Source organism: Clostridium sp. (assembly GCF_018372875.1).
Classification (GTDB): domain Bacteria; phylum Bacillota; class Clostridia; order Clostridiales; family Clostridiaceae; genus Clostridium.
Genome location: NZ_JAHAIF010000010.1, coordinates 1 through 57,671 on the forward strand (window position 1 = coordinate 1; position 57,671 = coordinate 57,671).

General features: G+C 29.3%; 49 protein-coding genes (1 of these 49 running past the window's edge). 42 read left to right on the top strand and 7 right to left on the bottom strand.

Annotated elements, in window-relative coordinates; all coding sequences use genetic code 11:
- The first annotated feature begins 124 nt into the window (after positions 1-124).
- The 6 genes from KIB46_RS05110 to KIB46_RS05135 all read left to right on the top strand — a co-directional run bounded on the left by KIB46_RS05110 (position 125) and on the right by KIB46_RS05135 (position 4,265).
- On the top strand, positions 125-580 hold the full coding sequence (locus KIB46_RS05110) for a metallophosphoesterase (RefSeq protein WP_291671070.1): 456 nt from the start codon (positions 125-127) through the stop codon (positions 578-580).
- 56 nt (positions 581-636) lie between these two features.
- Positions 637-1,209: a hypothetical protein gene (locus KIB46_RS05115; protein ID WP_156560080.1), complete on the top strand. Its 573-nt coding sequence runs from the start codon at positions 637-639 to the stop codon at positions 1,207-1,209.
- 175 nt (positions 1,210-1,384) lie between these two features.
- Complete coding sequence (locus KIB46_RS05120) at positions 1,385-2,668, top strand: dicarboxylate/amino acid:cation symporter (RefSeq protein ID WP_291671071.1); 1,284 nt, start codon at positions 1,385-1,387, stop codon at positions 2,666-2,668.
- A gap of 206 nt (positions 2,669-2,874) precedes the next feature.
- Positions 2,875-3,315: an N-acetyltransferase gene (locus tag KIB46_RS05125; RefSeq protein ID WP_156560084.1), complete on the top strand. Its 441-nt coding sequence runs from the start codon at positions 2,875-2,877 to the stop codon at positions 3,313-3,315.
- 207 nt (positions 3,316-3,522) lie between these two features.
- Positions 3,523-3,966: a hypothetical protein gene (locus KIB46_RS05130; protein ID WP_291671072.1), complete on the top strand. Its 444-nt coding sequence runs from the start codon at positions 3,523-3,525 to the stop codon at positions 3,964-3,966.
- A 101-nt stretch (positions 3,967-4,067) separates the two neighbouring features.
- Complete coding sequence (locus KIB46_RS05135; RefSeq protein WP_291671073.1) at positions 4,068-4,265, top strand: hypothetical protein; 198 nt, start codon at positions 4,068-4,070, stop codon at positions 4,263-4,265.
- A gap of 132 nt (positions 4,266-4,397) precedes the next feature.
- On the opposite strand, the gene KIB46_RS05140 is transcribed toward KIB46_RS05135, so the two are convergent.
- Together KIB46_RS05140 and KIB46_RS05145 are read right to left on the bottom strand one after the other, a co-directional pair.
- On the bottom strand, positions 4,398-5,759 hold the full coding sequence (locus KIB46_RS05140) for an MATE family efflux transporter (protein WP_156560087.1): 1,362 nt from the start codon (positions 5,757-5,759) through the stop codon (positions 4,398-4,400).
- 159 nt (positions 5,760-5,918) lie between these two features.
- Positions 5,919-6,068 (bottom strand): hypothetical protein, encoded by a 150-nt coding sequence (locus KIB46_RS05145; RefSeq protein WP_291671074.1) that lies wholly within the window; start codon positions 6,066-6,068, stop codon positions 5,919-5,921.
- Between the two features lie 173 nt (positions 6,069-6,241).
- Here KIB46_RS05145 and KIB46_RS05150 point away from each other — a divergent pair, with 173 nt between their 5' ends.
- From KIB46_RS05150 to KIB46_RS05205, 12 genes are all read left to right on the top strand, one after another.
- Complete coding sequence (locus KIB46_RS05150; protein WP_291671075.1) at positions 6,242-6,400, top strand: hypothetical protein; 159 nt, start codon at positions 6,242-6,244, stop codon at positions 6,398-6,400.
- Between the two features lie 189 nt (positions 6,401-6,589).
- Positions 6,590-8,011: a potassium/proton antiporter gene (locus KIB46_RS05155; protein WP_291671076.1), complete on the top strand. Its 1,422-nt coding sequence runs from the start codon at positions 6,590-6,592 to the stop codon at positions 8,009-8,011.
- 470 nt (positions 8,012-8,481) lie between these two features.
- On the top strand, positions 8,482-10,089 hold the full coding sequence (locus KIB46_RS05160; RefSeq protein ID WP_291671077.1) for a M28 family peptidase: 1,608 nt from the start codon (positions 8,482-8,484) through the stop codon (positions 10,087-10,089).
- 338 nt (positions 10,090-10,427) lie between these two features.
- Positions 10,428-11,240 (top strand): arginine deiminase family protein, encoded by an 813-nt coding sequence (locus KIB46_RS05165; RefSeq protein ID WP_291671078.1) that lies wholly within the window; start codon positions 10,428-10,430, stop codon positions 11,238-11,240.
- Positions 11,241-11,385: 145 nt separating this feature from the next.
- The gene (locus tag KIB46_RS05170) at positions 11,386-11,604 is read left to right on the top strand and encodes a hypothetical protein (RefSeq protein ID WP_291671079.1); all 219 of its coding nucleotides are present in this window, start codon (positions 11,386-11,388) and stop codon (positions 11,602-11,604) included.
- A gap of 106 nt (positions 11,605-11,710) precedes the next feature.
- Complete coding sequence (locus tag KIB46_RS05175; RefSeq protein WP_291671080.1) at positions 11,711-12,523, top strand: alpha/beta hydrolase; 813 nt, start codon at positions 11,711-11,713, stop codon at positions 12,521-12,523.
- Positions 12,524-12,618: 95 nt separating this feature from the next.
- The gene (locus KIB46_RS05180; protein WP_291671081.1) at positions 12,619-12,939 is read left to right on the top strand and encodes a hypothetical protein; all 321 of its coding nucleotides are present in this window, start codon (positions 12,619-12,621) and stop codon (positions 12,937-12,939) included.
- A gap of 132 nt (positions 12,940-13,071) precedes the next feature.
- Complete coding sequence (locus KIB46_RS05185) at positions 13,072-13,851, top strand: PhzF family phenazine biosynthesis protein (RefSeq protein ID WP_291671082.1); 780 nt, start codon at positions 13,072-13,074, stop codon at positions 13,849-13,851.
- Positions 13,852-13,927: 76 nt separating this feature from the next.
- Positions 13,928-14,611 (top strand): YjjG family noncanonical pyrimidine nucleotidase, encoded by a 684-nt coding sequence (locus tag KIB46_RS05190; RefSeq protein ID WP_291671083.1) that lies wholly within the window; start codon positions 13,928-13,930, stop codon positions 14,609-14,611.
- A gap of 17 nt (positions 14,612-14,628) precedes the next feature.
- Positions 14,629-15,087 carry a GNAT family N-acetyltransferase gene (locus tag KIB46_RS05195; protein ID WP_156560119.1) on the top strand — a complete coding sequence of 153 codons (459 nt, stop codon included), beginning with the start codon at positions 14,629-14,631 and terminating at the stop codon, positions 15,085-15,087.
- A 201-nt stretch (positions 15,088-15,288) separates the two neighbouring features.
- Positions 15,289-16,221, top strand: coding sequence for an exonuclease domain-containing protein (locus KIB46_RS05200; RefSeq protein ID WP_291671084.1), 933 nt, complete (start codon positions 15,289-15,291; stop codon positions 16,219-16,221).
- Positions 16,222-16,320: 99 nt separating this feature from the next.
- Positions 16,321-17,121, top strand: a complete 801-nt coding sequence (locus KIB46_RS05205) for a CAP domain-containing protein (RefSeq protein ID WP_291671085.1) — start codon at positions 16,321-16,323, stop codon at positions 17,119-17,121.
- Between the two features lie 55 nt (positions 17,122-17,176).
- Here KIB46_RS05205 and KIB46_RS05210 read toward each other — a convergent pair whose 3' ends face one another.
- Positions 17,177-19,165, bottom strand: coding sequence for a hypothetical protein (locus tag KIB46_RS05210; RefSeq protein ID WP_291671086.1), 1,989 nt, complete (start codon positions 19,163-19,165; stop codon positions 17,177-17,179).
- 382 nt (positions 19,166-19,547) lie between these two features.
- On the opposite strand from KIB46_RS05210, the gene KIB46_RS05215 reads away from it, so the two are divergent.
- The 8 genes from KIB46_RS05215 (at position 19,548) to KIB46_RS05250 (ending at position 28,532) form a co-directional block, all read left to right on the top strand.
- Positions 19,548-20,762 carry an NAD(P)/FAD-dependent oxidoreductase gene (locus KIB46_RS05215; protein ID WP_291671110.1) on the top strand — a complete coding sequence of 405 codons (1,215 nt, stop codon included), beginning with the start codon at positions 19,548-19,550 and terminating at the stop codon, positions 20,760-20,762.
- A gap of 69 nt (positions 20,763-20,831) precedes the next feature.
- Positions 20,832-21,488 carry a (d)CMP kinase gene (gene cmk / locus KIB46_RS05220; RefSeq protein ID WP_291671087.1) on the top strand — a complete coding sequence of 219 codons (657 nt, stop codon included), beginning with the start codon at positions 20,832-20,834 and terminating at the stop codon, positions 21,486-21,488.
- 30 nt (positions 21,489-21,518) lie between these two features.
- On the top strand, positions 21,519-23,426 hold the full coding sequence (locus tag KIB46_RS05225; RefSeq protein ID WP_291671088.1) for a bifunctional 4-hydroxy-3-methylbut-2-enyl diphosphate reductase/30S ribosomal protein S1: 1,908 nt from the start codon (positions 21,519-21,521) through the stop codon (positions 23,424-23,426).
- A 78-nt stretch (positions 23,427-23,504) separates the two neighbouring features.
- A complete protein-coding gene (locus KIB46_RS05230) occupies positions 23,505-24,374 on the top strand; it encodes a GNAT family N-acetyltransferase (protein WP_291671089.1) in 870 nt (289 codons plus the stop codon).
- Between the two features lie 23 nt (positions 24,375-24,397).
- Positions 24,398-25,933: a sensor histidine kinase gene (locus KIB46_RS05235; protein ID WP_156560137.1), complete on the top strand. Its 1,536-nt coding sequence runs from the start codon at positions 24,398-24,400 to the stop codon at positions 25,931-25,933.
- A gap of 14 nt (positions 25,934-25,947) precedes the next feature.
- Positions 25,948-26,634 (top strand): response regulator, encoded by a 687-nt coding sequence (locus KIB46_RS05240; protein ID WP_291671090.1) that lies wholly within the window; start codon positions 25,948-25,950, stop codon positions 26,632-26,634.
- A gap of 110 nt (positions 26,635-26,744) precedes the next feature.
- Complete coding sequence (locus tag KIB46_RS05245; protein WP_291671091.1) at positions 26,745-28,169, top strand: flavocytochrome c; 1,425 nt, start codon at positions 26,745-26,747, stop codon at positions 28,167-28,169.
- Between the two features lie 15 nt (positions 28,170-28,184).
- Positions 28,185-28,532 carry an FMN-binding protein gene (locus tag KIB46_RS05250; protein ID WP_156560142.1) on the top strand — a complete coding sequence of 116 codons (348 nt, stop codon included), beginning with the start codon at positions 28,185-28,187 and terminating at the stop codon, positions 28,530-28,532.
- A gap of 148 nt (positions 28,533-28,680) precedes the next feature.
- On the opposite strand, the gene KIB46_RS05255 is transcribed toward KIB46_RS05250, so the two are convergent.
- Complete coding sequence (locus KIB46_RS05255; RefSeq protein ID WP_156560144.1) at positions 28,681-29,043, bottom strand: lecithin retinol acyltransferase family protein; 363 nt, start codon at positions 29,041-29,043, stop codon at positions 28,681-28,683.
- A gap of 162 nt (positions 29,044-29,205) precedes the next feature.
- Between KIB46_RS05255 and KIB46_RS05260 the strand changes: the two genes are divergently transcribed.
- The 7 genes from KIB46_RS05260 to KIB46_RS05290 all read left to right on the top strand — a co-directional run bounded on the left by KIB46_RS05260 (position 29,206) and on the right by KIB46_RS05290 (position 40,234).
- Positions 29,206-29,952 carry an SHOCT domain-containing protein gene (locus tag KIB46_RS05260; RefSeq protein WP_291671092.1) on the top strand — a complete coding sequence of 249 codons (747 nt, stop codon included), beginning with the start codon at positions 29,206-29,208 and terminating at the stop codon, positions 29,950-29,952.
- Between the two features lie 116 nt (positions 29,953-30,068).
- Positions 30,069-30,461, top strand: coding sequence for a metal-dependent hydrolase (locus tag KIB46_RS05265; protein ID WP_156560149.1), 393 nt, complete (start codon positions 30,069-30,071; stop codon positions 30,459-30,461).
- Positions 30,462-30,714: 253 nt separating this feature from the next.
- Positions 30,715-35,778, top strand: coding sequence for a discoidin domain-containing protein (locus KIB46_RS05270; RefSeq protein WP_291671093.1), 5,064 nt, complete (start codon positions 30,715-30,717; stop codon positions 35,776-35,778).
- A 170-nt stretch (positions 35,779-35,948) separates the two neighbouring features.
- Positions 35,949-37,283, top strand: a complete 1,335-nt coding sequence (gene miaB / locus KIB46_RS05275; RefSeq protein ID WP_156560153.1) for a tRNA (N6-isopentenyl adenosine(37)-C2)-methylthiotransferase MiaB — start codon at positions 35,949-35,951, stop codon at positions 37,281-37,283.
- A 299-nt stretch (positions 37,284-37,582) separates the two neighbouring features.
- Positions 37,583-38,644: a hypothetical protein gene (locus KIB46_RS05280; RefSeq protein ID WP_156560155.1), complete on the top strand. Its 1,062-nt coding sequence runs from the start codon at positions 37,583-37,585 to the stop codon at positions 38,642-38,644.
- Positions 38,645-38,717: 73 nt separating this feature from the next.
- Positions 38,718-39,431 carry a SatD family protein gene (locus KIB46_RS05285; protein ID WP_156561056.1) on the top strand — a complete coding sequence of 238 codons (714 nt, stop codon included), beginning with the start codon at positions 38,718-38,720 and terminating at the stop codon, positions 39,429-39,431.
- Between the two features lie 2 nt (positions 39,432-39,433).
- Positions 39,434-40,234, top strand: a complete 801-nt coding sequence (locus KIB46_RS05290) for a DUF3307 domain-containing protein (protein ID WP_291671094.1) — start codon at positions 39,434-39,436, stop codon at positions 40,232-40,234.
- A gap of 11 nt (positions 40,235-40,245) precedes the next feature.
- Here KIB46_RS05290 and KIB46_RS05295 read toward each other — a convergent pair whose 3' ends face one another.
- Positions 40,246-40,614, bottom strand: coding sequence for a SatD family protein (locus KIB46_RS05295; RefSeq protein ID WP_291671095.1), 369 nt, complete (start codon positions 40,612-40,614; stop codon positions 40,246-40,248).
- 238 nt (positions 40,615-40,852) lie between these two features.
- Here KIB46_RS05295 and KIB46_RS05300 point away from each other — a divergent pair, with 238 nt between their 5' ends.
- From KIB46_RS05300 to KIB46_RS05315, 4 genes are all read left to right on the top strand, one after another.
- The gene (locus KIB46_RS05300; protein ID WP_291671096.1) at positions 40,853-44,104 is read left to right on the top strand and encodes a DEAD/DEAH box helicase; all 3,252 of its coding nucleotides are present in this window, start codon (positions 40,853-40,855) and stop codon (positions 44,102-44,104) included.
- A 132-nt stretch (positions 44,105-44,236) separates the two neighbouring features.
- On the top strand, positions 44,237-45,136 hold the full coding sequence (locus tag KIB46_RS05305; RefSeq protein ID WP_156561060.1) for a LysR family transcriptional regulator: 900 nt from the start codon (positions 44,237-44,239) through the stop codon (positions 45,134-45,136).
- A 23-nt stretch (positions 45,137-45,159) separates the two neighbouring features.
- Positions 45,160-46,029 (top strand): NAD(P)H-dependent oxidoreductase, encoded by an 870-nt coding sequence (locus KIB46_RS05310; protein ID WP_291671097.1) that lies wholly within the window; start codon positions 45,160-45,162, stop codon positions 46,027-46,029.
- Positions 46,030-46,228: 199 nt separating this feature from the next.
- Positions 46,229-49,432 (top strand): sensor histidine kinase, encoded by a 3,204-nt coding sequence (locus tag KIB46_RS05315; protein ID WP_291671098.1) that lies wholly within the window; start codon positions 46,229-46,231, stop codon positions 49,430-49,432.
- A gap of 90 nt (positions 49,433-49,522) precedes the next feature.
- On the opposite strand, the gene KIB46_RS05320 is transcribed toward KIB46_RS05315, so the two are convergent.
- Complete coding sequence (locus KIB46_RS05320; RefSeq protein ID WP_156561063.1) at positions 49,523-49,867, bottom strand: phenylpyruvate tautomerase MIF-related protein; 345 nt, start codon at positions 49,865-49,867, stop codon at positions 49,523-49,525.
- A 315-nt stretch (positions 49,868-50,182) separates the two neighbouring features.
- On the opposite strand from KIB46_RS05320, the gene mutS reads away from it, so the two are divergent.
- The 5 genes from mutS to KIB46_RS05345 all read left to right on the top strand — a co-directional run bounded on the left by mutS (position 50,183) and on the right by KIB46_RS05345 (position 57,345).
- Positions 50,183-52,885 carry a DNA mismatch repair protein MutS gene (gene mutS / locus KIB46_RS05325; protein ID WP_291671099.1) on the top strand — a complete coding sequence of 901 codons (2,703 nt, stop codon included), beginning with the start codon at positions 50,183-50,185 and terminating at the stop codon, positions 52,883-52,885.
- 13 nt (positions 52,886-52,898) lie between these two features.
- Positions 52,899-54,752, top strand: coding sequence for a DNA mismatch repair endonuclease MutL (gene mutL, locus KIB46_RS05330; RefSeq protein ID WP_291671100.1), 1,854 nt, complete (start codon positions 52,899-52,901; stop codon positions 54,750-54,752).
- A gap of 15 nt (positions 54,753-54,767) precedes the next feature.
- On the top strand, positions 54,768-55,697 hold the full coding sequence (gene miaA / locus KIB46_RS05335) for a tRNA (adenosine(37)-N6)-dimethylallyltransferase MiaA (RefSeq protein ID WP_156561066.1): 930 nt from the start codon (positions 54,768-54,770) through the stop codon (positions 55,695-55,697).
- Between the two features lie 43 nt (positions 55,698-55,740).
- Positions 55,741-55,986, top strand: a complete 246-nt coding sequence (gene hfq / locus KIB46_RS05340) for an RNA chaperone Hfq (RefSeq protein WP_156561067.1) — start codon at positions 55,741-55,743, stop codon at positions 55,984-55,986.
- A 75-nt stretch (positions 55,987-56,061) separates the two neighbouring features.
- Complete coding sequence (locus KIB46_RS05345; RefSeq protein ID WP_156561068.1) at positions 56,062-57,345, top strand: methionine gamma-lyase family protein; 1,284 nt, start codon at positions 56,062-56,064, stop codon at positions 57,343-57,345.
- Between the two features lie 110 nt (positions 57,346-57,455).
- On the opposite strand, the gene KIB46_RS05350 is transcribed toward KIB46_RS05345, so the two are convergent.
- Positions 57,456-57,671 carry the 3' end of a metalloprotease family protein gene (locus tag KIB46_RS05350; RefSeq protein WP_291671101.1) on the bottom strand. It continues 366 nt past the right edge of the window, so only the last 216 of its 582 coding nucleotides appear in the window; the start codon falls outside the window, past its right edge; the stop codon is at positions 57,456-57,458.

The following is a 57,671-nucleotide window of genomic DNA, read 5'->3' on the forward strand; positions in this document are numbered from 1 at the left end:
TCATATTAATATTATACGAAAAGAAGAGAATTCAAATTCATGAATTCTCTTCTTTCTTTTTATCGGATTGTATCAAATTTATTTTGATACAGCCCCTTTAATATTTTTAACAAAGGAGAAAACTATGGAAGGGATAAGAATAGGATTTATATCAGATACTCATAATTTACTTAGAGAAGAAGTAATAGAAGAAATTAAAAAGTGTAATTATATAATTCATGCTGGAGATATATCAAATGAAGAAACCTATATAGCTTTAAAGGATATAGGTAATATTACTTTTGTAAGAGGTAATAATGATAAAGATGATTGGGCAAAGGAGTTAAATATATCTGAAGTAGTAGAAATAGATGGATTTAAAATATATGTAGTACATGATATTAAGGATCTTACTAAAAACTTAGATGGTGTAGATTTAGTTGTATTTGGGCATTCTCATAAGTATTTTTATGAGGAGGTTAATGGTGTCATATTCTTGAACCCAGGTAGTTGTGGTAAGAAGAGATTTTCACTACCACTTTCTTTTGCAATAGGTATATTGGAACAAAATAGAATAAAAATTATAAAACATGATTTATAAAATATAATTAATATGTTATAATAATTATTATTAAATGAAAAAAGGTGGAAATCATTGTGAGTAATAAAGTTGAATTAATATATGAAAATGGACAATATAAAGTAATGTTTGATGGTAAGGAATTAAGTTCAAGTAAGGATTCTGAAGAGTCTTTTGAAAAATTTAAGCAAGTTATAAAAGATAATGTTGTAGTAAATGCTAACTCATGGGAAAGTATTGAAACTGCACTTAGAATGCATAACTTAGAAGGGTTAGAAATTAATAGTGAATATAAAGCTGCAACTTATGGAGAATTAAAGTTCTTCTATAATTCAGGGAAAGTTTTCTATACTCCAAATGATAAGATGATACAATTAATTGGAGGTTTCTATTTATTTAATTTCGTAATTTCTATGGTAGAATCAGGACACATTAAAGACTATAAGAATCTTCTAGACTTCTGTGTTAATATATTAGAAAAGAGGGCAACTTATAGAGTTAATGAGTCAAACTTAATAGTAAGTAGCGCTGCATTTAACTATGGAAGTTGTGAATATAACTTCTTTGGAAATAGAATACTTAAAGGTGCCTCAATAGTAAGCGGAACTTTTGATGATTTTAAAAAGTATGTATATAGCATAATAAAATAGTAATTTAAGAATGTCATATTTATGGCATTCTTTTTTTGTATAAATTAATATAAAAGAAAATATTCTGAAAACTGAATAAATACAAAAAGTATATTTCATAATATTGGGAAATGTGATACACTACTTATATATTGTTGATAAGTTGTCAGTTTAAAAAATAAAAAGGAGGAAATTTATGAAAAAAAAGTTAAGTTTAACATCAAAAATTTTTATAGCCATGGGTGTTGGTCTAGCTGTAGGTGTTTTAGTTAGATCTTTACCTGAAGGAAGTTTAAAGGATACCATAATTATTGGTGGAGTATTTAAAGTATTAGGACAAGGTTTTATAAGTGCAATTAAGATGCTTGTAGTTCCACTAGTTTTTGCATCAATTACCTGTGGAGTAGCATCTTTAAGTAATATAAAAAGTTTAGGGAGAATAGGAGCTAGAACTCTTATTTTTTATTTATCTACTACTGCTATAGCTATTTCAATATCAATTGGACTTGCTTACTTAATTAATCCTGGTGTAGGATTAGATATGTCTAGTCTTGTATCAGAGCAACCTACAATTGCACAAAGTTCCTCTTTTGCAGATGTGTTAATTGATATGATTCCTACTAATCCAATAAAAGCAATGGCTGAAGGGAATATGCTTCAAGTTATAAGTTTTTCAATAATATTTGGATTAACTATTAGTATCTTAGGTGAAAAAGTAAAGCTCGTTAAAAATTTTATGGAAAATCTAAATGAAATTTTCTTAAAAATGGTTAATTTAGTTATGTACTTTGCACCTTTTGGAGTATTTGGTCTCATAGCTACAACCTTTGCTACTACAGGAGTTGAGGCATTTGCATCACTTCTAAAATATATGGCAGTTGTTTTATTAGGATTACTTATTCATGCCTCAGTTGTTTACACAGGAATTTTGAAGATATTTACTAATTTAAGTATTATGCCATTTGTAAAGAAGTTCCCTAAAGTTGGAGCTATAACATTCTCAACAGCATCAAGTGGAGCTGCATTACCAGTTACTATGAAGACTATGAATGAATTAGGTGTTGATAGCAAGGTTTCATCATTTACAATTCCGTTAGGTGCAACTATTAATATGGACGGAACAGCTATAATGCAAGGAGCTGCAACAATATTTATAGCGCAATTATATGGAGTTGATCTTGGCCTTGGAGGTATTTTAACTGTTATTTTTACAGCAACTCTAGCTTCTATAGGAACAGCAGCAGTGCCTGGAGTTGGGCTTGTTATGCTTTCAATGGTATTAAATAGTGTAGGATTACCTGTTGAAGGTATTGGATTAATAATGGGAATAGACAGAATACTTGATATGTGTAGAACAACAGTAAATACTATTGGTGATTGTATATGTACTTTAATAGTGGCAAAGAAAGAGGGAGTGCTAGATGAATCTATGTACTACTCTGAAAATGATATGATCAGGGAAGAGTTAGAAATAAATTAAATATAAACATAGAAACTTCAGCAAGATCAAGATATTGTTGGAGTTTTTTTAGGTCAATAAACTCTATACAACATATATTATATACTAAAGAAAAAATATGTTTATAACTTTAGATTATGATGATAAAATTAAATTATATTGATAATTTGTAATAAAAGGAAAAAAATAATTTAAAATATGTAAAATAACATGAGAGAGAGGACAAAATGTATATAAGAAAATTTAAAGATGAAGATATAGATGTTGTTATGAGTATTTGGTTTAGAGCTACGATAGTTGGACATCCATTTATTTCTGAATTTTATTGGAGATGTAACTATAATACTGTAAAAAAAGAATATCTGCCAAATTCAAAAACTTTTGTATATGAAGAAAACAATTCAATAAAGGGATTTATAAGTATTGTTGATGATAGTTATATTGGAGCTTTATTTGTGGATCCTACAAGTCAAGGTAGGGGAGTAGGGAAAATGTTATTGGATTATGTAAAAAAAGAATATAGTGATTTAACCCTATCAGTATATAAAGATAATAAGAAAGCCTATAGGTTTTATAAGAAAGCTTTATTTGAACCAATAGAAGAAGGAATTAATGAAGATAGTGGTTTTATGGAAGTTTTAATGAAATATAAATCAAGAGAAATCTAAATAGGTTTCTCTATTTTATTTCTTAAGTTTTGTTTAAGCTTCAGTTAATATAATACACTCAAAGCTTAGAAGAAAATAAACGGAATTGTTAATAAACGTAGAGTAGTCTTAACTTTAAAAGAAGCAAATAGATTCTTGGAAGAGGGAATAAAACCAACATTTAGTGATTATGTAAACCAACAAGTAATAGATTAAATAGAGTATTCATTGAAAAACAATGACATAAAGCCTAAGGTTTATATATCTTATGTTTGCAGTGCTTTTTTTGCAAATGTAATTTTATCATTAATAACTTTAGAATTAGTGATTAGCTTAGTTAATATAAAAACTAATAAAAAGGAAGGTTACTTACCAAGTTTTCCAATCACACTAATTATGCTACCAGTTATAATTTCTATTATTATTCTGCTTGTAGGAAACAATGTAGCTAGAGCATTTAGTTTAGCTGGTGCATTTTCTTTAATTCTATGTGGAGTAATGATAGTTTTATTTTTAACTAATTTTGCAATGTCAAAAACTAAGAATATGCAACTTAAAATTATTGTACCAGAAGACTTAAATTATGAAGGCGTTTTTGAAGAAGTATTAGATGTATATACAACTACTTTTCATATCGAGAGGGTAAAACTAGAGATTTTGGAGCTTTATTAGAACTTGGAGATAGCATTAATATTAATGGAAGTGGTGCAAAATCAGATAAAAATAAATCAAATAGTGCCCCTATTTACGTAAAAAATGCAGATAAGAAAATAGTGAAGTACACACCAACTAAACAATATTCTTCAATTATAGTAAGCTCATCAAAATTTAAAGATGGTGAAAGATATGATTTGTACATTGGTAATTCTAAAGTTCAGAATTTTACTATTTCTGGATCAGTTACAAATGTAGGAAGTAGTAATGGAGGCGATATGGGAATGCCAGGTGGTGGCAAAGGAAATAGAAGATAGAACTTATAATGAAAAAAAGCCAATCTAATGAGAATGGCTTCTTTTATTATACTTGCAAAAGTATGGTAGCATAAATATAAAAATATATAAATATAAGAATATATAAATATTCACTTTCTATTCTTATTAACTTTAAGCTACCTCTAGTGCTTCTTCATTTTCTTTTTCATTTAAAAGATTTTTAATTCTTTTAAAGTATGTATAAGCTAAAGGAACACAAGCAAATATCCAAGCAACTGGATCAGCTAAACAAATTCCAAGGTACCCTATAAATTTTGGTAAAGTAAATGCAACTAAAGCTCTTGCTGCTAATTCATAAACACCTGCCATCATAGGAATAAATGAATCACCAATACCTTGAAGAGCATTTCTATATATAAATATTAGCCCAAGTGGTATAAAGAATATTGCAGCTATGTTTAAGCACTGAGTTGCATATCCTATAACAGTTTGGTCAGGGCTATCTAAGAACATCAATACGAAGTATTTACCAAATAGAACTAATACAATACCTGCTATAATACTAGTTATTATAGAGATAGTTGTACATTTCTTTACTCCTTCTTGTATTCTTTTAAAATTTCTAGCTCCTAGGTTTTGTCCACAGTAAGTAGCCATAGTAACTCCAAATGTAACAGCAGGTTGCATTACTAATTGAAGTGCCTTAGATGCAGCTGTATATGAAGCTATAACTGTAGAACCAAATACATTTAATGCACCTTGAACTATCATTATTCCAAGGGCAGTAACAGAGAATTGAAGAGCCATTGGAACACCAATCTTTAAGTGAGTTATATAGTAATCTTTTGTTACTATAAAATCGCTTTTCTTTAACTTTAATATTGTATGCTTTTTATAAGTATAAATTAAGCAAAGAACTCCAGATACACCTTGCGAAATAACTGTAGCATATGCAGCACCTGCTACACCCATATTAAAGTTAATTATAAATACTAAATCTAAAACAATATTTAATATTGAAGAAATAATTAAGAAATAAAGTGGAGTTTTACTGTCTCCTAAAGCTCTTAATATACTTGCTAACATATTATAGATAAAAGTTGCAAATGTACCAGCATACATTATTATTATATATTTTGAAGCATCCACCATTATATTATCTGGTGTATTCATTAATCTAAGGACTGGATTAGCAGATAAAATACTAATTATAGTTATTATAAGTACTGATATTACAGAAAGAGTTATTGCACTTCCTGTTGCTTTTTTCATACCTAATTGGTCTTTTGCTCCAAATCTTTGAGATATTAGAATGGCAAAACCTGCAGTTAAGCCTATAACAAATCCATTTACTAAGAAAACCATAGCCCCTGTAGATCCAACAGCTGCAAGAGCTTCAACTCCTACAAATCTACCAACGATAATTGTATCTACCATGCTATAAAATTGTTGGAATATATTCCCTATAAGTAAAGGTATTGAGAAAAATAAAATCAGTTTTACTGGATTCCCAGTTGTCATATCTTGTGTCATGTACATCCCCCTTTAAAACTTTTTATTCACAATTTTATAGGATAACAGAATTATTTACATAATACTAGTATCTATTTAATAAAAATTTAATTAATCGTTAACACTTAATTATTAGACATTAAAAAAGGAGAAATCTCAAAGCAATTTCTCCTTCATAACTTATTTATCAATGATTGGTTCTATACTTAAATCATCTAGTCGTGATTTAAGCTTAGAATTTTCTTCCTTTAATGAATTTAGTGAATCATTTAAAGAAGATACTACTGTTTTTAATTTTTTTATATCCTCTTCATAATCATTAATATTCAATAAATCTATATGGACGAGTTAGTGTTCCAAATGATTGTAGAGCAGTAAAAAGTAATATTAAATTAGAACTTTGTTTATCTGCTGAGTGCATAGAAACATCAGAAAGATATGGAGATTATGGTGAAGGATACATTCGTGCAATAGTTGGATATTCATTCCTAGTAAATCATAACATGCGTCATACTACATCTGAAGAACTGGCTGTATTTACAAATCCTAAAGGAGTAGAATGTCATGATACAAGTAGAAAGTCAGATTGTGTAGAAGAGAAAGATGAAACTAATGGAAAAGATACTTGTAAAAGACCAAATAAATGTAAATGTAAAAAATAAGTTTTATATTTAACGTTACAAAGAGTGAATCAATTTCACTATTTAAATTAAAAAAAATTATTTTAGATGTGTATCTTACAAAGATTCTTTATATTTATATGAATTTTGTAAACATACTTTAAAGTATATATAAAATAAGAGATTATTCATATATAATGTAAATGAAAATAAATATCAAAAGGAGGTAATATGGTTGAATTAATGATTATAAGTGGATTAGTATTACTAATCTGCATAACATCCAGTAAGATGTTATACAAATTTGGAGTTCCTATGCTTCTTATATTCATAGTTCTTGGAATGCTGTTTGGTTCTGATGGAATAGTAGGAATATATTTTGATAACTATGATTTAACTAGTACGCTGTGTTCTATTGCACTAGTTTTTATTATGTTCTACGGGGGATTCGGTACTAACTGGAAAATGGCTAAACCAGTAGCTAAACAATCAATACTCATGTCTACCTTTGGGGTAATAATAACATCATTACTAACAGGAGTGTTTTGTTATTTTATTCTAAATACAAGTCTTTTAGAAGGACTACTTATAGGTTCAATTGTTGGATCTACAGATGCCGCTTCAGTCTTTACTATTTTAAGATCACAGAAATTAAATTTAAAAAGTGAAATTGCATCATTATTAGAAGTAGAAAGTGGAAGTAATGACCCAATTGCATATATGATGACACTTAGTATTGTAATGATAATGTCTAGTGGCTTAAGTTGGGGGATAGTTCCTATGATATTAAAGCAAATTATATTTGGAATACTCCTTGGAGCTGTTCTTGCTAAAGCTACAGTTTATATAATAAGAAGGGCTAACTTTGAACTTGAAGGTTTTTATAGCATCTTTATTATTGCAATAGCTATTTTAGCCTATTCATTAAGTGAATTTATAGGAGGAAACGGCTACTTAAGTGTTTATATTTCTGGAATAATACTTGGTAATAGTAAGATTCCTCATAAAAAGAGTTTGGTTACTTTCTTTGACGGAATATCATGGATAATGCAAATAATGTTATTTTTTATGTTGGGATTATTATCTTTCCCATCTAGATTACCTCAGGTTATTGGAGTTTCAATCATCATTTCTATATTTATGATTTTTATTGCAAGACCAATAGCTACGCATTTGATTCTTAGAGGATTTAAAACTCCTTTTAAAGAGCAAATACTTATTTCTTGGGTTGGGTTAAGAGGCGCTGCATCAATAGTTTTTGCTATATTCGCAATTACTTCTGGTGTACCTATAGAAAATGATATTTTCCATATAATATTTTTCATAGCGCTAATTTCAGTGTCTGTTCAAGGTACTCTTTTACCAAAGGTAGCACAAAAATTAGACCTTGTTGATAATAATACAACAGTTTTAAAAACATTTAATGACTATCAGGAAGAAAAATCAACAATGCTTTTAGAGTATAACGTACCTAAAAGTAGTAAGTGGATAAACAAAACTATTATGGATGCAGAAATTCCAGATGAAATATTAATAGTAATGATTAAAAGAAATGGCCAAGTCATTGTACCAAAGGGATCTACCGAGATTTTAGAAAATGATATACTTGTTTTAAGCGGGAATAATTTGAATGAGGTTGCTTTAGGGAAATAAATAAGTTTACATCTGTTTTCAGATAAACTATTATGGTAATTGATACTTTTTGTGCTTGATGGGATATAAATATAAATGAAAATACCTATAATAGATATGAGAATTCAGAAAGGAAGCTTAAGAAATTAGTTAATTGAAAGTATAAAGTAAATAATTATGAACATGATATTTTTAACCATGGATTCATGATTTTATTATAGTTTATGTGATAATAATTTAATATAACTAATAAAAAGTGTTAGATTAGGTAAATGTATAACAGAGTATAAAAAATCAAAAAATTCAAGCTTTTAGTAAGGATATTAAACATAATAAAGTTTTGAAGAAATACTTTTAAAAAAAGAAATCCTATATTTATAGGGTTTCTTTTTTATGTTTATATTTAGATTTAAAAAATATTTGACTATCAAAATATTTTATGATAATCTAATATTCATAAAAAATAAATTGCTTATAAGAGGTGACATAAAATGAAGAAAAAAACATGGATAATAGTATTAATAACGTGCTTAATAGCTAGTATTCTAGGTGGAGTTAGTCTTTATACTCCTAAAAGCAAAAATGCTACTAACAATGGATTTTCAGCAGAGAAGGCTAAAGAACATATAAAAGAAATTGCAAAAGAACCACATTCAATTTATGATAAAGATTCTTTAGCAGAAGTTAGAACTTATATAATTCAGGAATTAAATAATTTAGGTTTAGATACAGATATTTTTACCTATGAGAATGTAGAAGATAGAAATGGAAAAATAGTAGATATAAATAATATCTATACAAAAATAGATGGGAAGAACGGAGAAGATGGAAAATATATTTTATTAGCATCTCACTATGACTCATCACCTAAAAAAAGAGATGGTGAAGAAGCAGGTTCTTTAGGGGCAGCAGATGCTGGTTATGGTGTTTCTACAATTTTAGAAATACTTAGAGTTATAAAAGAACAAGACAAGCCTCTTGAGAATGGAATAAAGATCTTAATAACAGATGGAGAAGAGATGGGACTTCTTGGAGCAAAACAAGAAATGAATAATAACTTCTCATTATATGAAAATGTAGAATATGTTGTAAACATAGAAGCTAGAGGAATTAAAGGTCCTGCATTAATGTTTGAGACAAGCTCAAATAATAAAAAGGTAATAGAGCTTTATAAGAAAGCTAATTTACCTGTATCCTATTCTTTAGCAGCAGATGTGTATAGTAAAATGCCAAATGGTTCAGACTTTAGTGAATTTAAAAAGATGGGACTACAAGGTATTAATTTTGCAGTTTTAAATAGTCTAGATTATTATCATACTCCAAGAGATAATTATGAAAACGTAAGTGATACAAGCCTTCAACACTATGGCGAACAAATACTACCTGTAGTTGAAGAGTTTGTATATAATGCAAAATATGGTGAAGAAGGAGCCCTAAAATCAAATGAGGATTCAATATTCTTTACATTATTACCTAACATATTTATTAATTACTCATCTACTATTGCTCTTATCTTTATGATAATTACGATAATAGCTACGATAATTGTATTTAGAAAATTTAAAATTTCATTAAAAAATATAATTATTTCTACAGGAATATGGCTTCTATTAGGAATAATGAATTTATTAGGTGGAATTTTAGTATCATATTTAATATCATTGGTATCTGGGGTATCATTTAAGCTAACGTATATGCCTAAAGTACCAGGAGATGATATTATTCTTGGAACTTTCTTAATATTAAGTGCAATATTATCTACCATAGTAATTAGAAAAGCTTTGAAAAACAGAGAAAGTATAATAGTAGGAGCTATAGGATTTAACCTTATATTTTTGGTAATTACAATGTTCGTCCTTAAGGGAGCAAGTTATCTATTTCTTTGGCCAACTGTATTTTCTTTAGTTACTTTTGTTTTGTTAAAGAAAGGGGTAAATAAGTTTATAGCACTTATTCCAGTGGCATTTAGTATAATAATGTTTGTCCCAGTTATATGGAACATATATATTGCATTAACAATAGGTGCTTTGGGAGTGGTATTATTACTTGCTTTCATTGCTTTAACAATAATTATTGCATTTATAAATTATATAAAATAGAAAATATAGAGGGATGTAAGAATTGATTTTAATTCTTACATCCCTCTTAAATATTTAAGTAGAAAGTTTTGTACAATTAAGTAAATAATGATTATTTGTTGTTTTTGTGGGATTTAGGTTCACCTTTTTCCCCCTTTATATGTAGTTTTGAATGTTCAATATCCATTTCAACAACTTTTGTAAATTTAGACATTTTAAGATCCTCCTTAATTCTTAATCACAATTAATTTAACCAATACTCTAATATATACAACCTATTTTATCTACCTATAGTGCCACATAATTACTTTCATATTTGACTAAACTACTTATATGAAAATAAGTTAGGAGTAAATTGTATGAAGATATTTCAAAGTAACCAATGTGATAAATTAAAATCTTGTCTTCTTTGTTATCCTACAAATTTTAAAATAACTAAGAAAAATAGTCCTTATTATAATAATATAGATAATGAACTAATGTTTAGTCAGTATAATAATTTTATAAATACTTTAAGCGATTATGGAATAAAAATAAACTTCATTGATATAAATAAAAATTTACGGCATCAGGTTTTTACTCAAGATATAGGCTTTGTTATAAAAGATATAATGTTTGTATGTAAAATGAAGCTTAAAGAAAGAGAAGATGAGATTAATTATCTAAAGAAGTATATAAAGAATAATAATTTAAAATATTACTGCATGAAAAACAATATTGAAGGTGGAGATATAATTCATTATGAAGGTGTTCTATTTATTGGGATTAGCACCAGAACTACAATTGATGCATGTAGGGAATTAGAAAATGTATTAAATAAAATGAATATAGATATAAAGGTAATACCTATTTATTTTGATAATAGTAAAATACATTTAGATTGTGTATTTAATACATTGGATAAAGGAAGTGGGGTTATATCTCCATATGTCTTTGATAGAAAAACTATTGAAGGCTATATACCTAATTTGATAGAAATAAGTAAAGATGATGCAGATGATTTAGGAACTAATTATGTATATTTAGGTGATAAGAAGTTAATAAGTAGCAATAAAAATGTTTCATCTGTATTGATAAAAAATGGATATAATGTTGATAATATAGACTATTCAGAGATAACGAAAGGTGGAGGGAGTTTAGGGTGCTCTATTCTATATCTTAATAGAGGATAAATTAAGATTTATCTATATAATTTATCCTTTGTTACATAAAATTCAATTAATAATATTAAATGAATAAATGTTTTTAAAGGAGTTTTAATTTTTTTGTAGAAATTAATAACTAATCAAATATAGATAATGCAAAGAGGGTAATGACATGAAAGTAGAATTAACATTAATTAATGGTGAAGAAATTAAATTTACAACAGATGAATCAATGAATAGTGGAAACTATTACATTATAAAAAGTGAAACTATGTCAACATTAATGGCTTATTTACAATCTAAAGATCCAGATTATATAAAGATTAAAACAGATAAATGTAGTATTATAGTTTATACTGATAAAGTTGTGAAAGTACTTATTTATGATTAATCTTATTTAGAAATAATTAGAATTATTAGTATTTTCTTTTAATTTACTATCACTTTTTCATATATAGAGTAATATAAAATAAGATTATTTTTTGTGGAGCAGTATAATGAGTTATTACGTAAAGTCTAAGGATGGTACAAAGCTTTATGTTGAGGACCTTAATAAAAGCAGTAATAAAACAATAGTGTTTTTACATGGATGGCCTGGAAGTCATGAGCTTTTTGAATATCAATATGACTATTTCATAAAAGAAGGATATCGTTGTATTGGAATTGATCAAAGAGGTTTTGGAAGATCTGATAAACCACCAAAGGGATATGACTATAATACATTAGCAGATGATGTAAAGGAAGTAGTTGAAAAGCTATGCCTAAAAGACATTTGTTTAGTTGGACATTCTACAGGTGGGGCAATTGCCATTAGATATATGGCAAGGCATAAAGGATTTAATGTGGCAAAATTAGTTCTTTGTGCTGCAGCAGCTCCTAGCTTGATAAAAAGAAAGGACTTTCCTTATGGAATAAAAAAAGAAGTAGTAGATAATATAATTAATTGGACATACACAGATAGGCCTAAGATGTTAGATGACTTTGGTAAAATATTTTTCTATAGGAAAATAAGTAATCCTTTTTCTAATTGGTTTTTCAGTCTTGGGATACAAGCTGCAGGATGGGCAACAGCAGAGATTGCTCAAACATGGATAAATGAATGCCTGTTTGAAGATTTAAATAGTATTCACATTCCTACATTGATTCTTCAAGGAGTTCATGATCAAGTTGTGTTGCCAGAATTAAGTGAACAGCAGAATAGAGCTATTAAAAACTCTAAACTAATCAAGTTTAAAAAGAGTGGACATGGATTATTCTATGATGAAAAAGATAAATTTAATAATGAATTAAAAACATTTATAGATAGTTAGGTGAATTTATATAGAAGCTAGCCTTGGTTAGCTTCTTTTTATTTAAGTAAAATTATGTTATTATAAATCTAGTTTTATGTAGACGGGGTGGGAAGATGGTAAAGCTTATAGATGTAGCAAAAAAATTGGATTTGAATATAAAAATAGTTGTTTCTATTAAGGGATTTGATAAGTATAACTCCTTTTTTAATATTTATGGTGAAGATGATGAACCTTGTAGAAGGTTAGTTATATTAACAAAAGATGAAAATATTGAAGAGGTTTATGATGAAAATCCTGGTGAAGCTATAACTCCAGGGATGGTTGTAGATGATAATATTTGGATTAAGGAATATCCTTTAACTACAAATCCAAACAAAATAGATATAGATGATATAGAAATTACAGATGAAGTGTACAAAAAAGTTGGTTTTTAAAAGTAAAGAGAGTAGTTGTATTGCAGTTACTCTCTTTCTAGCTAATATATACTTTATTAATTTTATTGCGTGTACATGATACAAAGATAAATTAAAAAGTGCAAGAGCAGAGTATAGAAAGGGATAGTAATAATGAAAAATAAGATTTATATAGTAGATGCTTTTACAAATGAAGTGTTTAAAGGTAATCCAGCAGGAGTTTGTCCGTTAGAAGCTTGGCCTAGTGATTTAATACTACAAAACATTGCAATGGAAAATAATCTGTCTGAAACAGCATTCTTTGTTAAAGAAGGGAATGGATACAGATTAAGATGGTTTACTCCAGAATATGAAATTGAACTTTGTGGTCATGGAACTTTAGCAGCTGCATATGTAATTTTCAATTATTATGAAAAAGATATGAATGAAATACTTTTTAATACTTTAAGTGGAGAGTTAAAGGTCAATAGAAAGGAAAATAAAATTGTTATGGATTTTCCACTTTTAGAAGGAAAAAGAAAAGAAATTGATGATAGAATATTTGAAGCTCTAGGAGTTATCCCTATAGATGCTTACGAAGCTAGAGATTTAATGCTAGTTTTAAGAGATGAAGAAGATGTTTTATATTTACAACCCAATATTGATATACTAAAGTCGTTAGGATACGATGGAATAATGGTTACTGCTAAAGGTAGAGATTGTGATTTTGTATCTAGATTTTTTGTGCCTAATAGTGTAATAAATGAGGATCCTGTTACAGGTTCTGCTCATTGTACATTAGTTCCATATTGGGCTAAAAGATTAAATAAAAGTGATTTTGTAGCTAAACAGATTTCTAAAAGGGGAGGTACCTTATACTGTGTACTAAAGGAAGATAGAGTATATATATCTGGAGAAGCTAAGATATATTTAGAAGGATTAATTGAAATTTAGATAAAAGAGAAGGTTGGATGTATTTATATTATCTGTTATAATTTTTTTTAGTGACAATGGAAGGGTGGCAGTATATATGAAATATGAATTATTATTATTTGATGCAGATGAAACATTATTTGATTTTAAAATGGCAGAAAAGCAAGCTTTTTTAAAGACTTTAAAGGAGTATAAGTTAAATTTAGATGAGAAAGAGAGCTTAAATCTTTATTCTCAAATAAATAAACATATATGGGAAGAATTTGAAAGAGGAGAGATAACAGCAGATAGATTACGTGTAGAAAGATTTGAAAGATTCTCAAAGAAAATAGGAGTAGATTTTGATGCTGTAAGCTTTAGTAAAACGTATGCTAAATTTCTAGGAGAAGGAGCATACCTTTTTGATGATTCAGTTGAGGTAATAGATTATTTAAGCAAAAAATATAAACTAGCTTTAGTAACTAATGGACTTAAGGATGTTCAAAAAAGTAGAATTAGTAAGACTCCATTAAAGGATTATTTCCAAGAGCTTATAATATCTGATGAGATAAAGATATCAAAACCAGATCCAAGAATATTTGACTATGCATTAGATAAACTTGAACACAAGGATAAATCTAAGGTTCTTATGATTGGTGATAGTTTAACTTCAGATATGCAAGGTGGAGTAAATGCTGGAATTGATACATGTTGGTATAATCCAAACCACCTAGAAAATAAGTCTGGTTTAAGCTTAACATATGAAATACATTCACTAAAGGAATTAAAAGAAATTTTATAAAAGGTATTAGGGGAAACATGATTACATATAGGTTAGCCCAAAAGGGCGATGAGAAAGAGGTTTTAAATGTTATTAAAGATGCTTTATCAAAATATGGATTAAGCCTTGAACTTAATGGGGCAGACTTTGATGTAAGTGATATAGAAAAATATTATTTAAATAATTCAGGATGGTTTGAAGTTGTATTAGATGATGATAAAATTATAGGTTCAGTTGGTGTATATCATATAAATGATAATGAGTGTGAACTAAGAAAAATGTATTTACTTGAAGATTACCAAGGAAAAGGTATAGGAAAGAAACTAATGGATGATGCTTTAAATATTGGAAGGGAGTTAGGTTATAAAGTTATGACTCTACAAACAAACTCACTTTTAAATAAGGCTATTCCTCTTTATGAAAAGTCAGGTTTTAAATATAACTCTAGTGAAGTATGCTCAAGATGTGATATTTCAATGGAAAAAAGGTTGTATTAGTTTAACTAGCACAACCTTTTTTTTCAAAAGATTTTTAAAAATACATGGGAAATAAATTCAAGTATTAAATAAATAACTACATACACATATAGGATTTTATTAAAATATATAAGGAAAGTTATATAAATAAAAAATATACCATTGTATAATTGTCTAGTAAGTGGTATTTTATCTTTAGATAAGAAAAGAAGGATGATTACAATGAATTTCGTAGCAATAGATTTTGAAACAGCAAATGAAAGTAGAAATAGTGCTTGTGCAATTGGAATTACAAAGGTTCAAGATAACAAAATTGTAAGTACAGAATACCACTTAATAAGGCCTCCAGAGATGAGATTTAATGCTCACAATATATGGATTCATGGTATATACCCTCAGGATGTAGAAAATGAAATGACTTTTGGAGAGTTATGGCCTAAAATTAAACATTATTTTGATGAAGAATTAGTTGTAGCTCATAATGCTTCCTTTGATTTAAGTGTACTTAGAAGCTTGCTTAATTATTATGGATTTGAGTATCCTAATTTACATTATATATGTACCGTTTTACTATCCAAAAATAAGATAAAGGATGTAAGAAATCATAAATTAAATACACTTGCAGAATATGTTGGTCATAAATTTGAACATCATCATGCAGGAGAGGATGCAACAGCTTGTGCTAAAATATTAATTCATATAAGTGAAAATTATGGAATAAAGGATTTACTTTCTTTACATATTAATGGTGGTTTAAATATTGGTTCTATTTATGATAGGGGATATGAGCCCTGTACATCTCTTATAAAACATAAGAACAATGTTACAAAGAAAGAAGCTTTAAGTCTATCTCTAAATGAAAATACAGATTACTTTTTTGACAAAACTGTAGTGTTTACTGGTCCGTTAGATTCTATGAGAAGAAATGAAGCCTCTAAGATAGTGATGAAATTAGGAGGCATTATAGGAACTAGTGTGACTAAAAAGACAGATGTTTTAATTACAGGAATAAAATGTAGAAAATACTTGGATGATATGTATAAATCTACAAAGCTAAAGAAGGCAGAATATTTAATAGATAATGGACAAAATATAGAAATATTAACTGAAGAGGAATTTTTATCAATAGCAACTAAGGAAGGTATTACTCATTAGGTGATATATTACAATTAGTACCATTCATAAACTATGGATTACCATTCATTTTCCATGTTATCTTATACATGACCTCTAAAAAACAAAAGGAGTGATTAGATGGGAAGAAAAAGATTGATAACTCTATTAGTTACAGGAATGATTTGTACAAGCGTTCTTACTGGATGTACTATGTCAAAGAAGGAAGACAGCGATACTTCCAAGGAGGTAGAAATGGCTTCTGTTCCTCAAGAAGAAGAGAATAAAGAAGTAGTTGATGAACCTACTGTTAATAAGGAGAGTAATGAACAAAAGGAAGATGCAAATGCTAATAAAACAAATACTGAAAATAAATCTGTTGTAAAAGATTCAAGTAACACAAACAATGTAAATACACCTAAGGCTTCAAATAATACAACTAAAAAACCTTCTACTAATGTAACTAAACCTTCAACTAATAAAACTGAAACAAATAATAAGGTTGAAACACCAACTCCAAGTGAAGGAGATTATTTAGCAAGGGTAGAAGATGAAATTTTTAATGCTACAAATGCAGAAAGACAAAAACAAGGATTACCAGCATTAAAAAGAAATTCAACAGCGAACAAGTATGCTAGAAGCAAGTCTTTAGAAATGTTAAACTTAAACTATTTTGATCATAATTCTCCAAAGAATGGATATATACAAGATATTGCAAAGAGAGATGGATGGAAATATTCAAGGATTGGTGAAAACATCTACACTATGACTGGTGGACAAGCTTCGAACATAAGTGGAGCTTCTATAACAAATAGTTGGATGAATTCAGAAGGGCATAGAAAAAATATTTTAAATAGTGGATACACAGATATAGGAATAGGTGTTACTTTTAGAAATGGAAAGTTATATGCGACACAAATATTCTATACACCACTTAAATAGTGTAAAAAAATATGATAAGGGTTACATCTGAATTGTTAGATGTAACCCTTTATTTCTATTTAGAAGGAGCAGAAGCAGCTTGGTTGTTTGCTGAAACAATTTGTTCTATCCAAGATGGTCCTGTTGGGTTTGGATGTTTATCTTCAGGAAGATATTGTTCAGCTACTCTCAATAAAGTTAAGAAGTCATACCTATAAGATATAGTTCCATCTCCCCAATGCTCAGATAAGATATCAAAAGCTCGCTTAACATCAGATTTCATATCATTCCATTCAGAATCTGACGGTGTACCATTACCATAGAACTTTCTAAACTCATCAAAATAATTTTCCATTTCGCTCCAAGTTATTTTTGCATCATAAATATTTGAAGTTTCCTTATCCATTTCATTTATAACATTACTTATATTTTCAATGTGATTCGCAAATCCTGATAATTGGAACTCTGCGTTTATGTCATTAGTATTAATAGCTTGTTCTCTATGAGTTGTAAATAAATTTCTTTGTAATAATCCATAAACGCCCCTATTATAAGCATTATCAACTAAGACAAATTCAGCCCAAGGATCTTTTGCATCCTTAATAAATTCATCAAACTTATTATTAGGAATAGCATATAAGAATTCGCGTGTCATTGTTAAACTAATATATGAAGTCATAGCTGCATGAACATAAGATGGATCATCAATATCTCCAGTTTTTAATGTTACATAATCTTCATGCTCTGCAGTTGATGGTAAATAATCAGGATATTGTTTCTTAACTTCATTAAAATTACCTTTTTCTTGTTGGAAAGGTCCATCTGGATGTTTCTTTTGAATTGGCCATGACCATTGTTTACCGTCTACAGTAACAATATTTTCATTATAACCAGATTCTATTGGAGCAAGACCACAAGTAAAGTTTTCCTTAATTGAAAGACCAATCATAAAGTTTGGATTTAAGCCAAATAGTTCTGTCCCTGTAGCAATACCCATTGCTAAATATTCTGAAGGAATCCATATCTTTAATCCATTAACACCATTTATTGGAACAGGCATTGAGTTAGGTAACCCTAATTGAATTTGAGTTGGATGAGCTGGATTTGTATACATAAGTTTATTGCCTGTGTTACCTTTAACAGTTGTACTATAGTATTCAGATTCATTTTCTATAAGATCTTTTATATTTAAGTCTGGTTTATTTTTACTCCATGAAGAAGGCAAACCTTCATATTCTGGATAAGTTATATTTCCTCTGAATATATTTGGAGTAAAGGCACTTGGAGCTTTTGAATCTTTTTTATTACCTTGAACAACAAATACTCTAGTTGTTTTAGAACCTAATAATCTTTCATCTTGCTTTAGATTAATAGTTACCTTTCCATTCTCTTGAGTGTAAGAAGCACAATTAGAAACAGATGTTATTTCGTTATCTGTTTCAAATGATAGTCCCCAAGCAGAAAAATCTCTACCATTCCAAATATATGATGGATTTGGATTTGCAATAAATACAGCCCATTCAAATGTATCTTCGTCCTCATTTAAAACTGTATATCCAACTGCAGGTAAACCTGAAGCTGATTCTGGTAAAGGAACATCTATAGGTTTTTCATTCTTAGTAACAACATGTGTTACAGACTCTCTAGCTTGAGTGACACCAGCTGAATTAACAAGCTCTGCTGTATAAACGTAAGTTTTATTTGGCTTGTCAGTAAAAGTATATTGAGCCGTTTGGGCTGCTGGAGTATTGTTTATTAATGGAACTTCAGCAATTAGAACACCATTTTCGTAAAGCCTCCAAATATCACCATTTACTCCATACCACATATTCATTGTAATAGTATAGTTTGGTGATCCATCCCAATCGTTTTTTGAAATTTGAAATACTCCAGGTGCCTCAGTATCTTTTGTAGAAATTAGACTAGTAGGTGTTGTGTAAGTATATTTATTATTTTCTAATTTGTCATTTGTAAGTGCATTTACTGGAATTGCTTGACTTGTAAGAATTATAGCAGATAATGCAACTGCTATTTTTTTTCTGTTTTTAGGGTTATACCCATCCATTTTTTATACCTCCTTTTATGACTTTATAGCAAATATATTCTCGAAAATATCAATTATTCAAATTTTATTAAGGAAATTTTAAATATTTTTAAGTTAATCTTTTGTTAAAATTAATCACAATATAGTGAATTGAGTCTTGTATGTGATACCATACAAGGCTTTTTCGAGTACAGAAGTAGCATGAAGATTGATAAGAGAATAAAGCTATAATTTTACACCTTAAGTATAAAGAAGTGGATATTTATTTTAAAGTGACTTGTTTTTTTATATCTAGAACAAGCAAAATAAATATCCACTCCTCTTTTTAGGGTTTAAAATTAAATCTAGTTGATTTAAAAGGATAAACTAGTTATATTATAAGATGTAAAGGAGGGCTTTAATGATGAAGAAAGTAATTGTAATTGGAGCTGGCCCAGCTGGAATGATGGCAGCTATGACTGCAGGTAAAGAACATGAAGTAATTTTATTAGATGGAAATAATAGATTAGGGAAAAAATTATATATAACAGGAAAAGGGCGTTGTAATGTAACAAACGCAAAGGATATTTCGGAGTTTTTTGATTTTATTCCTGGTAATCCTCAATTTTTATATAGTGCACTTTATACATACACAAATGAAGATACAATGAAATTCTTTGAAGAAGAAGGTATAAAATTAAAGGTTGAAAGAGGGGGAAGAGTATTCCCTCAGTCAGATAAATCTTCTGATATTATAAAAGGCTTATCAAATGGACTGAAGAAAGCTAACGTTAAAATTCTTCTTGAACATAAGGTTACAGATGTAATAATGAATGGAAAGAAGGTTAAAGCTGTTGTTGTTAATGGAAGCAAAAAAATAGAAGGAGATTATTTTATTATAGCAACTGGAGGAGCTTCTTATCCAGCTACTGGCTCTAGAGGAGAAGGGCAAGTATTTGCTGAGAAGATGGGACATAAAATTGTAGATTTAAAACCTTCCTTAGTTCCTATGGATGTAGAAGAGGATTGGGTAAAAGAGCTTATGGGTCTTTCCTTAAGAAATGTTAATGTGAAGATTAAAAGAGATAAAAAAGTTGTATATGAAAACCAAGGGGAAATGCTATTTACTCACTTTGGTGTAACAGGACCATTAATATTAAGTGGAAGTAGATTTATTAGAGGAAATCATAAATACACCTTAACTATTGATTTAAAACCAGCATTAGATGAAGCAGCTCTTGATAAAAGAGTACAAAAGGACTTCCAAGGTGTGTTAAATAAGGCTTTTAAAAATTCTTTAGATGCATTATTACCTCAAAAAATGATTCCTATAATTGTTAGGCTTTCTGGAATTGATGAAAATAAGAAGGTAAATGAAATTACAAAGGGTGAAAGAAGAAACCTAGTTCACCTACTTAAAAATTTAACAATGACAATATCAGGATTAAGACCAATAGATCAAGCAATAGTAACCTCAGGTGGAGTTAGTATTAAGGAAATAGATCCATCTACTATGAAATCTAAAATTATTGAGAATGTAGCCTTTGCAGGAGAAGTAATGGATGTTGATGCATTTACTGGTGGATATAACGTTCAAATTGCTTTAGCTACAGGGTTTCTAGCAGGTTCAAATATTTGACTTGTCTGAAAAGGTAAAAAAATATATAATTTAAAGTATAAGCGTTTAAAATGAAAGGAAGAAATAGCTGTGAGAATATCAGTTGCAATAGATGGACCGGCAGGAGCAGGTAAAAGTACAATAGCTAAATTAGTAGCTAAGGAATTTGATTTAATGTATATAAATACAGGAGCAATGTACAGAGCAGTTGCATTAAAATCTAATGAAAATGGATTAACTCCTGATAAAGTTAATGATATATGTGCATTAATTGAAGGGATGGACATGGAGTTTGTTAATGATGATTTAGTGTTAAATGGTGTTAATATCCAAAATGAAATAACTCTACCTGAAATTAGTGGAATCGTTTCAGATTATGCTTCTATTCCAGAAGTTAGAGCGAAATTAGTTGAACTTCAAAGAGAGATGTCTAAAAAGTTCAATGTAATTATGGATGGAAGAGATATTGGAACAGTAGTTTTAATTGAAGCACCTTTTAAATTCTTCTTAACTGCAACTCCAGAGGAGAGAGCAAATAGAAGATTTAAGGAACTTAAAGAAAGAAATATAGACTGCCAATATGAAGTTATTTTAAAAGATATAATAGAAAGAGATTATAAGGATTCTCATAGAGAAGTTGATCCACTAAGAAAGGCTGATGATGCCATTGAAGTAGATACAACTGGACTTAATATAATGGAAGTTACGGAAAAGATTAATTCTGTAATTAGTAATAATATTAAGTAAGTGAGAAACATATACTTAGGAGTATAGGAAATGAGAGAAATAAAAGTTGCAAAGAGCGCAGGGTTCTGCTTTGGAGTAAAAAGAGCAGTTGATGAATCCTTAAAAATACAAAAAGAATTTAATAAAAAAATATATACTTTAGGGCCACTAATACATAATAATGATGTGGTTCAGTATCTTGAAAATAATAATATCTTTTCAGTGAATTTAGAAGAAATTGATAAGTTAGATGAAGGTGATGTAGTAGTAATTAGATCTCACGGAGTATCTAAGGATGTTATTGCAAAACTAGAAGATAGAGGACTTATTGTAAAGAATGCTACTTGTCCTTATGTGACAAACATTCATAAGAAGGTTGAAAAGTATTCAAATGAAGGATACAACATAGTTATATTAGGAGATGAAAAGCACCCTGAAGTTATAGGTATAAATGGGTGGTGCGATAATAAGGCATTAATTACTAAAGATGGTACTTTACCAGAAAATGTGCCAAATAAGGTTTGTGCAGTTTCTCAAACAACAGAAAAAGAAGAAAATTGGAAGAAAACTTTAAATAATTTATCTTCAAACACAAAAGAAGTACTTGCATTCAATACAATTTGTAATGCTACAGAAGTAAATCAGAAGAATGCTGATGAATTATCTAAAGATGTTGATGCTATGATTGTAATTGGAGGAAAAAATAGTTCTAACACAACAAAGCTTTACCAAATTGCTAAGAGAAATTGTGAAAATACCATACATATAGAAAATGCTTCTGAATTACCAGAAGAATATATAAATAATAAAAACTTTAAAACAATAGGGATTACCGCTGGTGCATCAACACCAGATTGGATAATTAGGGAGGTTATTAATACTATGCAAGATGAACTAAACAAAATGGATGATCAACTACAATTAATGAATGAACTTGACAGAAGGTTCAAAATTGGTGACGAAGTAGAAGGAGAAATCCTTTCAAAAACAAGAGATGAAATATTAGTTTCTCTTGTAGGATATAAGTCAGATGGAGTTATTCCATTTAAGGAATTAACTTGTCTTCAAGATCCTTCAAAGTTTGCAGAAGAACTAAAAGTTGGAGACAGTATAAAGGCTAAGGTAATTAAACTTAAGAATGAGGATAATTACGTTGTTCTTTCAAGATTAGAATTTGAAAAGAAAGAAGCCATGGAAAAACTAGAAAAGTTATATAATGAAGAAGCAATTTTCGAAGTTAAAATAGACACTGTAATGGAAAAGGGATTAGTAGCTCATTTAAACGGAGTTAGAATATTTATCCCAGCTTCACAAATTGATATTAAATTTGTAAATAACAAGGAAGAGTTAAAAGGGCAAACTTTAGAGGTTAAGTTAATAGAATTCACTAAAGAAAATCCTTCTAAAATAGTAGCATCAAGAAGAGTTATATTAGAAAAAGAAAAGGCTGAAAAGGAAGAAAAAGCTTGGTCAACATTACATCTTGGAGATGTAGTAGAGGCAGAAATAAAGAGATTTACAAAGTTTGGTGCTTTTGCTGAAATCAATGGAATAGATGGTCTTATTCACCTTTCTGAAATTTCATGGAATCATGTAAGAAAGCCTGAAGATGTATTAACTAAAGATTCTAAGGTTATGGTTAAGATTATAGATCTTGATAAAGAAACTAACAAGCTATCATTAAGTATAAAACAATTAACTGAAGAACCATGGGCAAAGGTTAATGAAAACTATCCAGAAGGAACTGTTGTTTTAGGTAAGGTAGTTAGATTAAATGACTTTGGTGCTTTTGTTGAATTAGAACCTGGTGTTGATGGATTAGTTCATATATCTAAAATAAGCCATGATAGAGTTGAACACCCTTCACAAGTATTAAAGGTTGGAGAAGAAGTTAAAGCTATGATTTTAGCTGTTGATGCAGAAAAGAAGAGAATTAGCTTAAGTATTAAAGACGTTTAAAATTAGGTAATAAATTAAAAGAACTCCCATATTATATAAGGGAGTTCTTTTCACTATGTTTTATGAGGTATTGTGTTTATGATGGTAATTGAGAAACTAAGTAGTAAAAACACAGAGGAATTTAAGAAATTATTATATGAGGCTAGAAATAAAACCCCTTATAGATTGAATTTTTATAAATATTATGATAATCAATCCTTTATAGTAAAATATTTTGTAAAAAAGTATGTAAAGCTTATAAAATATAAGGATAAATATATTGGGTATATGTGGACTGATGTTTCAACATCTCAATCAACAAAGATATCTGACATGTATTTAAAGGAAGAATATATACATTTTTTTAATGAAAAGGTTCTTTTAATATTTAAAAGTAGCTTGGTAATATATGAGGGGTATGAAGATGCATATACAAGATATTTAATTAATACTATGAAAATGAATAAAATTAGGGTTACTAACCTTATGAAGCTTAATCTAAAAGATTTTAACCCTAAAAGAAGGGTAAGTAATGCAACATTTGCCTTATGTGAAGTAGGAAAAGATGATGAACTTAGGTGTAAGTTGCAAAATGAAATTTTTAATGAAGATAATAGAACCCCTCTTACAGTAGATGATATAAAGTATGATATAAAACAAGAATACTATTTAAAGGACTTATGTGTTTTTATAAAGGTTAAAAACAAAATAATTGGATATGGGCAAATAATTTATAATAGAGATATAAATCTTATTGTTAACTTTGGAATAGTTAATGGATATAGACATGAAGGCTATGGTAAAGATTTATTAATTAAGCTTCTAGATATGGCAAAAGGAGCAAATATTAAAGATATTTATATAAGGGTAGATCATAATAACTTTCATGCAAAAAAATTATATAGCAGCGTTGGATTTAAAGAAATTGGTGACTTTTGCTCATGGATATGGGCAAAGGATCTTATTTAATTTACTAAAGAAAAGGGGTTTCTATGAAACTAGAAAATAAATTTACTTTGTTAATTATATTTTTAATTAGTGGAACTATATTAATTATATCTTTCTTTTCTTATGAAATGATAAAGGGAAGAATTGAAGAAGATACTGCAGCAAGGCTCCTAGATACAGGTAGGGTTGTTTCATCGGTACCATTAGTACAAGAAACCTTAGCCAAGAAGGAAATAAGTACGATGAAAGTTCAGAATTTTATTGAAAACTTAAGGTTAAAAACAAAAGTTTTATTTATTGTAGTTATGGATATGGATGGTATAAGATATTCACATCCTATCCCTGCAAATATAGGACTTAAATTTGGCCAGAACGACAAGTATAGGGTACTTGAATATGGTGAATCCTATGTGTCAAAGGAAACTGGAAGTCTAGGACCTTCTATACGCTCATTTGTCCCTGTATATTATGAGGGTGAACAAGTAGGGGCAGTGTCTGTTGGCATTTTAGCAGGGGATATGCTATACGAAATGAACAAGTATACAAATAAAATATTACCTATGCTTTTCTTTACTTTAATAGTATCTATTTTAGGAGCTAGAATACTAGCAAGAAATATAAAAAAAGCTATATTTGGTCTTGAACCAAATCAAATTGCACTACTTCTTTTTGAAAGAGAGTCTATAATTAATAATGTTCATGATGGACTTATTGCTATAAATATAACTGGCGATGTTAGATTAATGAATACAAGGGCACAGGAAATCCTAAAAATTAATTCTATGGCTCATGTCCCTAGTGTAATTCTAGATAACCTAATGGAAACTATGTATAGAAGGTCTAGAGTTTTTAACAAAGAAATTAGAATTGACGATAATATTATTATGGCTAATTTCTATACAATTTTTGGTGATTCAGGAAATGTAGAAGGTGGAATAGCCAGTATTCAAGATATGACTATAGTTACAAATATGGCAGAAGAACTAACAGGGGTTAAGGAGCTATTTTGGAACTTAAGAGCTCAAAATCATGAATTCATGAATAAATTACATACAATAGCAGGTCTTATTCAATTAGGGGAAAATGATAAGGCTATTGAATACATATTTAACACCACTTCAAAGAGAGGCTTAATTACTGATTCATTAAGGAATATTAAAGAAGTTTCTATTCAAGGGCTTATTTTTGCAAAATATAATAGAGCAGATGAAGCAAAAATTAAATTTGAAGTGGATGAAAAAAGTAACTTTAAGGATATACCTAGAGGGCTTTCATTAAATGAATTACTAATAATTATTGGTAACTTAATACAAAACTCCATTGAGGAAGTATCTAAAGGGGATGAAGGATATATTTTTGTTGGTATATATCAAGACAAAAATATACAAATTATTGTTAAGAATAATGGAGCAATGATAGATGAAGAAGGAAAAGAAAAGTTATTTACTAGAGGATATTCTACAAAGGGAGACTTTAGAGGAATGGGGCTTTATAATATAAAAGAAATTGTAGAATCAAATGGTGGAACTATAAATTTAATTTCAGATGAAAATGAAACCATATGGGATATAGTGATTTAATGGAGGATTTACAGATGATAAAAGTTATGATTGTTGAAGATGACCCTATGGTTAGGTCTATCAATATTCAATTTTTAAATAAGATATCAGGAATTAAGCTTGTAAAAGAATGTGGAAGAATAGAAGAAGCTAAAAAGGTTATTGTAGAATTGAAAGATCAAATAGATTTAGTTTTAATTGATATCTTCTTACCTGATGGAAATGGTATAGATTTTCTAAAGTGGACAAGAAATGAGAACATTACTGTAGATGCAATTTTAATTACTGCAGATAGAAGTAAAGAGGCAGTAAGAGATGCTTTTAAGTATGGAGCTATGGATTATTTAATTAAGCCCTTTAGATTTGATAGACTTAAGGAAGCCTTAGAAAAGTATAAGGTAATAAAGAAGGAGCTCTACACTATGGATGAATTAGATCAGGAGCATATAGATAATTTTATGCTTAGCAAAACAACAAAGTGTAGTGAATCATCTATGCCTAAGGGTATAAATATTAAAACCTATGAAAGTATCATTAATTTTCTATATGAAAATCCAAATGAAAAATTAACCTCTGAAGAAATTTCTGATAGAATAGGACTTTCAAGAGTTACAGTAAGAAGATATTTAGAGAAGTTACATGAAGAAAACAAGGTTGATAAGATTTGTGAATATGGAAAAATAGGAAGACCCACTAATTATTATATGTTATTAAATTCATGAACAAAATGAACAAAATAAACAATAAGACCAAATTATTGATGTAAAGAAATATCCCCCTTATACTTTTAATTGTTGAAAGAAAACAATTTAGTTATAAGGGGGATAAACTTATGAAGAAAAAGGTGCTTGCATTAGTGTTAAGTGCGCTTATAGCAATTCCAACATTCGGAATGATAGGATGTGGAAGTAAAAGTGAAACAGCTGATATTGTTGTAATTGGAGCAGGTGGAGCAGGGTTATCTGCAGCTGTTCAAGCAAAACAAGAAGGCGTAAATAAGGTAGTTCTTTTAGAAAAGATGCCTATGGTAGGTGGTAACACTAACAGAGCTACAGGTGGATTAAATGCTGCTGAAACTGACCAACAAAAAGCTAAAGAAATTGAAGATAGCGTAGAGCAAATGATTAAAGATACTATGAAGGGTGGATATGATAAAAACAATCCTGAATTAGTAGAAAAGCTAGCAAATGAAGCTAAAGATGCAGTTAAATGGTTAACTGATATTGGAGCTGACCTTTCAGATGTTGGTAAGATGGCAGGTTCAACAAACTATAGAACTCATAGACCAACTGGTGGAGCAGCTGTAGGTGCTCACTTAGTAGATACTTTAAAAGTAGCTGCTGATAAGGAAAAGGTAGACTTAAGATTATGGAATGAAGCTAAGGAAATAATCCTTGATAAAGACGGAAACGTTGAAGGTGTTAAGGCTACAGATAAAGAAGGTAAGGAATATACAATTAAAGCTAAGGCAGTTGTAATTGCTGCTGGTGGATTCTCTGCAAACCAAGAAATGGTAGTTGAAAACAAAGCTGACCTTAAAGGATTTGCTACAACTAACCATAATGGTGCTACTGGTGATGGTATAAAACTTGCAGAAGCAGTTAATGCAGATTTTGTTGATATGGCAGAAATTCAAACTCACCCAACAGTTGTTCCTGATAAGGCAGTAATGGTTACTGAAGCTGTTAGAGGAAACGGTGCTATATTATTAAACAAATCAGGTAAGAGATTTGTAAATGAGTTATTAACTAGAGACGTTGTCTCTAAGGCTATATTAGAACAAGACGATAAGGTTGCATACCTTTTCTTTGATGAAGGCTTAAGAAAGAGCTTAAAGGCTACAGAAGAATACTTCAACATGGGACTTGTTACAGAAGCAGATTCTGTTGAAGGGTTAGCTGAAAAATTAGGAATAGACAAGGCAACTATGAAAGCTTCTGTAGATGCATATAACAATGCAGTATCTTCAAAGGTTGATAGTGAATTCGGAAGAGAAGATTTACCAAGACAATTAAACCAAGGTAAGATTTATGCAATTCCTGTAACTCCAGCTGTTCACCATACAATGGGTGGAATTAAGATAAATACAAATGCTGAAGTTATAAACAAAGATGGAAATGTAATTAAAGGATTATTTGCTGCAGGAGAAGTTACTGGTGGAGTACACGGTGGTAACAGACTTGGTGGTAATGCTTTAGCTGATATTGTTGTATATGGAAGAGTTGCAGGTAAGAATGCTGCTGCTTTAGTAAAATAGTAAGGAGAAATAGGTATGAAGAAGAGATTAGTTTCATTAATAGCTACAGCTGTATTAACAGCTAGTGTTCTTGTAGGATGTGGAGGTGGAAAGTATACAGATGGTACTTACACTGGTGAAGCTCAAGGAACTTCAGGAACAATTAAGGTTGAAGTTAATGTTGAAAAAGGTAAAATTTCTACTGTTGAAGTAGTTGAACATAACGAAACAAAGACATTAATTGATGGAGTTAAGGATAATATGATTCCAGAAATTATTGAAAAGCAAGGAACTGAAGGCGTTGAAGCTGTAAGTGGTGCTACAAATTCTTCAAAGGGTGTTTTAGAAGCAGTAAATAAGGCACTTGAAGGAGCAACTAAGTAATTAAAATTCAAAAATCCCTTTATTCAAATATTGGAGCTGGCCATATGGGCAGTTCCTTTTTATGTTTTCATCTGACTTACTTTTACCTTTAGGTTAATTCAAATTACTAAAAACTCTGACAAGCAGAGTTTTTTATATAGCCATTTATTCAAATTTGTTTTGAATAAGATACTCCGGTTTTACACCATGTTACAAAATGTTCACAGTTATTTGCAAATAGGTTATAACGCCTTTCTCCAATTCTAGATAGAGCTCTTTTTACAGTCTCTTTACAATTAAATCCATCAGGGAAAACACAAACTTCATATCCCCTAGAACCATTTAGGAATCTTCTTAAACTTGTTGCATGTATGCATACATTCCTACCAAAATCGCCACCAAAGGATGCATAATGAATTATTGTATTATCGCTTATATATATACCATAATGCCTATATAACCCTCTATTTACACTTATAACATCACCAAAATTAGCTCTTTTATTTTGAAAAAAGTAGTTAATATTTTTCATTTTATCACCAACTTTTTATTTGTTCTACAAATAAAGAATAAGAGGTTTACTAAAATAATTTAAGAATGTTGTAATATATAATATGCAATTTACATATTTAAGGTTATTATTGTTAAAAAAAGTGTATAAGAGTATAATTATTTGTAAAGAAAGGGTGATGGCATGAGTATTTTTGGTAAAAAGGAATCTTGCATGGTGTGTAATAAGTTAGGGGCAAAAGTTGCCATATTTAACGGATTCATTTGTAAAGAATGTTATGACAAAAGTTATGATTATCTAAGCAATAGTGTAGATATATCACAAAGAAGAGTAAGGGAAATTGAAGATGCAATTTCAAAATACCTTCTTAATCAAGAAGATTTAAATAAATTTAATGGAAATAAGAAGATTGGAACATACATAGAAATAGATGAAGAAAATAAGATGTTCCAAGTTTTAGATAGTTTTGGTAAACGTGTTAAAGATGCAGTGGTATATAGATATGGTGATATAACAAGATTTGAATTAGTTGAAGATGGTTTTGTTATTAACAAAGGTGGTTTAGGACAACCTCCAATTGAAAATATAAATGGACAAACTACTAATGCTTTTGTAAACAACTTAAAGCTAAGACTATATTCCTCAAATAAAAACAAAGGGAATAAAGAAATAAAAATTGTAGCTAGTGAGCTAAATATACATTCAAATTTATATAACTCTATTTATGGTACTGTAAAAGAACTTATGCAATTTCTTGAGAGTACAATAAATTCAGAAAACAATTCTTTAGAATCTTCTTCTGATGATATTGATTTTAGTAATGAACTGTCTACAGTAGATGAAATTTTAAAGATAGAAGGGTTACTTGATTCAGGAATAATAACACAGGATGAATTTGATAAGATACAAAGTAGAATATTAGGTTTTTAAAAGAGAGGTATATGCCTCTCTTTTAATATGCTATAAAATCAACCTTTGATATTTACATAAAAATAGAACTTTTGGTAATGCTATATCTATAACTATGAATAGGAAGTGTATGTAAAATGACAAAGAAAACTCATATAGCTGTAGGGGTAGCTGTTACTTTACCACTTATAATTGAAGCTCCAATAGCTTTTTTTGGATTGCTTGCTTCAATTGTACCTGATTTATTTCAGATACTCATTAAAAGAAAATCATTAACACATTCAGCTGTATTTTTAGTTTTAACAACTTCACTGGTTGCTATTATAAATTTAAACATAGCTATAGTTTGGTGTATAAATTATATGTTACATATATTTCTTGATTGTTTCACTACAGAAGGTGTTCAATTTTTCTATCCAAGTAAAAAAATATATGGTGTAAGAATAATAGAAAGTAAGAAAAAAGACGATGTATTTATAGGTATCTGTGCAATGGCAGTTATATTTATAATATTGATTATTGGATATTGAAGTAATAAGAGCTCTAATATTTAGGGTTCTTATTTTTTTGTTTCTAAATCGCAAAAAAACCAAAAGTTCACAAATTTAACTAATTAGTGCAAATACGAATAAGACAACAGGCTATAAACTGAAACTGTATAAATATGTAAATAATTTATCTATGATTATTTACATGGAAGACAGGAGTGATGTAAATAGGGGGATTGAGAATGTATTGTATTAACAAAAAGCTAGACAAGACTAAAAAGAAAGGAAGGTAAGTATGAAATTTAAGCGTATCATTAATAGTTTACTTAGTGCCGCTATGATAGTGAACTTAATTCCATTTAATGCAATGACAGTTTCAGCTAAAACTTCACCTAATGTAAATTTGGCATTAAACAAGAATGTAATTGCAAGTGCTGAGTACAGTACCATGCCTGCTAGCAACTTAACAGATGAGGATGAGGGATCTAGATGGTCATCAGAAAGTAAACCAGTTCAGTGGGCATATGTTGATTTAGGTCAGGAAGAGGAATTAAATTATTTTAGAATGATTTGGGAAAGTAATGAAAATTATGCCTCAAGCTATAATATTTATGTATCTAATGATATTAACAATTGGGGAGATCCAGTAGTTGTACAAGCAGGGAATGCTACAAAAATATCTGAAAATTTAATAGAAACATCTGTAAAAGGAAGATATGTAAAGTTAGAAGTAACTGAGCAAAATGGTTATCCTAATGTTTCATGTAGTGATTTTAAAGTAATGCTAAAAGATTCATCTGTACCTGATGAACAAGACCCATCAGAAAATATTGCTTTAGGAAAAGAAGTTTTTGTTAGTGATTCTGAAACAAGCTCTTTAAGTGGAGATAAAGCTGTCGATGGTGATACTACATCAAAAGGATCTCGTTGGTCAGCCACTGGAAAGCCAGCTTGGATTTATTTAGATCTTGGTAAGAAACAAAATATAAAAACAATTAATTTATTTTGGGAAAGAAGAAATGCTACAAAGTATGAAATACAAGTAGCTGATACATTAAGTAATCCTATGAATGATAATGACTGGAAAACAGTAAAAAGTTTTACTGAAAATCCATCTAAAAAGGATCAAAAAATCCTTCTAGATAAAGTATATAATGCAAGATATATAAGACTATATATTAATGAATATACTACAGATGATCCTGATGGAATTGTTACATGGAATTCTGTTTCCCTTTATGAAATGGAGGTTTATGGAGGAGATACTAAACAAAGCATCTCTGATATTGTAAATGCTATCAATATTCAATCTCCTAATAAAGGTGATAAAAAGCTAGATATTTCCAATTTACCAAATGAAGAGGGGTTTATTGTTGAATATAATGGTACTGATTATGAACAAGTAATTGGTGAAGATTTAACTATTTATGAACCTATAACTGATGTTACTGTAAATGTCTCTTTTAAAGTTACTAATGAAGAGACTAAAGAGTACAAGTTCAAAGAATGTGCTATAAAAGTTCCAGGTAAATATACAAGTGAAGAAGGGGATAATGCTTCTCCAGTTGTAATTCCTGAACTTCGTGAATGGAAAGGAAACACTGGTAACTTTACAATTTCAGATTCTTCTAGAATTATCGTTCCTTCAGAGCTTAAAGAAATGGCTGAAACTTTTGCTGAAGATTATAAGGCAATGAGCGGTAAAACATTAAAGGTAGTTTCAGGAGTAACCCCAAAGTCTGGAGATATCTTCTTTGCTTTAATTAATGATGAATCTAAAGGTTTACAAGACGAAGGATATTTAATGGATATTTCAGATTATATTACAGTAGAAGCTGAAACAGAAACAGGTTCTTTTTGGGCAACAAGAACAATATTACAGATTTTAAAGCAAAATAATAATACTACAATTCCAAAAGGAATTACAAGAGATTATCCACTATACAAAGTAAGAGGATTTATTCTTGATGTAGGTCGTAAGACATTTACTATGGATTATTTAGAACAAGTAGTAAAGGAAATGTCATGGTATAAATTAAATGATTTCCAAGTTCACTTAAATGATAACCTAATTCCTTTAGAAAACTACTCTTCAGCTGGTAAAGATCCAATGGAAGCTTATTCCGCATTCCGCTTAGAGTCTGATATAAAAAAGGGCGGTAATAATGGGTTAAACAAAGCTGATTTAACTAGTACAGATATGTTTTATACTAAGAATGAATTTAATGAATTCATTAAAACTTCAAGAATGTATGGGGTTAATATTGTTCCTGAAATAGATACTCCTGCACACTCTCTTGCACTAACTAAAGTACGTCCTGATTTACGTCATGGAACATGGGGGCGTGATAATGACCACCTTGCTTTAAAAACAAAATATGATGAATGCTTAGAGTTTGTTAAGAGTATTTTTGATGAATACATGATGGGTGAAGACCCAGTGTTTGATGATCAAACAATTATTCATGTAGGAGCAGATGAATATAATGCAGATAAAGAATCCTATAGAAAATTTGCAGATGATATGTTAGAGTATGTTCAAGATACAGGAAGAACTGCACGTATATGGGGAAGCTTATCTCAGTGTAGAGGGACAACGCCTGTAAGAAGTGAAAACGTACAAATGAATCTATGGAACTTTGGTTACGCTAACATGGATGAAATGTATGAACAAGGATTTGATTTAATTAACTGTAATGATGGTAACTACTATATTGTTCCTAATGCAGGGTATTATTATGATTATTTGAATGATAATACTATGTATAATCTACCGATTAATTCCATTGGTGGTGTTACTATTCCTGCTGGTGATGACCAAATGATTGGTGGGGCATTTGCTGTATGGAATGATATGACTGACTATCTTAATAATGGTGTAAGTGAATATGATGTTTATGATCGTATTGGTGGAGCAATGCCATTATTTGCTGCAAAGCTATGGGGTAAAAATGATTTATCATTAGATGAAGCAAAAGAAAAAATTAATGAAATTGGAGAAGATCCTACAGTAAACTTTGATTATGATGTAGAAACAAAATCTGAAAATATTGCACAATATAATATGGATGATTTAAAGGATTCATCATCTAATGAATATAATTTAACTTTAGGAAGTAATGCAGAAATTAAAGAAAAAGATGGCAAAAACGTTTTAGAGTTAAAGGGTAATGAAAGTTACCTTCAATCTAAGTTAAACACAGTAGGATTGAATAATGATTTACGCGTAAAGGTTAAACGTACTTCAAGTAGTAAAGAAGAACAAATTTTATTTGAATCTGAATATGGTTCCATAAAAGCAGTTCAAAAGGATACTGGGAAAGTTGGTTTCTCAAGAGAAAATTATGACTATTCATTTAATTATGAACTACCTGTAAATGAGTGGGTAGAGTTAGAATTTAAAAATAAGTTAAATCAAATTTCTTTATATGTAAATGGAAGCTTAGTGGATACCTTAGGTGATGGAGAAAAGGTAGAAGGAAGACCATTGCTTGCAACAAATATGTTACCTATGAAATATATTGGAAGCAAAACTAAATCATTTATAGGATATGTAGATGATATAAGATTAGCTAAAAATGCAGAATATGCTTCCACTATGGAATTAGATTATGCAGTATGGAATGCTAGTGAATATTTAACAGAAAATAAAAACCATAAACTAAGTGAATTAATAAAGGACTCTAAGAAAATATTTACTAAATATAATCCAACAGCACAAGAAATTAGCGAAAAAGCTAATGAAATTAATACAATATTAAAGGATTTAGAATTTCAAAAAGCTGATTATTCAAGAGTAAATGCATATTTATCTTTAATTCCAGAAGATTTATCTCCATATACAGAAGAAAGTGTAAATGTATTATTGTTTGTAAAGAATAGCATTAGAGAAGACTTACCAGCTTCATTACAATCTACAGTAGATGGATATGAAAAATCATTATCATCTGCATTAAATGGATTGGTAACAAAGCCTATAAAAAATGTTAATTATATTGATAATTCAAAAATTAAAGCTAAAGCTTCTAGTTACCAGAAAGATGGATCTGATCCTAAAAATGTATTAGATGATAACACTGGTACTATGTGGCATACAGACTGGAATGTAACTACAATGCCTCATTGGATTGACCTTGAAATGGACGAACCAACTAAGGTAAATGGTTTGACATATGTTCCTCGCCAAAGTGGACTTAATGGAACTATTACTAAATACGAGATTCAAGTAAGTGATGATGGTGTTAACTATACAAAGGTTAAGGAAGGAACCCTAGCAAGGAATTCTGAAGCAAAAATTATTGAGTTTGATGAAGTTACAACTAAACATGTAAGATTAGTTGCAATAGAAGCAGTAAATAATAATGGGACAGCTTCTGAAATTAAATTACATGCAGTGGATGTAAAAGCAGATGTTGAAGGCTTAAGAAAACTTATTGATGAAGCTTCAGCTATTGAAAACCAAGGGTTTACAGTAGATTCTTGGAAATCTCTTCAAGATAAAATTGTAGAAGCAAAAGCTTTAGCAAATTCAGCAGAACCAAATGCAAATGATGTTGAAATTATGAAAACAGAATTATCAGTTGCAATGGTTAGCTTAATATTAGAAGATAAACCAGTTGAAGTGGATAAATCTAAATTAGAGGAACTATATAATAAGGTGAAGACTTTAGAAGAGGGTGATTATACTAACGAGAGTTGGAGTATCTTTAGCCAAGCATTAGAAAAGGCAAAAAAAGTGTTAAAGGATGATTTAGCTACTGAAGAAGCAGTTGATAATGCATTCAATGAGTTAACTGTTGCTTACGATAAACTTGTTGAAATCACACCAGAAGAAGGAATATCAAAAGATGACTTACAAGGTTTGATAAATAAAATAGAAGGATTAGATATCTCTAAATATACAGAAACTTCCCTTGAAGTATTAGAAAATGCTATTAAAAATGCTCAATTGGTATTAGATAATACTAATGCATCAAAAGAAGAAATAGAAGAAGCGTATAATAATCTTGCAGATGCATTATCTAAGCTTGAAGTAAAAGTAGATAAAACTAGACTAACAGAGTTATATAATAAACTTATTAAATTAGAAAAGGGAAGTTATACAGATGGAAGCTGGAGTGATTTTAAAAATGCTTTAGATTCTGCAAAAGCTGTTATTGAAAATAAAGATGCCACAACAGAAGAAGTTGAAAAGGCAATAGTAGAATTGCAAAAAGCATTTAACAATTTAAAACAATCAGAAGGACAAAGTGTAGCTACTGGTGATAATGCAAATATAGGTTTATGGCTTACACTTTTAGCTATATCTGTAGTAGGAGCTTGTTTTGTAGTATTAAAGAAAGAAAATAAAATCAGTTAAAAATTAAATCGCTGTATATCAGTCTTCTGATATACAGTGATTTTTTTCATAAACATTAATAATAATACAATTAAAGCTACTATCTCCTATTATTAAAAAATAACAACCCTTTATTTTATGCAATAAATTTGTTATAATACATTAGAAATTTGGATATAAAGGAGAATACTATGTCAGAAGTAAAAAATCTAAAGTATTATATTGAAACATGGGGCTGTCAAATGAATGAAGAAGACTCTGAAAAACTTTCAGGAATGCTTAAGAGAATTGGATATACAAAGACTGAAGCTAAAGAAGAAGCTTCAATTATTTTATTTAATACATGTTGCGTAAGAGAAAACGCTGAAAATAAAGTTTATGGAAATTTAGGGCTACTTAAGAAACTAAAGAAAAATAATCCTGATTTAGTTATAGGTATCTGTGGGTGCATGATGCAACAAAAGGGAATGGCTGATAAAATTTTAAAAGAATTCCCATATGTTGATATTATCTTCGGTACACATAACTCTTATAAGTTCCCTGAATACTTAAATAGAGTAAAGACAGAAGGGGTTCAAGTTAAAGAAATATTTGACAAAGAAACTGAAATTATTGAAGGTATTCCTGTAGATAGAGAAAGTTCAATAAAAGCATTTGTTACTATTATGTATGGATGTAACAACTTCTGTACTTACTGTGTAGTTCCTTATGTTAGAGGAAGAGAAAGAAGCAGAAAACCAGAAGAAATTGAAAAGGAAATTAAGGAACTTGTAGCTCAAGGGTATAAAGAAATCACTCTTCTTGGACAAAATGTTAACTCATATGGTAAGGGACTAGAAGAAGAAATAGATTTTGCAAAACTTCTTAGAAGAATTAATGAAATTGAAGGTCTTGAAAGAGTTAGATTTATGACATCTCATCCTAAGGACTTAACAGAAGATGTTATTATGGCTATTAAAGAGTGTGACAAGTTATGTGAACAAATTCATCTTCCAGTTCAAAGTGGTTCTGATGAAATCTTAAAGAAGATGAACAGACACTATGATAGAGAAAAGTACATGAGCTTAATTAAGAAAATAAAGGAAGAAATTCCAGAGTGCTCAATAACAACAGATATTATTGTTGGATTCCCTGGAGAAACAGAAGAAAACTTCTTAGATACTTTAACTCTTTGTGAGGAAGTTGGATATGATTCAGCATTTACTTTCATTTACTCAAGAAGAAACCATACACCAGCTGACAGAATGGAAGATCAAGTTCCAGATGATGTTAAGCACGAAAGATTTAACAGATTAGTTGATGTTATTAATAAAGGTGTAATCAATGGAAATAAGGTTTATGAAGGTAGAACTGTTGAGGTTCTAGTTGAAGGACCATCTAAAAATGATGAAACTAAGTTAATGGGTAGAACAAGAAATGGTAGACTTGTAAACTTCCCAGGAGATTCTTCTATGATTGGTAAGTTAGTTAATGTTCACATAAATAGAGCTCAACCATTCTCATTACTTGGAGAAATAGTAGAATAGTTTATTAGAAACTGCTTTTGCAGTTTCTTTTTTACTGTCTAGACCAATTATAAAATTTCAATTAGCTATAAATCAAAGGTATTATTACTTTTTCATATTAAAAAATATAAAATAAAGGATAGTAATTTTATAATTTCCTTACCTTTAGTACGGGTGGGGGGGATATTTATTTTGATGTGACTTGGAGCTTGCGACGGAACAAGTAAAATAAATATACACCCAACCTTTTTTATTATGAATCATTATTTTGAAGTTTCTTAAATATTAATACTGTATAATTATTATTTAGGAGAACGAGTATGAAGAAAAAAATCGTTTATGCTTTGCTTTGTATATTTGCATTATTTCTAGTAGCTTGTGGAACCAATAAAACTAGTGAGGGTACTAAAGTAAACAAAATTAATATTAAATTTAACTTAGATGAAAATTTAGGTGTTGAAGGATACAAAGAGATAAATAGTATTACAACAGACATTGATGGCGATGGGGTTGGAGATATTATAAAACTACTTGAGAATGATGATCTTAATTCCAAAAGGACTTATATTCAGATAATAGATGGAAGTAATAATAGAACGCTCTATGTTAAGGAAGTAGACCCTATGAGCATAGAAGTAGCTGATGCACAAGACACTACTGGAGATAAGATAAAGGATATTTTAATAAATGTACAAGGTGGTGGGGCAAGTCACTATTCTCTTCTTTTTTATTATAAAGATGGTGAATATGTAGTAGCAGATGAGGATGTTCCAAAGTATAATAAGGGCTTTTTAAGTGATTATTCTTATTATGTTATGGATACCAAAAGTTATAATTATTATAAATATAAGATTCCTGATGATAAAAAGAACTTTTATATAGAAAATGGATTTTATGATAAGTATGGAGCTACTAACAAGGAAGATAATTATACTCAAGAGTCCAATGGTAGTATTTTAAAGGATGTAGATGGTGACAATGTATATGAGCTTTTAAATAGGTTTTCCTTAAGGGATGCATCAACTAATGATAAAATTATGGATGTTGTAGAGGTAATGAAATATGAAAATGGTATATTTAAGCTAATAGAGGTTAAAGGAGATGAAAAGAACCTAACCCATAATGATTTTAGTGGTTTATCTATAGAAGATATTAAGTATAGAATTTATGACGTTACAGGTAAAACTCCAAAAGAGGTTGACTACACATATACAGAGGATGATTTAAAGCTACCAGAAAACATAAAAAATGATTATTATAAATTCTATGTGGTTTATAATAGTCCTGATGGAGGAATGCAAGCAGATTGGTTGCTTCTAGTTAATAAGGAAACTCTTAAGATGTATAAATACTATCCTGATGATAAAATATTTCCATTGTAGACAGTACTAAAATTTAAGATAAAACGTGTTAAAATATGGTATAATTTAAGAAAAACGAAGTGGTGATAAGAAAATGATATGCAGTGTTATAAATATGGATATTGTTAATTCTCGCGGAATTAATAATAGAATCCAAATTCAAAATATAATTAAAAATTATTTAAATACCCTTAGCAATAAGTATAAGAAGGAACTTTTAAGTCCTATAACAATAACCTTAGGGGATGAATGGCAAATTGTACTTAAAGATATTTCTAAAAGCTACACTATAATTACTGAGGTTAATGAATTTTTAAATAATTATCACATTAAAACCTACTCAGGTATAGGTATTGGTAGTATTAGTACAGAGATTTATAATAATAGCTCTAATATGGATGGAGAAGCCTTTATAAATGCAAGAAATGCCATAAATATAGCTAAAAAATCTGGAGATACAATTAAGTCTAAGGTAAATAGAGTTTATTTAAATGAGTATTCTATAATGGAAAAGGATGAAGTTGCTATATCATTAGTAAGTGATGGGGATTATTCTACAGTACAGATAGGCTATATTATTAATGCTTTAATTGAGAATACGGAGATATTAATTAATAAAGTAACTCCTAAACAGTGGGTGGTTATTAAGAGTTACAGAGAGGCCGGATCATATAAAAAGATGGTTGAAGATGGGGTATCAAACTCAAAATCTGATATATCTCAAAAGTTAAATTCAGCTGAGTTCTTTGTAATAGAAAAAAATATAAAGCTTATAGAAAAACTATTTGGTAATTATAGGGGAGTATAGTTATGTATTTTACATTGTTTTTAATGTCATTAATATCCCATATACTTGGGGATTTTGTGTTTCAAAGTGATAAAATAGTTAAAGGAAGAGAAGGGGCAAACAATGTTAAATATAAATGGTATACAAGTTCAACAAGATATAATCTTATACATGCATTTATTCATGGTATTATATTCATACTTTTAACATGGATAGTTATTTATACCTCTACAATAACATTGTATAATTACTTTTTTTATGCAATAGCCATACTTTTTATTCATTTTATTATAGATTACGGAAAGTCTTGTTATAAGATTGTTATGGAGAAACTGCCCTTTAAAATTGAAAATGTAGTATTATTTATTTTAGATCAGTTTCTTCATTTTTTATCATTATATATAATATTCATTGCATTTAATAATATTAGTTTTAAGGATTTTCTTCAATATATTCATTCGCTCTATAGCCAAGCTATCCCTTATAATAATTTTCTATCAATAGTATTTATAATACTCTTTTGTAGTTATGGAGTAGGATATTTTTCTAAATTTTTATTAAAAAGTATTGGTAGAAATAGTTCTCAACATGATGAAGGAGCTAAAAATGGTGGCTTTATAATAGGAATTTGTGAAAGATTATTTATTATGATATCGGTTGTTTGCTCTCAGTATGGTTTAATTGCAGTTATTTTAACCTTAAAATCAATTGCAAGGTTTAAGAAGTTTTCAGAGGATTACTTTGTGGAATGCTTTATTGTAGGAACTTTAGTAAGTTTAGTTACTGCATTTATTGGAGGTATTCTCATTTACAATTTAATTTAGATATATAAAAGCTAGGAATAAATATTGTTATTCTTAGCTTTATTTAATTCAGCTCTAGCTCTTATAAAAGCTTCACCATCTAAACAATTTGTTGGTAAAGAGAAATCCTTTATAGATATATCACCAATTCCAACTCCAAAATAAAAAGATATATTAGAGGGCAGCCTCTTTTTAAAAAAGTTTTTAATATCTAAATCTGGTGCATCCTTTACTAATAGACCTTCCCATTCATCACCACAGGTAATACAAAAAGGACTTACTATATATTCCTTAAAAATTGTATTACAATCATCTATTAACTGTAATAGATTTTTCTGTAGTTCTTCTCTATTTTGAATTTTTCTTGAATCCTTTATATCAAATATAAGTGCCTTATACATAAATCCTCCATAGAAAATAATAACAAGAGTTAATTTACTTTTATAAATCGCGTTGGGGTTAATGATATTTTATTAACTTTTAGAGAGTTAATAAAATTTTATTAACTGTTTGTTTTATAACATTTTATGAAATTGGGAGTGTTTTGCTATTAGAATTAAAATCTATAGAAGTTAGACATAGGAACTTAAGTTCTGTTATTATATAATTAGATTAATCTAAAGAGAATGTGGTGATTAAATGTTAAAACAAGATTTAATAGAGGGCTTTAATAGAAGTACCTGTGGTAAAAATGAAAAAGATGGGGAACGAGTATTAAAAAATGATTTGATTTCAGATTTAAATTATGAAGGTGATAAGGATAAAATAGTTCTTATTAGTTCAGTTATTTCTGAAGATTTATATAGTCAGTATTCTTGCAAGTTGGATATAGATAAAAAAAACAATGAAGTAATATTTTCGCATTGTAGCTGTAATACCTTTGAGAAGAAGAATAGTAAGAGGGGATATTGTTGCAAACATCTAGTGGCTACTTTCTATAAGTTCATTAACTCCTTAGATGAAGATCCAAGCATAAAGGATGAGCTTGGATTAACAGATGCTAAAGAGAATATTGTAAGGAAAACAGAAAGTTCTATATTAGATTTACTACTTGGTGAAGAGAAAAAAAAGGATAAGATAAAGATAGAGGTTATACTTAATAAAATACAATGGACAGGAAAGCTAGGAGCAGAATTTAAAATAGGTCTTGAAGGAATGAAGTCTAACAAGCTTTATACATTAAAGGATATAGATGCCTTTTTAGTAGCTCTTTATAATAGAATATCTATACCTTATGGCAAGGATTATATCTTTAACATAAAGGAGCAAAGACTTACTTCATCTACTAAAAGATTAATAAGCTTCATTGAGTTATTAAAGGAAATTGATTTGTCATCTAATTCTTTTAGAAAGGTTAATGAAAAGCTTGTGTCAGGAAAACAAATTACTATACCTAAAGCTCTTTTAAGAGAATTTATGACTATAATTAAAGATTTTAGAGTATATTTAGGAAACGGATTCTATTCTAGAATTATAGAAACAGAAATTTTAGAGGAAAATATTCCTCTTCCTATGAATTTAAAGGATTTGGGAAATTTAATTAAGCTTGAGGCTCCTCGTGGTATTCCAGAATCTTTAAATGATTCAAATGATGTATTTATGTTTAATACTACAATATACCTTCCATCCTATGATCAAATTGAATCAATAACTCCTTATTTAGAAGCTTTTAATCATGGAAACTCCGTATTCTTTACAATGGATGAAGAAGAAAGGGTGCTAAGAGACTTAATACCTTCTATGCAAAAGGTTAGTGATGATATTGAATTATCTAAATCCTTAAGTAATAAGGTGGTTATAGCACCAGTATCTTTTAAGTTCTATTTTGATAAAAGTGATGATATATTTCTTACCTTAAAGGTTTGTTATGATAAATATGAATTTAACTATTTTCATAATCTAAAGGATAAGGTTATATATAGGGATAGTACTAAGGAGGAAAAGTTAGTAAGAAAACTTAGAGAATTAGGTTTTGAGGAAGTTAATGAAACTTTTAGATTCTTTAAGGATGATGAGTACATATTTAAATTTTTCAAAGAAGATATCCTAGAGCTTCATGAATATGGCGAAATATTTTACTCAGATAGGTTTACTGGTATAAAGAACCTTTCTTCTAATTCTTTTAAAGGAGAAGTTAGAAAAGGAAAATATGATTATTTTGAATTTAAATTTAAGTTAGATGATATAAAGGAAGATGAAACCACAAATATTTTAAGGGCCTTTAGAGATAGCAAAAAGTTTTATAAACTTTCAAGTGGAGAGTTTTTGGACTTAGAAGAAATAGAACTTAACAAGCTTCTTAAACTATTAGATTCTTTAAATGAAGATAAAGAAATTAGTGAAAACACAATAGAGTTTAATAAGAATAAGGGTATGTATGTTGAGGATTATCTACAAGACAATGAAATAACATATGTAAAGGGCAGAAGAGGATTAAAATCCCTAAAAACTACCCTAGGAAAGCTAAAGGGAAAAGAGTTTCCTATTCCAGAATGTATAAATGCTAATTTAAGAGAGTACCAAAGAATTGGTTATTCATGGCTTAAGACTCTTGATTACTTAGGTTTTGGCGGAATACTTGGAGATGAGATGGGACTTGGAAAGACTCTTCAAACTATTACCTTCCTTTCTTCAAATGAAAAGGCTTTAAGTTTAATAGTAGCTCCAACATCATTAGTTTATAACTGGTATAAAGAATTTAAAAAGTTTGCTCCTAATATGAAGGTTGGAATACTACATAGTAATAGGGAAGAGAGAGAATATATATTAAAAAACAGAGAAAAATATGATGTTTTAATTACAACCTATAACCTAATAAAAAGAGACCTTGACCTTTATAAAGAAATAGAGTTTGACTATTGTATTTTAGATGAAGCTCAAAATATAAAGAATTCATCATCTCAAAATGCTAAGTCAGTAAAAAGCATTAAATCAAAGAACAGATTTGCTTTAACTGGTACCCCAATTGAAAACTCACTTATGGAGTTATGGAGTATTTTTGATTTTATTATGCCTGGATATCTTTATGATGAAAAGAAGTTTGCTACAAGGTATCATAGAAGGCTTGAGGAGGATGAATGCTTAATTAAAGATTTAAACAGATTAATTAAGCCTTTTATACTTAGAAGATACAAGAGAGATGTTATTAAGGAACTTCCTGATAAAATTGAAAACAAATTAATAGTACCTCTTGATGATGAACAACTTAAGGTTTATTCAACCTATGTTAAGTATATTCAAGATATAATTGAAAAGAAGGTTGAAAATGATGAATTTGCAAAAAGTAAAATTGAGATATTGTCATATATTACAAAACTTAGACAGATATGTTTAGACCCTTCAGTTGTTATGGAGGATTACAAAGGGGGAAGTGGTAAGATAGATGCACTTTTAGAAACTGTTAGTCAAAGCATAGATGAAGGTCATAAAATTCTCGTATTCTCCCAATTTTCATCAGTGCTTAATAATATTTCTAAGGCATTTAAAGAAAATGGAATAACCTATTGTTATCTAGATGGCTCAACACCAATGAAGACAAGAAACAAGCTTGTAGAAGACTTTAATAATGATGATACATCAGTATTTTTAATTTCTCTTAAAGCCGGAGGTACAGGATTAAACCTAACTAGTGCAGATATAGTTATCCATTTTGATCCATGGTGGAACCCAGCTGTAGAGGAGCAAGCTACTGATAGAGCACACAGAATAGGACAAAAAAATGTAGTTGAAGTAATAAAAATGATTTCAGAAGGAACAATAGAAGAAAAGATTATATCTCTTCAGGAAGAAAAGAAAAATTTAATAGATAAAGTGGTAGGTAAGGATATAGAACTTGGTGAAAATATTAGCAATTTAGATGAAGAAGATATCCTATCACTTTTCAAGAGATAAATATTTTGTAGCTGGCTATAAAAAATACAGATAGCCAGCTACTTGTTTTTCGTTTACAAATATCTTAAATTGTATATGAGTGATGTTTTGCAAAATATAAAATAAAAAATTAACAAAAAAAAGAGGATATCCATGGAATATAATCAATTACGTTATGTTGTTGAAATAGTAGAAACAGGCAGTATATCAAAAGCTGCTTCCAATTTATATATTTCTCAACCTAATTTAAGTGCACAAATTAATTCTTTAGAAAATGAGTTAGGACGAATTATATTTGAGAGAACAAATAAAGGAGTTAAACTAACTACAGAAGGTAGGGAAATATATCATTATGCCAAGACCTTAGTAAATCAATTTGAACTAATAGAAAAGAAACTCTTATATGATCATAATGACAATAAAATTAAGATAGCTTCATTTGGATCGTGTATAGTTAGAAGAAAATTCACAGACTTATGCGCTATATTTAAGAATAAGAACTATGAATTCATTTTATATGATGATAATTTTGATGATGCAATAGACAAACTAATTAATAGAGACGTAGATATAGCTTTTATACAATATAGCCACTATCAAGAGAAACACATTTTAAAGTATCTTGAAAATGAAGACTTAGAATTTGAAGAGCTTATTGAAGGTGAATTAAATATTCATGTAAATGAAAAATCCCTATTAAACCATAGAGAGTATATATCTGTAGATGATTTAAATGGATTGTTTTGTGTAAAAAAACAGCAATTATTTAGAGGATTATTTAATTTAAATTATGAAGTTAAGGAACTTGGATTAGATACAAACAAAAAGATAATTAGAGTAAATGATTCTAAAGCCTATGAAGACATACTGATAAACCTACCATCTTTCTCAGTATGTGTAGATTGGAAAACGGAATATAATTTTAATGGCTATTTAAAAAGAATACCATTTAAGGATAAAAAGATTGTTATGAAATGTTCAGTAGTAAAAAGAAGAAATGAACTCTTAAAAGATGAATTAAAATTATTAATAGAGGAAATAAAAGCTTTATAGTTAAGTAATAGGGGGATATACAAATGAAAAGAAAGATATTAACAGCTATAATTACAGGAATAATAACAATAGGATTAATTGGTTGTGGAAGTGATACAGCTAATGATAATCAAAAACCTCAAACGCAGGAAAACGGTGCTACTTCTGATGCAACGACATCAGCATCTGCAGATGCAACAACATCAGCATCTATAGTTCCAGAAAATTTAGTACAAGAATATAAACCAAAAGGTTTTACAGATTCAAAGAAAAAGAAGGCTTTATTTGTAATTGGTGATCCAAGAAAAGATAGTGTTAACTATGATCTTGCAATAACAGCTATGAAGCATTTTGAGGAAAAGAATGTAGAGGTTGAAGTAAGAGACTTATATGATATGAAATTTAATCCAGTATTATCATTAGAAAACTTCTATTATGCTAAAGATGGTAAAGGAGAACCAACTCCAGAAATTAAGAAAGAGCAAGAATATGTTACAAAGGCAGATTACATAATATTTTGCTATCCAAACTGGCATGATACACCTAATGCTATAACTAAGGGGTATATGGAAACTGTATTTGCTAAGAAGTTTGCATATCAAGATACAGATAAAGGCTTAGAAGGAATGCTTAAAGGAAAATCTATATACACTATTATGAATGCTGGATTCCTAGGTGGTGGAAGAGGTTATATAGGAGATGGTGTAGAAGGTATGAATAATGAAGCTTGGGATAGCTACATGAATGCCTTCAAAGTATTAGATGATGATACAGCAGATTTTTGGGGAGTTGAAAATTACGGTAGATTTGTTAACGATAGAACCCCTAAAAATAGCTCTGATAATTATGAAGAAGAAATAAATGAATTAAGAGAAGCATTAAAGAAAGAATTAAATAAGGTTTACTTTAAATAGTAATTTTAAAAGTCATAGTATAATCTATGGCTTTTTTTAATCTTTAATAAAAATAGATGCATTGAAAATTCAAAACAAAATAATACATAAAACAACAAAAAACATTAAAAAATTAGAATATATATTGCCAAAATAGACAAAAACATGTTTTTTTGTGTATAATCAAACTAAAGAGATATAACTACTAGGAGGGATTGCAGTGCGTAAAAGTAAATTGAAAAGTATATTATCTTTAATTCTATTTTTAACAATTTTTTTAAACGGTACAATTGTATCAGCATCTAATGAAAGGGATATACTTTTCAAGAATATATCTATTAAGGATGGATTATCTCAAGCAACTGTAGAGTCGATTCTACAAGACAGTAGGGGGTATATGTGGTTTGCTACTAATGACGGTTTAAATAGATATAATGGTTATAATTTTAAGGTTTATAGAAAAGAGAGAAAATCTACTAAGGGATTAACTAGTAATTATATAAGTAAAATAATAGAAGATAAGCAAGGTTTTATATGGGCATCAGCCTATGGTGGTGTTAATAAAATTGACGTTGAAAATGAAACTATAACTCAATATGTTCAAGGAGAAGATAAAGGAAACATATCTAATAATAATGTTAATGATATTTTATTAACTAAAGATGGTAGGATATTAATTGCAAATTATAGTGGGATAGATATATATAATGAAGAAACAGATAGTTTTGAATCTTTTACTAACGCAGAAAAGAATCTTAAAAATGAGGTTGTTTTCTCACTTGCAGAAGATAAAGATGGTTATATCTGGGTAGGTACAGAAAAGGGGTTAGACAAGCTTACCTCCACAGGAGAAAGTGTTGAAGATTTTATATATGATGATAAGTTTGAGAACTGTACTAATAAAAGTGTTCGAAGAATCTTTTGTGATGAAAATGGATTAGTATGGGTAGGTACATATAATGATGGATTAAAAAAAATTGATGTAGTTAATAGAACTATCAAAGAATATAGATATGATCCAAATGACAAAACATCATTACCTAATAATTACGTACGAAACTTTCTTAAAGATAACATGGGTGATTTATGGATTTGTACAGGTGAAGGACTAGCTAAATATTCTAAGGAAAAAGATAATTTTATAACTTATTATAAAAACTTTTCCAATGAAAGAAGCTTAATAAATGATGAGACATTTACTGCATATCAAGATAGAGGGGGGCTAATATGGGTTGGAACATATGCTGGTATAAGTATATTTGATCCAAGTATTAAAATGGATACTTATACAAAGGATGACCGTCTTGGAGATAATACACTAAGTGAAAATGTTATTCATGGTATTTATGAAGATAAAAATGGATATTTGTGGGTTGGAACTAACTCTAAAGGTGTGAATGTAATAAATCAAAATACAAATGATGTTTATCATGTAAATACATCTACTATGAAAGGATTCTCTAATGATTCCATAAACATAATAAGTGGATATGACAACTATATCTATATTGGTACTAATAATGGATTAAATATTATTGATATAGATAAAAAGGAAGTTAATGTAGTAGATGTAGAAGATGGTTTATCTGATAAGTTTATTAAAAGCATACTGATAGATTCTAAGGGATATGTATGGCTTGGGACTACAAATGGATACAATATATACAATCCTCAGGATGGAAGTATTAAAAATATCGATACTTGGTTAAAGAGTAAGGGAGTAAGAGATACTTATTGCAGTGTTATATATGAAGATAAAGATGGAATATACTGGATTGGAACTTTCTACAATGGTGGCTTTATAAAAATTGATCCAAAAACAGAAGAAGTAAAGATTTTTTATAGTGATGAAAATGACGATGAAGCATTAAGTGATGATGTTATTAGAAGTATAGCAGAAGATGAAGAGGGGAACCTATGGATTGGAACAAGAATAGGATTAAATAAGTTTGATAAAGATGAAGAGAAGTTTAAGACTTATACTACAGAAGATGGTTTACCCAACAACTATATATATGGTGTACTAATAGATGATGATGGTAATCCGTGGATGAGCACTAATTCAGGAATATCAAAATATGATGTGAAAAATGATACTTTTGTTACATTAGACATAACTGATGGACTTCAAAGTAATGAGTTTAATGGAAATGCTTATTTTAAATCTAAAAATGGTAAGTTCTATTTTGGTGGTGTAGGAGGACTAAATGCATTTTACCCTGATGAAGTAATAAACGAAGGTTATCTACCTAAGCTACAATTTGATGTCTTTAAACTTAATGGTAAAGAAATACAAGATATACATAACCAAAAGTTTACTCATACAGATAATACAATAAGTATTAGAATGTTTCTTCCTGATTATAAAAATACTAATAGCATTAAATACTATTACAAAAATCTAAAGTCAGATATGGATGAATGGATACCTATGGAAAGTAATGAGATAACCTTAAGTAATCTTTCTCCTGGTGACTATAAGTTATTATTTAAAGCTAAAAGTACTAATGGTTCTTTTAGTGATGAAGAAACTATTGAATTTACAATCAAGCCTCCATTTTGGAGAAGTAACCTAGCCTTATTAATTTATATAGTGATAATTATTTTAATCTTTATCAATGAACGAAATAAGCTTAAGAGACTAGATTTGTTAGTTCATCAAAGAACAAAAGATCTTTCTGATGAAATCAATAGGAGTAGTGAATTATATAATAAATTAATAGACTCTGAAAAGAGAAAGAACAATTATTTTGTAAATTTATCTCATGAACTTAGAACTCCATTAAATGTTTTATCATCTACTGAACAGTTGATAGTGAATTTAAATAATTCTGAAGAAGGAATAAATCGAGATAGGTTAAATCACTATATGGAAGTAACGAAAAGGAATATCAATAGATTACTTAAAATTATTAATGATTTAATAGATACGTCTAAGATTGATAGTGGAAAATATAACTTAAATCTTAAAGAGAATGATATTGTATCTGTTGTAGAAGATGCTGCATTAACTTTGGTGGATTATGCTAAATCAAAAGGTATAGATTTAATAATAGACCCATACATGGAAGAAAGAATTATTTTGTGTGATAATTATGAAATTGAAAGATGTATAGTTAACTTAGTAAGTAATGCTATAAAACATACACCTGAAGGAGGTAACATAATTGTTTCGTTGGAGGATATAGGTAATAATGTTTCAATAAGTGTAAAAGACACTGGTGAAGGAATAGCGGAAGAAAATCTTGAAGCTATATTTGATAGATTTAGTCAAGTAATTGATAATAAGTCTGAGATCAAAGGTGGAAGTGGATTAGGATTAACAATTACTAAGAAGATAGTTAAGCTACATAATGGCGAAATATTTGTTAAAAGTGAAATTGGAAAGGGCAGCACATTTATAATAATATTACCTATCAAGTAGTAAATAGTGAAAGGTGAATGATTAGTGTAAAAGATGTATCAATATGGCATTCTTTTGTACAATTACTCACCTTTCTTTTTTGTTATTGAATTAAAAGTTGGCTCCGTTCCATCCCCAGTTATCTACCTCTTCAAATTTTACATAAATAGATTTTGGAGGTATATTAAGTTCCTCTTTATATAAGTCACAAATCTCTCTAGTAGCCCTATTTAAAGAATCCTCTGTAGCACGTCCAAATAGTTTAACTTCGATATAAGCTCCATAGTCTAACTTTTCACCTTTAAAATATAGTGGGAAGTTATCTTGAAAACCTAACATTAAGAATTTTTGTGACTTTCCAGGTATTTCATCTATAATTTTTCCTAGTTCATCTTTTAAAGACTCCTTCTGATTTTCAGAAAGAGAAACTGTAACTTTTGAATCAATAAATGGCATGTACATCTCCCTCTCTTTTTTTATTAATATTTCAATAATATATTGTACTTTGATAAATTGTGTGAAAAAAAGTTAGAAAATTATGGTAATTATATTTTAACATTCAGTTTTTCTAATGTAAAGCATCTGACAACTTTTATTTTTTAATAAGTTACTATGTTATAATATATTCAATTTTTTCATAAAAAATTACAAGTATGAATAATTTTTTTCCTTAATGTTTACAAATAAAATCTCTTTAGCAATTTATAAATCATTATGATAAAATATATCTGATAAAATAGATAATTATTATGAAATTTGGAGGATGGAATAATGGCGTTGACTCCTATGATGAGACAATATGTAGAAATTAAAGATAAATACCAAGATTGTATACTTTTTTATAGAGTTGGTGACTTCTATGAAATGTTCTTTGATGATGCAAAGGAAGCATCAAGAGCTTTAGAGTTAGTTTTAACAGGAAAAGATTGTGGATTAGATGAGAGAGCCCCTATGTGTGGTATACCATTCCATGCAGCAGCTACATACATTCCTAGATTAATTTCAAAAGGATATAAGGTTGCTATATGTGAGCAGGTAGAAGATCCAGCTTTATCTAAAGGATTAGTTAAAAGAGATGTAATAAAGATAATTACTCCTGGTACATATGTAGATACTAACGCTACATTAGAAAATTTAAATACATACCTAGTAGCTATATATGAAGATGGAAATAATATAGGATTAGCTTCTACTGATATTAGTACAGGAGAATTTAAAACTACTTCCTTTACTAATTTAAGAACAACTCTTTTAGATGAACTTACAAAGATTAATCCTAAAGAGGTAATTGTAGATGTTAATATGCCTGAAGAATTAGCACATGAAATATATACATATACTAATGCACTGATAACTAGGAAGCCACTAGATAGCTTTAAAGTAATTGATAGTGAACTTATAAATCAATTCTCAGAAGCTGAGGTATCAGGCCTTGAAGAAGCTTCAAAAAATGCATCTAAGGTATTATTAAAGTATATATATGAAACTCAAAAGATGAGCTTAACTAATATAAACTTTTTAGAGAAATACGATATTATAAACTTTATGACTATAGATGGAAATTCAAGAAGAAACTTAGAACTTACAGAAAGTATAAGAGAAAAATCTAAAAAGGGATCTCTTTTATGGGTATTAGACAAAACAGCTACATCTATGGGAGGAAGATCACTAAGAAGATGGATAGATGAACCTCTTATAGTTAAGGAAGAGATAGAAAAGAGATTAGACTCAGTAGAAGAATTATTTAATGATATTGCTTTTAATGAGGATATAAGAGCTTCTCTTAAGGAAATATATGATATAGAAAGAATCTTAGGTAAAATTTCTTCATGTAATGTAAATGGACGTGATATGGTATCACTTAGAACATCTTTGGATAAAATACCAGGCATTAAGGAACAACTTAAGAACTCAAACTCATTACTACTTAAAGAATACTATAACAATTTAGATGAGTTAGATGATATAAGAAAAATATTACATGAAGGAATTTTAGATGATCCATCAATTGCCTTAAAGGAAGGTAACATTATAAGAGATGGTTATAATGAAATGGTTGATGAGCTAAGGGGAGCAAAGCTTCATGGTAAGGAGTGGATTGCTTCATTAGAAAATACTGAAAGAGAGTTTACTGGAATTAAATCCTTAAAGGTAGGATATAACAAAGTATTTGGATACTATATAGAAATATCTAAAGCAAACTATTCTTCTATACCAGAGGGAAGATATATAAGAAAGCAAACCTTAGCAAATGCAGAAAGATATATTACATCTGAGCTTAAGGAAATGGAAGATAAAATATTAGGTGCAGAAGAAAAGCTTGTAAACTTAGAGTATGAACTATTTGTAGAAATAAGAAATAAGGTAGAAAGTCAAATAGCAAGACTTAAAAAGACAGCTCGAATCATTGGTAACTTAGATTCACTATCTACTCTAGCATTAATTGCTTTAGAAAATGATTATATTAAGCCTAAGATAAACGAAACTGGAGATATCCATATAGTAGAGGGAAGACACCCTGTAGTTGAAAAGGTAATTAATAAAGGTGAGTTTGTAGCTAATGATACTACATTAAACAGAGAAGATAATCAATTATTACTTATAACAGGACCTAACATGGCTGGTAAATCTACATATATGAGACAGGTAGCCTTAATTACTTTAATGGCACAAATGGGATCTTTTGTACCAGCTAAGGAAGCTAATATATCTGTATGTGATAAGATATTTACAAGAATAGGTGCTTCTGATGACTTAGCAGGTGGTAAGTCTACATTTATGGTAGAGATGTGGGAGGTATCAAATATATTAAAGAATGCTACATCAAAGAGCTTAGTATTATTAGATGAAGTAGGAAGAGGAACATCTACCTATGATGGTTTAAGTATAGCTTGGGCAGTAATAGAACATATTGCTAAGAATAATGATTTAAGATGTAAAACTCTATTTGCTACTCACTATCATGAACTAACTAAGCTTGAAGGAATGATTAAAGGAGTTAAAAACTACTCTGTAGCAGTTAAAGAGATAGAAGATAACGTAATATTCCTTAGAAAGATTGTAGAGGGCGGTGCAGACCAATCTTATGGTATAGAGGTTGCTAAGCTTGCAGGACTTCCTAAGGAGGTTATAGGAAGAGCTAAAGAGATTCTAGAAGGGTTAGAAGGAGAAGGTAGTGTAGAGGTATCTCATAAAGAGTATGTAAGAGAAACTGCTGTTGCTATAGATAATTCTAAGGTAGAAGAATTAGAATGCAAGATAAATGAATTAAAGTCTATAAACAAGGAATTAGAAGAAAAACTTAAAGAAAAGAAGAAGATAGAAACTTCTGCTCCAATGCAAATTGACTTTACACAAGTAGAAAAGGATGCCTTAATTAATGACATTGTTAATTTAGATGTTTTAAATATGACTCCTATGGATGCTATGAATACATTATATAAATTGATTAAGGATGCAAAGAGTTTAAATTAGGAGATGGTTGTATTTGAAGAGAATAAATCTTTTAGACCAAAATACATCAAATAAGATAGCAGCTGGGGAAGTTGTTGAAAGACCTTCCTCCGTTGTTAAGGAATTAGTTGAGAATAGTATAGATGCAAATTCAAAGAATATAACAATAGAAATTGAAGAGGGGGGTACCACTTTTATTAAGATAATAGATGATGGAGATGGTATTCATCCAGAGGATGTTAAGAAAGCTTTTCTTCCTCATGCCACAAGTAAGATAAAAACATCAGAAGATATATTCTCCATAAGTACCTTAGGTTTTAGAGGAGAAGCTCTTCCTTCAATTTCATCAGTATCAAAGGTAAATATTAAAACAAGAACAGAAGATAATGACTTTGGTAAAGAGCTTATAATAGAAGGTGGAGAGTTTATATCCTTCGAAGAGTGTGGAGTTAACAAAGGAACTACTATAGAGGTAAGAGATATATTCTATAATGTACCTGCTAGAAAGAAGTTTTTAAAGAGTATTTCAAGAGAGGCTTCTATAATCACAGACATAATAAATAGAATTGCCTTATCTAACCCCAAAATTAGTTTTAAGCTATATAACAATGGCAAGAAGGTTTTACATACTTATGGTAATGGAAAGCTAAGTGATGTAGTTAGAACTATATACGGAAAGACCATAAGCGAAAACACTCTTTACTTTGAACATGTAGAAGATGAAATTACTCTATATGGCTATATAGGAAAAGAAGAAATATCTAGAGGGTCTAGAAATAACCAAAGCATATTTGTTAATGGTAGATACATAAAGCACAAGACTTTAGTAGCTGCTGTAGAAAATGCTTTTAAGTCCTTTAGTACAGTTAATAAGTTCCCATTCTTTATTTTATTTGTAGAGGTTTATCCAGACTTTGTAGATGTTAATATTCATCCAACTAAGGCTGAAATAAAGTTTAAGGATGATAGAATTCTATTTAAAAAGGTTTTTGATGCTGTACATTCTGCATTAAAGGAAGATGTTTTTAAGACATTCTCTGTACCAGAAGAAGAAAAGGATGTATACAAGCCGGAAGAGATAGAAGAGATAAAGCTAAATATACCTCTGAGGATGGATGAAGAGGTTACATTTAAGAAGTATGACCCTCAAGAGGTAACAGAGGTTAAGCTTCCTATAGACTTAAAGCCTGAAGTTAAATATGAGCCTTTAAATGAGCTTGTAAAGGAAGATAAGGTAGAACTTAATGTTGAATTAAAAACAAAGGAAGAGACTGTTAATGAAGCAATAAAGAATAAAGGAACACCAAAGTTTCCACCTCTTAAGCTTATAGGTCAGTTTAATAAGACTTATATTTTAGGGGAGTATGATGAGGTTCTATACATGATAGATCAACATGCTGCTCATGAAAAGATTCTTTTTGAAAGATATCTTAAAAGTATAGAAGAGGATACATTAATAGTTCAGCCTTTATTGTTACCTACCTTAATTCACCTATCAATTGATGATTATGCCTTTTATGAAGAGAATAAAGAGGTGTTTTCTGGGGCAGGATTTACATTAGAAGACTTTGGTGGAAATACCCTTTATCTTAAAGAGGTTCCATACTTTTTAGGAAAGTTAGATCCAAAGGAGCTTTTCTTAGGAATACTAGATAATATTAAGGAATTAGGAACAGGTAAAACTACAGAGGTAAAATATAATAGGATTGCTACTATGGCTTGTAAGTCTGCAGTTAAAGGGAATGATAATTTATCTGATGTTGAAATGGTAAAGCTTATAGAGGAGTTAAGATACATAGATGATCCTTTCCACTGCCCACATGGTAGACCAACTATAATTAAGTTTACAAATTATGATTTAGAGAAAAAGTTCAGAAGAATAGTATAAGAAACGGTGAAATTGATGAAGAAAAAGATACTTGTTATTGGAGGACCTACTGCAGTAGGTAAGACAGAATTATCAATAGAATTAGCAAAGAGATTAAATGGAGAAATAATTTCTGCTGATTCAATGCAAATATATAAATATATGAATATAGGTTCTGCTAAGGTTTCAAAAGAGGAAATGAATGGTATACCTCATCACTTGATAGATGTGGTAGACCCATCAAAAAACTTTTCTGTTGCAGATTATAAAGAACATGGAGAAAAAGCAATAAAAGAAATAATATCAGAGGGGAAACTTCCTATTATTGTTGGAGGTACAGGGTTATATATAAATTCTTTAACCTGTAACATGAACTTTACTGAAGCAGAGAAGGATGAAGAGTATAGAAAAGAGTTAGATAAATTAGCAAATGAACATGGAAATAACTATATACATGAAATGTTAAAAGATATTGACCCTATAAGCTATAAAGAAATACATGCAAACAATAGGAAGAGGGTTATAAGGGCATTAGAGGTATATAAGCTTACAGGTAAGCCATTTAGCTCATATAACGCCGGAGATGACTTTTATAATAGCGAGTATGATATTTATTACTATGTGCTTACAATGGATAGAGAAAAGCTATATAATCGCATAAACCTGCGTGTTGATATTATGATGGAAAAAGGTCTTCTTAATGAATGTATAAAACTAAAAGAAATGGGGTATACTTCTTCTATGCAATCAATGCAAGGAATAGGATATAAAGAAATACTCTATTATTTAGAAGGTGATGTAAAGCTTCAAGAAGCAATTAACATGATAAAGCAAGGTTCAAGGAATTATGCCAAAAGGCAATTGACATGGTTTAGAAGAGATCCAAGGGTTACTTTTTTAGACAAGGATATACTTTCCAATGTAGAAATATTAGAGAAAATTATAGGTGACATTGGAAATAAATAAGCTTATAATATTATGTAATATGAGAGATAATGGAGGTGCTTTTATGAATAAGCAACAAAATAACCTACAAGATATTTTCTTAAATAGTGCAAGAAAAAACAAGATATCAGTTGTAATATACTTAACTAATGGATTTCAATTAAAAGGTATTGTTAAAGGGTTTGATTCTTTCACTGTAGTATTAGACCAAGAAGGTAAGCAAATGCTTATATATAAACATGCAATTACAACAGTAACTCCAGCAAAACCAATTTTATTTACGGGTGTTCAAGAGGAAAATGATTTTTAAAAAGAGTGAAAGCGTGGCTTTCACTCTTTTAATTTGCTATAATCAATAGAGAATATAAAAACATGGAGGAGAAAAATGTTAGATAATACTAAAGATTTATTAAAAGAAACCTATGGTTTTAAAGAAAATACATTTGAACTTTATGAAAGAGCGTTAAAGGATTGTGAAGAACAATTTAAAATGTATGATGAGATAAGGGAATTTAACCAAATGAAAGTGTTAAAAGCTTTCCAAGATGAAAGAATTAGCGATTCTCATTTCACTAATTCATCAGGATACGGATATGATGATATTGGTAGAGATTCTTTAGATAAAGTATATGCAAGAATATTTAAAGCTGAAAGCGCTATTGTAAGACCTCATTTTGTTAATGGCACTCACGCTATTGGTTCAGCTTTATTTGGTAACCTAAGACCAGGTAATACCCTTCTATGCGTTTCAGGAAAGCCATATGATACATTACATAACATTATAGGTATTTCAGGTGATGAAAATATAGGTTCATTAAAGGAATATGGAGTAAATTATGGTCAAGTTGACTTAACTGATGAAGGTAAATTTGATTTAGAAGGAATAAAAAAAGCTTTAGAAGATCCTTCTGTTAAAATAGTACATATCCAAAGAAGTACAGGTTATGGGTGGAGAAATTCCTTCAGCGTAAAAGAAATAGGAGAAGTAATTTCATACATAAAAGATATAAGAAATGATATTAACGTATTTGTAGATAACTGCTACGGTGAATTTATAGATATAATAGAACCAACAGAAGTTGGAGCTGATATTATTGCAGGCTCTTTAATTAAGAACATTGGTGGTGGTATAGCACCAGCAGGTGGTTACATTGTTGGTAAGAAAGAGTTAGTTGAACAAGCATCATATAGATTAACTGTTCCTGGAATAGGAGGAGAGTGTGGAGCTACATTTGGTCTTATGAGAACTTTATTTCAAGGACTATTTTTAGCACCTCATATAGCAATGGAAGCTGTTAAAGGTGCAGTTTTCTGTGCTAGAATTATGGAACTTGCAGGATTTGAAGTTAAGCCAAGATTTGACGAAAAGAGAAGTGATATAATTCAAGCTATAAAGTTTGGAGAGGCAAATAAACTTATAAGATTCTGTAAGGGAATTCAATATGGTTCACCAATTGATTCTTTTGTTGAATGTGAACCATGGGCAATGCCTGGTTATAAGGATGAAGTTATAATGGCAGCTGGTGCATTTGTTCAAGGATCTTCTATAGAATTGTCTGCTGATGCTCCTATTAGAGAGCCATATATAGCATATCTTCAAGGGGGATTAACTTTTGACCATGGCAAGATTGGTGTTTTAATAGCTTTAAATAATGTACTTAATAACTAGATATTAATTTTATAATTTCCTTATCTTTAGTAGGAATGGTGGAGATATTTGTTTTGATGTGACTTAGATCGTAAGGACTTAACAAGCAAAATAAATATCTCTCCACCTTTTTAATTTGTTTTATATATTGAATTTTCTATCTTTATATATTTTACATTCTCTTTTTTGTCTTTATATTTTATAAGTAGATAGGCATCATATATATCATGTACTGATAGTAAAACGCTAACACAAAAAAGAGCATATACAACCATACTAGTAGAGAAGAAAATCAGCGTTATTAGAGTTATAACAGACAAGCTTAATAAAGGTAATAATAAGGAAAA

Coding starts and splice junctions, on each gene's coding strand:
- KIB46_RS05190 (WP_291671083.1), top strand. CDS start 13,928: ATGAAATATGAATTATTATTATTTGATGCAGATGAAACATTATTTGAT.
- KIB46_RS05155 (WP_291671076.1), top strand. CDS start 6,590: ATGGTTGAATTAATGATTATAAGTGGATTAGTATTACTAATCTGCATA.
- KIB46_RS05175 (WP_291671080.1), top strand. CDS start 11,711: ATGAGTTATTACGTAAAGTCTAAGGATGGTACAAAGCTTTATGTTGAG.
- mutS (WP_291671099.1), top strand. CDS start 50,183: ATGGCGTTGACTCCTATGATGAGACAATATGTAGAAATTAAAGATAAA.
- KIB46_RS05300 (WP_291671096.1), top strand. CDS start 40,853: ATGTTAAAACAAGATTTAATAGAGGGCTTTAATAGAAGTACCTGTGGT.
- KIB46_RS05210 (WP_291671086.1), bottom strand. CDS start 19,165: ATGGATGGGTATAACCCTAAAAACAGAAAAAAAATAGCAGTTGCATTA.
- KIB46_RS05295 (WP_291671095.1), bottom strand. CDS start 40,614: ATGTATAAGGCACTTATATTTGATATAAAGGATTCAAGAAAAATTCAA.
- KIB46_RS05215 (WP_291671110.1), top strand. CDS start 19,548: ATGAAGAAAGTAATTGTAATTGGAGCTGGCCCAGCTGGAATGATGGCA.
- KIB46_RS05185 (WP_291671082.1), top strand. CDS start 13,072: ATGAAAAATAAGATTTATATAGTAGATGCTTTTACAAATGAAGTGTTT.
- KIB46_RS05160 (WP_291671077.1), top strand. CDS start 8,482: ATGAAGAAAAAAACATGGATAATAGTATTAATAACGTGCTTAATAGCT.
- KIB46_RS05200 (WP_291671084.1), top strand. CDS start 15,289: ATGAATTTCGTAGCAATAGATTTTGAAACAGCAAATGAAAGTAGAAAT.
- KIB46_RS05180 (WP_291671081.1), top strand. CDS start 12,619: ATGGTAAAGCTTATAGATGTAGCAAAAAAATTGGATTTGAATATAAAA.
- KIB46_RS05255 (WP_156560144.1), bottom strand. CDS start 29,043: ATGAAAAATATTAACTACTTTTTTCAAAATAAAAGAGCTAATTTTGGT.
- KIB46_RS05240 (WP_291671090.1), top strand. CDS start 25,948: ATGATAAAAGTTATGATTGTTGAAGATGACCCTATGGTTAGGTCTATC.
- KIB46_RS05290 (WP_291671094.1), top strand. CDS start 39,434: ATGTATTTTACATTGTTTTTAATGTCATTAATATCCCATATACTTGGG.
- KIB46_RS05310 (WP_291671097.1), top strand. CDS start 45,160: ATGAAAAGAAAGATATTAACAGCTATAATTACAGGAATAATAACAATA.
- KIB46_RS05265 (WP_156560149.1), top strand. CDS start 30,069: ATGACAAAGAAAACTCATATAGCTGTAGGGGTAGCTGTTACTTTACCA.
- KIB46_RS05150 (WP_291671075.1), top strand. CDS start 6,242: ATGCGTCATACTACATCTGAAGAACTGGCTGTATTTACAAATCCTAAA.
- KIB46_RS05245 (WP_291671091.1), top strand. CDS start 26,745: ATGAAGAAAAAGGTGCTTGCATTAGTGTTAAGTGCGCTTATAGCAATT.
- miaA (WP_156561066.1), top strand. CDS start 54,768: ATGAAGAAAAAGATACTTGTTATTGGAGGACCTACTGCAGTAGGTAAG.
- KIB46_RS05225 (WP_291671088.1), top strand. CDS start 21,519: ATGAGAGAAATAAAAGTTGCAAAGAGCGCAGGGTTCTGCTTTGGAGTA.
- KIB46_RS05230 (WP_291671089.1), top strand. CDS start 23,505: ATGATGGTAATTGAGAAACTAAGTAGTAAAAACACAGAGGAATTTAAG.
- hfq (WP_156561067.1), top strand. CDS start 55,741: ATGAATAAGCAACAAAATAACCTACAAGATATTTTCTTAAATAGTGCA.
- KIB46_RS05110 (WP_291671070.1), top strand. CDS start 125: ATGGAAGGGATAAGAATAGGATTTATATCAGATACTCATAATTTACTT.
- KIB46_RS05120 (WP_291671071.1), top strand. CDS start 1,385: ATGAAAAAAAAGTTAAGTTTAACATCAAAAATTTTTATAGCCATGGGT.
- KIB46_RS05285 (WP_156561056.1), top strand. CDS start 38,718: ATGATATGCAGTGTTATAAATATGGATATTGTTAATTCTCGCGGAATT.
- KIB46_RS05320 (WP_156561063.1), bottom strand. CDS start 49,867: ATGCCATTTATTGATTCAAAAGTTACAGTTTCTCTTTCTGAAAATCAG.
- KIB46_RS05195 (WP_156560119.1), top strand. CDS start 14,629: ATGATTACATATAGGTTAGCCCAAAAGGGCGATGAGAAAGAGGTTTTA.
- KIB46_RS05260 (WP_291671092.1), top strand. CDS start 29,206: ATGAGTATTTTTGGTAAAAAGGAATCTTGCATGGTGTGTAATAAGTTA.
- KIB46_RS05170 (WP_291671079.1), top strand. CDS start 11,386: ATGAAAGTAGAATTAACATTAATTAATGGTGAAGAAATTAAATTTACA.
- KIB46_RS05305 (WP_156561060.1), top strand. CDS start 44,237: ATGGAATATAATCAATTACGTTATGTTGTTGAAATAGTAGAAACAGGC.
- KIB46_RS05280 (WP_156560155.1), top strand. CDS start 37,583: ATGAAGAAAAAAATCGTTTATGCTTTGCTTTGTATATTTGCATTATTT.
- KIB46_RS05205 (WP_291671085.1), top strand. CDS start 16,321: ATGGGAAGAAAAAGATTGATAACTCTATTAGTTACAGGAATGATTTGT.
- miaB (WP_156560153.1), top strand. CDS start 35,949: ATGTCAGAAGTAAAAAATCTAAAGTATTATATTGAAACATGGGGCTGT.
- KIB46_RS05140 (WP_156560087.1), bottom strand. CDS start 5,759: ATGACACAAGATATGACAACTGGGAATCCAGTAAAACTGATTTTATTT.
- KIB46_RS05165 (WP_291671078.1), top strand. CDS start 10,428: ATGAAGATATTTCAAAGTAACCAATGTGATAAATTAAAATCTTGTCTT.
- KIB46_RS05235 (WP_156560137.1), top strand. CDS start 24,398: ATGAAACTAGAAAATAAATTTACTTTGTTAATTATATTTTTAATTAGT.
- KIB46_RS05250 (WP_156560142.1), top strand. CDS start 28,185: ATGAAGAAGAGATTAGTTTCATTAATAGCTACAGCTGTATTAACAGCT.
- KIB46_RS05270 (WP_291671093.1), top strand. CDS start 30,715: ATGAAATTTAAGCGTATCATTAATAGTTTACTTAGTGCCGCTATGATA.
- KIB46_RS05125 (WP_156560084.1), top strand. CDS start 2,875: ATGTATATAAGAAAATTTAAAGATGAAGATATAGATGTTGTTATGAGT.
- KIB46_RS05345 (WP_156561068.1), top strand. CDS start 56,062: ATGTTAGATAATACTAAAGATTTATTAAAAGAAACCTATGGTTTTAAA.